The organism is Collinsella sp. AF20-14LB (assembly GCF_003459505.1).
Lineage (GTDB): Bacteria > Actinomycetota > Coriobacteriia > Coriobacteriales > Coriobacteriaceae > Collinsella.
In genome coordinates this window covers 106,273-157,439 of sequence record NZ_QRWD01000005.1, presented here as the reverse complement: position 1 = coordinate 157,439, position 51,167 = coordinate 106,273, and the positions used below count along the sequence as shown (strand labels likewise).

Here is a 51,167-nt window from a genome sequence, read left to right as displayed (position 1 = left end):
TCGGAAGGCACGTGCAGACCTTTCGTCATGGCCTCCTACCTTTCTTTCGGGCCTTACTGGCCGAATGTATCAGCGCCCCTCCATATGGGACGCTGCTTGCTGACAGCTCTAGTTATATCCAAAAACCACCCGCAATTCCACCTCGCCCCCGAACGGTCAGCAAAGTGCGATGAACGGTATATCGCATATGATTCCCCCATGATGCACTTCGGTTCTCTAAAGCAGGTTTTCAAAGGTAATCGTTCTTTTTTCTAAGGAATTGAGCGAGATAGCACTAATATTTTCATGTTTAGGAATTGCATAGCTAAGACTGTTTTCTGCATATATATGTCGTTTGTCCATGATTCGATTTGGATTCGATTATATTCAGCTCGCAATCATTCTTATTCATACATCCTCACCAGTTGAGTATGGATATAAATTGTTTCAAAGCGGGTCGGGTAGTTTGTTGCATGCTTTGACCGCGTAAGAAGTAGGTAAAGATGCCGTTCGTACAATACGTCCGTGCCATAGGTCGACTAAATTGAGACAATAGTGAATAGTGTTAGGCTACCGTCCCCTGTGGGGACTGAACGGACAGATGCATATGCCGAGCAAAATCGAAAAGAAGCAAGCCGCCGCAAAGCTGCGCAAACCGCCGCGCGACTTCTCGTATACGCAAAACCGAGAGCTCAGCTGGCTACGCTTTGACAACCGCGTGCTCGACGAAGCCTTCGATGAGTCCGTGCCGCTGTTCGAGCGCCTTAAGTTCGTCTCGATCTTCGAGTCCAACCTCGACGAGTTCCTTATGGTCCGTGTAGGTGGTCTGTCCGACCTGGCCGAGCTCAAAAAACAGCCTGTCGACAACAAAAGCAATATGACCGCCTCTGAGCAGGTCGATGCTGTTATGGCCGAAATGCCCGAGCTCCTTACCCGTTGGGAGTCAATCTTCAAAAGTATCGAGGGCAAGCTCGACACCTTGGGCGTTCACCGCGCTCGCATCGATTCGCTTACGCCCGAGGAGCGCACCTTTGTAACCCGCTACTTCCAGGCCTACGTGTCGCCGGTCATCTCGCCGCTGGTGATCGACCCGCGCCACCCCTTCCCCAACCTGCGTAACGGCGCACTCTACCTGGCCTGTGGCCTGGACGGCGTCACCGACGAGGAAAGCCTGCTGGGCCTGATCGAGATTCCCGCCTCGATGAACCGCGTGGTCGAGATCCCCTCGCCCACCGGCACCTACTCCTACATTCTGCTCGAGGACGTCATCCTCGCCTGCCTGGACAGCTGCTTTGGCTCCTATAAGCCGCTCGACCGCGCGCTCATCCGCGTCACCCGCAACGCCGACATCGATCCCGACGGTGAGGGCGTCGAGGAGGAAGAGGACTATCGCCAGCATATGAAGCGCATCCTCAAGAAGCGCCTGCGCCTGCAGCCGGTAGTACTCGCCGTCTCGGGCTCACTCGAAAAAGCGACGCTCAAGACTATCCGCAAGGCGCTCGAGCTCCCGCGTCGCTCGGTCTTTACCTGCGATATCCCGCTCAACCTGGGCTATGTCTTCGGCATCGAGGGCAAGATTCCCGAGCACCTGCGCAACGAGCTGCTCTTTACGCCGTTTAAGCCGCAGCCCAACCCCACCATCGATATGACCCGCTCCATCCGCGAGCAGGTACTTCAGCACGACAAGCTGCTCTTTTATCCCTATGAGGCTATGAACCCCTTCCTGGATCTGGTGCACGAGGCCGCCTACGACCCCGAGTGCATCTCACTGCGCATCACGCTCTACCGCGTGGCCAAGCAGAGCCGCCTGTGCGAGTCGCTGATCGATGCCGCCGAGAACGGCAAAGAAGTCACGGTGCTCATGGAACTCCGCGCTCGCTTCGACGAGCAGAACAACATCGAGTGGGCCGAGCGCTTGGAAGAGGCAGGCTGCACCGTCATCTACGGCTCCGAAGGCTTTAAGTGCCACTCCAAGATCTGCCAGCTCACCTATCGCGAGGGTATGGCGCTTACACGCTTGACGCTGTTGGGCACCGGCAACTTTAACGAGAAGACGGCCAAGCTCTACAGCGACTTTATGCTCATGACCGCCCATCCCGGCATCGGCGAGGACGCCAACTTGTTCTTCCGCAACCTGTCGCTGGGCAACCTGCGCGGCGACTACCGCTTCCTGGGCGTGGCGCCGGTCGGCCTGAAGCCGCTCATCATGCGCGGCCTGGACCGTGAGATCCAGCGCGCCCTCGCTGGCGAGCCCGCCCGTGTGTTCTTTAAGCTCAACTCGCTCACCGACCGCGAGGTCATCGATAAGATCGCCGAGGCATCGTGCGCAGGAGTCCGCGTGGACATGATCATCCGCGGCATCTCGTGCCTCAAGCCGGGCGTTCCGGGCAAGACCGAGAACGTGCATGTCCGTTCTATCGTCGGACGCTTTTTGGAGCATGCGCGCGTTTACGCCTTTGGCGTGGACTCGGACATGATCTATCTGAGCTCGGCCGACATGATGACGCGCAACACCGAGCACCGCGTGGAGATCGCTTTCCCCGTGCTCGACCCCACCTGCCGCGCCCTGGTGCACGAGTACATGGGCATGCAGCTGCGCGACAACGTGAAGGCCCGCAGCCTCACGAGCGACGGCACCTGGGTCCCCGTGGAGCGCGCAGAGGGTGAGAAACCCTTCAACTCGCAGGAAGCCCTGCTGGAGCGTGCCTATCGCAACGCCGAGGCCGCCGCCGAGGCAAAGCCCGCCCCTGCTCCTGAGCCGCAGCCGGCAACACCCGAGGTTCAGAAGGTCCAGGCGACCGTCATTGAGCCCGAGCCTGCACCTGCACCTCAGCCCGAGCCGCAGGTCACCAAGCCCGCACCCGAGACGAGTGCCCGTCGCAAGAAGCCCGCCGGCAAGACCGAGGCCATCGAGCGCCATCGCCCCGGTCGCGTGCGCATGGGCCTGGGCCTGATCGGCCTGGGTCTTAAGACACTCATTACCGGCAAAACGAAATAGTCGTTTGTAGAAGCAGTTTGTAGAAGCGCCCCGCATTTGAGGAAAGCCTCGGATGCGGGGTGCTTTTCCCTGCTACCATGGTGCGGACAACAACGCGAATGACAGGCAGGAATATGAAGCTCACCATAGAATCGATGACCTACGGCGCCGACGGACTGGCGCACGCCGACAACGGCAAGGCTGTCTTTGTGCAGGGCGCCGTGGCAGGCGACACCGTCGAGGCCGAAGTTGTGCAGGACGGCAAGTCGTTCATGCGCGCCCGCACCACCGAGATTCTGGAGCCAAGCCCCGATCGCATTCAGCCTCCCTGCCCCTTCGTGGGCACCTGCGGCGGCTGCTCATGGGGCAATCTCTCGCGCACGGCACAGCTCGCCGCCAAGGAGCAAAACCTACGCTCCACGCTCGAGCGCATCGGCAAGTTCACCCCTGAGCAAGTCGACGAGCTGGTGCAGCCCATCCGCCACACCAAGGACGACTGGGGCTACCGCAATAAAATCGAGCTCGAACCGACCGTCGTCAACGGTCGCGTACGCCTTGGCATGCACGGTGTCGACCCCAGCAAAATCGTGACCGTCGATGCGTGCCCGCTGTTCGATAAGCGTTTCCCGAAGGCGCTCAAATCGGTCGTCGGCGCGCTCAACTATCTAAGCGGTAGCCATGACCTGGGCCTCGAACGCGTGGGCATTCGCGCATCGCGCCGCACCAAGGCACTCGAGGTCGCACTCTGGACGCCCACAGGCTCTTTTCCGCGCTCGCAGGTCTCCCGCGTGCTAGCGGACGCCGCTCATCCCACGAGCATCGTGCGTGTGATGAGCAAGGGCGAAAAGAAAGCCCGCCGTGTCTCCAAAGTCGAGATGCTCGCCGGCGAGGGCTCGTGGACCGAGAACATCGCCGAAGGCCAGATGCGCTTATCTGCCCCGTCGTTTTTCCAGGTCAACACCAAGGGTGCCGAGATTTTGATTGAGCTCGTTATGGACGCCCTCGACCCGCAGGAAGACGAGCTGGCCGTGGACCTATACTGCGGTGCCGGCACCTTTACCCTGCCGCTCGCCCGCCGCTGTGACTTTGTTGCCGCCGTCGAGGCCTACGGTCCGGCCGTGCGCGACCTGCGTCGCAACCTCGAGATCAACAAGCTCGACAACGTCGACGTCATCGGCGGCGACGCGGTACGCGAGTTCCCCGACCAGGACGCCGATGTCCTGGTGGTCGATCCGCCGCGCGCAGGCTTGGCACCCGAGGCCATCGACCTCATCGCCAGCACGAGTGCACGCGACGTGGCCTATGTGAGCTGCGACCCTGCCACCCTGGCGCGCGACCTTAAGCGCTTTGTCGAGGAAGGCACCTTCTCCCCCGTCAAGATCACACCGGTCGACCTGTTCCCGCAAACCTTCCACTGCGAAACCGTCGTCCACCTCAAGCGTAACTAGACCGTTTGCCCAAGACCACGCCCGATGATTTTTCTGGGACGGGGATAAAAAAATATGTTCTGAATGATTATTTAATCCCCGTCCCGAAATTGAACCGCCCCCTCATTTCTTGGACATTAGAAATGGGGGGCTTCTTTATGGACGGGAAAGTCGGACACGACGCCACGCTGAGGACTCTTGCAGCAGAGTTTTGCGACAGGGGATACGGGCGCACCGAAGGCCGAAGGGCGCCCGGACCCGGCCGGGGCCGGCGGCGCGCGAGGGCGAGCTCTTGCGACGGAGCTGCTGCCCGGGCGCCTGAAGGACGAGCTCTACAGGAACCGGACGTGGCGGAGCTTCGAGGAGTTCAAGCGGGACCTCCACGCCTACACCGTTCACTGGAACAAGAGGAGGCAGGTTAAGCAAAAGGGATTGACCCCGGAGGAGTTCCGAAATCAGTCCCCATGTGCGGCATAGGCCGCTAATTGACCCGTCCAAGTATCGGGGCGCAGTTCATTTCAGCGCCGCCCGAGAAAGCTAAACGCCTTCTGGCAGGTTGTCCCGGGCCGAGGGCGGCCACCTTGATCGCCCTCGGCCCTCACCCACCTCATCTGCTCCTCAATTACATAGAGCTGATTGAGGAGGGCGCAGGCTAGCGGGTGCCTTCCTCATCGTCGTTGGGCCGGTAGGTGATGAACTCGATAACAAAGGCCAGGACGGCAGAGACGAGCGAGGCGATGATCGCGAAGATCATGTGGGAGATCCCGGCGCCACCAGGGGTCCCGTCGATAAAGTTGAGCAGGTTGAAGACGCCGAGGCCGCCCGAGATGTACATGAGAGCGCCAGTCATTCCCACGATGGCGCCGCCCACGGCGGAGCTCAGGCATGCCACGACGAACGCGCGCTTGTTGGGGAGGGCGATGCCGTAGATGCCCGGCTCGGTGACGCCGAAGAAGAAGGCGGAGATCATCGCGGGAAGGGCGATGCCGCGGAAGCGCTCGTCCTTGTTTCTGAGGTACATAGCAAAGATGACCGCTCCGAGTGCGAACCCGTGGCCGATGGTGGCGGCGAGCACGCTATCGTGACCGAGGGTGTTCAGGTTCATGATGGAGATGGGGATGAGGCTCCAGTGGAAGCCGAAGATGACGAGGCACATCCACAGTCCGCCGACTAGGGCGCTGCCCAGGACGGAACCAACCACGGGGAGCTGGAAGATGAACGAGAACGCCGCGCTCAGCAGGTTGGTGATGAGGGTGGCCACCGGGCCGATGATGAGGTAGCCCAAGACGATGGAGACCGTCATCGTGGCGAGCGGGACAAGGAACATCTTGAGCGCAGCCGGCATCCAGCTCTTGAGCCAGCGCTCAAGGATAGAGCCGAACCACACCATGAGAAGGACGGGGATCACCGAGCTCACGTAGCCGGACACGGGCATGATGATGGGGATCCCGAGGGCGGTGGCGTACCACGAGAACGCGCCGGCCACGCCGAGGTCGATGCTGCCGAGCGCCTCGCCCGAGGTCAGGGCGACCATCGTCGGGTAGAGGAGCGCCACGCCGATTGCCACACCGGTGAACTCGTTCATGCGGAACTTGCGCGCGGCACTGAACGCCAGGGCGACGGGAAGGAAGTAGAAGAAGCCGTCAGCCACGGTGTAGAGCAGCGTGTAGAGGCCGTCGTTTGCAAAGTCCGGGACGAAGTAGGTGATGAGGGCAAGCAGTCCCTTCATGATGCCTGCGGCGGCAAGCGGTCCCAGGATGGGCTGGAAGATGCCAGAGATGAGGTCGATGATGACGGAGGCCACGGTCTTCTCGCCCTGGGGCTCGTCGTCGGCGCTTGCGCCGCTCGAGAAGTTGCCGGCCTCCAGGACCGCGTCGTAGACGTCCTCGACGATGTTACCCACGACCACCTGGTACTGGCCGTTGGCCTGGATGACCTGGATGACGCCCTTGAGGGCCTCGATCTTGGCCGTGTTGGCGCGGGACTCGTCCTTGAGCTTGAAGCGCACGCGCGTGATGCAGTGCGCGACGCTGGCGACGTTCTCAGCGCCGCCTACGTTCTCGAGTATGGATCTGGCCAGGTCGTCGTATTTTTCAGCCATTATTTTCTCCTTAGTGATATTGCCCGGGTGGTTAGCCCAGGTCGCCTCCGTTGGTGGCGATGGCCTGTTGATACCAGTAGAAGCTCTTCTTGCGCCTGCGCTCGAGCGTGCCGTTGCCCAGGTTGTCGCGGTCCACGTAGATGAAGCCGTAGCGCTTCTCCATCTCGCCGGAGCCCGCGCTCACGAGGTCGATCGGCCCCCAGGTGGTGTAGCCGAGCATCTCGACGCCGTCCTGCTCGATAGCGTCGCGCATGGCCTCGATGTGCTCGCGCAGGTAGGCGATGCGGTAGTCGTCCTCGATCGTGCCGTCGGGAAGCACCTCGTCATAGGCGCCGAGGCCGTTCTCCACCACAAAGAGCGGCTTCTGGTAGCGGTCCCAGAGGTCGTTGATCGTGATGCGGAATCCCAGCGGGTCGATGACCCAGCCCCAGTCGCTCGTGCGCACGTAGGGGTTCTCCACGCCGGCGAAGGCGTTGCCCTCGGCGACGCCGCCCACGGAGTCGGGGTCGCCCGCGGTGCAGCGCGAGGAGTAGTAGCTAAACGAGATGAAGTCGACGGTGTTCTCCGCAAGGATGCGCTCGTCCTCGGCGGTCATGCCCACGTCGATGCCCTCGCGCTCGAGCATCTTGAGCGCGTAGCCGGGGTAGCGACCGCGCGCCTGCACGTCCACGAAGAAGAGGTCCTCCTGGTTCTTGACCTGCGCCGCGCGAACGTCCTCGGGACGACAGGAGTAGGGGTAGTAGCTTCCCGCGGCGAGCATGCAGCCCACCTTGTTCTCCGGATCGACCTCGTGGGCGATCTTGGTGGCCCAGGCGCTCGCCACGAGCTCGTTGTGCGCGGCGCGGTACTCGGCCTCGCGGGCATTCTCCCCGGGCTCGAGGACGATGCCGGCACCCATGAAGGGACGGTGCAAGATCATGTTCATCTCGTTGAACGTGATCCACCAGCGCACGAGGCCGCGGTAGCGGTTGAAGAGCACCGTCACAAGCCGCTTGTAGAGCTCGATAAGGGTGCGGTTTCGCCAGGCGCCGTACTTCTTGACGAGGTGGATGGGGCAGTCGAAGTGCGTGATGGTCACGAGGGGCTCGATCCCGTGCTCGCGGCAGCAGCGGAACACGTCCTCGTAGAAAGCGAGCCCGGCCTCGTTGGGCTCCTCCTCGTCGCCATTGGGGAAGATGCGGCTCCAGGCGATGGAGAGGCGAAAGACCTTAAAGCCCATCTCCGCGAAGAGGGCTATGTCCTCGCGGTAGTGGTGGTAGAAGTCGATGCCCGTCTGGGCCGGGTAGTAGTACCCGGGCTCGAAGTCGAGCATGCGCCTCAGGCCGCGGCTTACGTCGTTGCGCTCCGGCCCGTGTGGGATGACGTCGACGTTGGCAAGGCCGCGGCCGCCCTCGTCATAACCTCCCTCGCATTGGTTGGCGGCGGTGGCTCCTCCCCAAAGGAACCCTTTTGGAAATGGCATGGTGCCTCCTTCTCTCTGGCGCCCCCATCTCTGCGGGGGACGCTTTATAACGTCCTTGCGGCCTCGCGCGCCTGGCCCGTGGCCCTTTCCCTGATGCGCGCGGGCCGCCTGTGAAGGGGTGACTAGCTGACGGCTTGTCCTGCGGCGGCGCGACGTGCCTCCCGGCCTCCAAGCAGGGAGGGGACCTGTGCCAGGCACACGCCGGCGAGGATGATGGCGACGCCCAGCCACTCGACGACGCCGAGCGGCTCGCCGAGGACGATCATGGCGATGAGCAGGCCGGCGGGGAGTTCCGCGGCGGCCATGACGGTGGACAGGCCCGCGGGCAGGTGCGGAGAGCCCATGCCGAAGAGCAGGACCGGGCAGAGCATGCCAAAGAAGCCGGCGATGACGGCAAAGGGCAGGATGCCCTGGGCGAGGACGCCCGAGACGACGTAGTCCGGACACACCGTGAGCGACATGACCACGGAGCCCGCGCATACGATGACGCCACGCTGCTCGGACGAGCAGGGGGCCTCGACCTTGCCGGAGAGGGTGACAAAGAGGGAGCAGGACACGGCCGCCCCCAGCGCGCAGAGCAGGGCCACGGGGTCGTACCCGGTGATGCCGGTCTTGTAGACGCCGCTGGCGAACACCGTTCCGAAGACGATGACCAGGGCGGAGGCCACTTGGAGGAGCCTCGGCGGCCGGCGCGTCATGACGGTCTGCCACACGAGCCCCAGCCACGTGAACTGGAAGAGGAGCGTGAGTGCCACCGGGGCGGGCAGCACGCTCATGGCGTAGCAGTAGAGGATTGAGGTGAGGCAGGTGAGGGCTCCCAGGCCCATGAGCTTGAGGGCGAGCTTCCAGCCCACGCGCTGCCAGCGGTGCCCGAGTGCGTGCCCTGCGAGCGTGGCGAGGGCGAAGAAGAGGCAGCCGAACCACGCCTGGCTCGCCACCACCTGCGCTGAGGTGAAGCCCGCGGCGTAGGCGAGCTTGTAGGTCGTGGCCATCGCGCCGTAGCAGGCGCCGCCCGCAAAGACCTGGAGCGCCGCCTTGACCTGCCCCGCGCCCGCGGCTCCCGCCTCGGCGGTCTGTTGCTTGATTGTGTTTGTTTCTGCCATTTGGCTCCCTTCCGTCTGCTGTCTTGCAGATGCACGTCTCGTGCGTCTGTTCCCTGCAGTCGGAAGGTGGGCTCGTGCGGTCTTCTGGCGGTGCATGTGGTACCTGCTGCCAAGACGAAAAAAGCCACGCAACCGACTGCTCGGTTGCGTGGCAAAAAGGTGGCTAGCGCCCAGAAAAGTCCACGCGTTTTTAGACTGGGACAAAGTACTACAACAGGTGAGATTCCGTCAAGAAAAACCGAAGAAAAAAGTGAGCCTCTGCCCGCCGTACCTGTAGCGGTCGTTTCCCCGAACGGGGCGGTGCTGTTGGGGGCTGTCTCGATCTGTAACAGTAAGACCCGGTTTTGGTCCGTAGATGTTACAGATTTAGACGTTTTGTCGGGGCGGTTTCCGTTTGTCTTGATCTGTAACAGTTAGGGGTCAAAAGTGGGTCTAGATGTTACAGATTGAGATTGTTGAGGATGGGTGAGGGTAGCTAAAATAGCCCCGTCCCTTTTTAAACAATGGAAAATCGAGCGTGGCAAGCGGAGGTCTTCGGGGTATAAGACGGCTAATTGTATGCCGCCCATGAAAGGAGCCCTCATGCCCAGCGTTGCCGTTCTCGCCGCCGATGGCTTTGAAACTATTGAATGCTTGACCATGGTCGATGTCATGCGTCGCGGCGGTGTGCGTGCCACGCTCGTCTCGATTATGCCCACACGTGAGGTCGTAAGCTCGCTGCAGATCCCCGTGACCTGCGATGCGCTCTTTGATGAGATCAACTTTGACGAGTACGACTGCGTCGTGCTGCCCGGCGGCTTGCCCGGTGCCACCAACCTGCGTGCCGATCAGCGCGTCTGCGACGTGGTCTGCGAGTTCGCCGCGACCAAGCACGTTGCCGCCATCTGCGCCGCCCCGTTTATCCTGGGCGAGCTCGACCTACTCGAGGGGCGCCACGCCACGTGCTTCCCTGGCTTTGAGAAAAGCTTCCCCGAAGGCGCCTATACCGGCGAGAAGGTTACGCAAGACGGCAACATCATCACCGCCAGCGGCATGGCCCAGTCGCTCCCCTTTGCGCTTGAGCTGCTGCGCACGCTCGCCGGCGACAAGGCCGTCGAGAAGGTCGCCGAGGGCATTCAGCTATGATTTTGGCTTCGCAATCACCGCGCCGCATCGAGTTGATGCGCGAGGCGGGCTATGACATTCGCGTGATTCCCGCAGATATCGACGAAACGCCTTTTGATGGCGAAGCTCCGCTTACACTCGTCGAGCGCTTGGCGCGTGCCAAAGCCGCCGCCGTTGCCGCCGAGCATGCCGAGCCCAACGAACTGACCGTCGCGGCCGATACTATTGTCACCTTTGACGGCCAAATTTTGGGCAAGCCGGCAGACGGGGACGAGGCGCGCACCATGCTCCGCGAGCTTTCGGGCCGCACGCACCAGGTCGCAACCGGCGTCTGCATCGTTAAAGCCGGCGACGCTACAGCTCCGCATGCCGCCGAGAGCCTGTCGTTTGTCGATGTGACCGACGTGACGTTCTATGAGCTTACCGAAGAGCAGATCGAGCGCTATGTTGCCTCCGGCGAACCCATGGACAAGGCCGGGGCCTACGGCATCCAAGGCACAGGCGGCCGCATGCTTGTGCACGATATTTCGGGTGACTTCTACAACGTGGTGGGCTTGCCCATCGCTCGCGTCGCACGCGCGATTCAAAAACTCTCGTAATTGCATCTGGCGCTGGGTATCCCCCAGCGCCTACAATTTTGCCGTACCGTACGGATCCCGACCGGGCATAAGGCCCGGCGGAAAACCGATAGGAGAACACATGGACACACTGCTCGAAGCCATTGATGTTTGCAATGTCGATGGCTTTTGCTTTGGCAACTATACGGACGAGGAGGCTGGCACCGGCTGCACCGTAATCGTAGCGCCCGAGGGTGCCACCGGTGGCGTTGACGTACGTGGTGGCGCCCCCGCTTCGCGTGAGACCGACCTGCTGCGTCCCGAAAACACCGTCGATAAGGTCCACGCCGTCTGCCTTTCGGGCGGATCGGCCTTTGGCCTCGAGGCTGCAAGCGGCGTGGCCCGCGAACTCGAGAGCCGCGGCATTGGTCTGCCCGTCGGCCCCACGCAGGTGCCCATCGTGTGCTCCAGCTGTATCTTCGACCTTGCCTTTGGCGACCCCACCGTTCGCCCCGACATTGAGGCCGGCATCGCCGCCGTGCGCGAGGCGCTCGACCACACCCCCACCAAGCTCGAACAGGGCAACGTAGGCGTCGGCACGGGCGCTACCGTGGGTAAGCTCATGGGCCCCGCCACCTGCATGAAGGCCGGCCTTGGCGCTGCCGCCGTGGCGCTCGGCCCCATCAAGGTGGGCGCCGTGGTCTCGGTCAACGCCTGCGGCAACGTTGTCGACCCCTTCACCGGCGAGTGGGTCGCCGGTATGCGTGCCGCAGCCGATAGCGACCAGATCGTCGACATGGAACTCGCAGCCTTTGCCGCCGCCGGATCCATGCAGATGCCGCTCGACCGCACCAACACCACCATCAGCTGCATCGTCACCAACGTTGAGCTCACTAAAGCTCAGGCCACCAAGGTCTCCCAGATGGCGGCAGACGCCTATGCGCACGCCATCCGCCCCACACACACCACCAACGACGGCGACACCATCTACACCCTCGCCAGCGGCAAACTAGACGCTCAGACAAGCGCCGCCGTACCCCTAGACCTGCTGGGCATGCTCGCCGTAAGGGCCCTACAGACCGCCATCGTAAACGGAGCCAAAAACGCCAAAACCTCCCACGGCATACCCGGCGCCGCAAAGTAAACTAGCTCGTCCGGTTGCCCGGTGGGTTTTGGTTATGTTTGCTGCTCTACAGTCCTGGCTCGCACGAAGAGCACATTAAGTGCTCTTCGGCTCGTGCGGAACTCGCGACAAACATAACCAAACCCCACCGGGCAACCTACCAACCAGATTCTTTTCAGCCCAGGCCCCTGTGTACCGCGCGTCGAAGATCTTCAAATTCAAATAACCTGACAATCGATTCTTATAGCAGAGGCCCCTTGGCCTTTAGTTTGCTACAAGTTCCGCACGAGCCGGAAAGCACTCAATGTGCTTTCCGTGCGAGCAGGACTGTTCGCAGTAGCAAACTAAAGGCCAAGGGGCCCTGTCAACCTATCAGCAGCGATTACTCAGCAGTTAGTTGAATTTGAAGATCTTTGAGGCAAGACGGTATAGGCCGAGTGTGGTTTTGTCTCCGGCACGACCGCGGAGGTTAGTGAAGAAGCCGACCACACCGTAACGTGCACGACGATACATACGCTCGTCATAGGCCTTCAAATCATTCCACAGCGTCTTCAGACGCTCATCGGCACAATCCTCGTCGGAAAGCTTGGTGAGCACCGAGCAGATCGCCATCATCATGGTGAAGTAGCCCATCATGTACGAACGCAGACGCGACGACTCGACATCGCTGTACAGGTGGTACGACTCCATCATGATACGCGTAACACGGAACTGCTGGTCCAGACGCTTGACCATCGTGGCCTCGTTGACACTCTGGCCCTCGCGACCGATAAAGTAGCGATAGAGGTCGATGTCGGCGTAGTACATGGTCTTGCAACGCGGCAGCGGCACGTAGGCGTAGATGTTGTCCACATAGAACGTGTGCGGCGGCATGGGCAGGTTGGACTCGCGCAGCACATCCGTGCGATAGCACAGGCTGTGCATGAGCAGATTCTGGTCCAAACGGAAATGGCCGATCTGGTCCCAGGTAAAGATCTTTTTTCGAGGCAGGGCAAACTTGTAACCAATGGCCGTATGCGTACCCTCGTAAACCTTCTCGTACACGTAGTTCGAGATAAACAGGTCAACGCGCTGGTCGCGCTCTTCAAAGCCGCGCAGAATCGACAGCATGGTCGAAAGGGCAGCGCCGTCAAGCCAGTCGTCCGAGTCGACGACCTTGTAGTAGGTGCCCTGCGCCTCGCGCAGACCCGAAAGGACGGCAATACCGTGGCCGCCATTCTCCTGGTGCACCGCGCGGATGATTCCAGGATAACGGGCCTCCCACTCGTCGGCCTTGGCGGCCGTCTCGTCCTTGGAGCCGTCGTCCACCACGATAATCTCGATATCGGTGGCGTAATTGCTCCCCTCCAAGATGGAGGTGATGCAATGGTCCATGTCCTTGGCGGCGTTATACGAGGGAATACCGAATGTTATGACTTTATGCATGGCAGGCGATAATCTCATCCGAAAGATCGAGGGCGGAATTGGTCACGGCATCCATATCGTAGTAACGATACTCGGCCAGACGACCCACCGGGTGGAAGTTTGTCAGGTTCTGGACGCGCTCAAGATAGCGCTCATAGAGCTCACGGTTCTCGGGCTCAAGAATGGCGTAATACGGCGTCTCGCCCGAGCCGGGCGTATAGGCCTTGGAGTACTCCTTCATGATGGTGGTCTTGCCGGGCAAAACCTGACCGGTCATGTTCTTGAACTCGGTGATACGCGTGTAGTCCTCGCTCGTGGTGTAGTTGACGGTGCCCACGGGCTGGAACTGATCCATATCGAGCGTCTCGAACTTCATGTCGAGCGTGCGGTACGGCAGCGCGCCCAGGTCGAGGTTGAACAGCTCATCGAGCGGACCGGTATAGACGATCTCGCCGCCGTAGACCTTGCCGTCGACCTTGACGGTTGTCTCGTCGATCTCGAAGAGATCGCGAGCATCCACGTCGCAGAACACATCAATCAGGTCGTGGTCGAGCATATGCTCAAACAGCGCCGTGTAGCCATCCTGCGGCATACCCTGGAAGGGGGCCTGCGGGAAGTAGCGGTCATCGTCGCCCACAAAGACGGGAACGCGGCCGGTGATCGAGGGATCGATCTGGTCGGGCGTCTGGCCCCACTGCTTCATGGTGTAATGCAAAAAGACGTTCTCGTAGACGTAATCGGCGACCTCGGCCAAGTCGGGGTCGTTCTTCTTACGCAGCTCCATGATGGGCACTTTGACATCCTTGCCAAAGGTCTCCACGAGCTTCTGATACAGCTCCTCGCCGCGCTCATCACCAAAGGCGAGCTTGAGACTCGCATGGTTGAAGGGCACGGGCATAAGGGTACCGTTGATGTTGGCGAGCACCTTGTGCTGATAATCCGTCCACTTGGTAAAGCGCGACAGGAAATTATGCACGCGCTCGTTAAAGGTGTGATAGATATGCGGACCGTACTCGTGGATCAGGATTCCGGCCTCGTCAGTGCAGTCATAGGCATTGCCCGCAATGTGGCTACGGCGCTCCAAAACGGCAACACGATAGCCGATGGTCTCGGCAAGACGGCGGGCGCAAACGGCACCGGCATATCCAGCACCGACGACAATCATGTCGTACGCGCCGGCGTTAAAGCCTTCAGGCAGGCCTGAGGTAATCTGCATCGATACTCCTTGTCAAAAGCCACGGGCTCGTTAGCTGGGCTTTTCTCGAACATTCTTCGAGACATATTTATCAGAGCGATTATAGCGCTAATGCGTCCTATAATGAGCTTGCCACACAAGGAAAGCTCAAGCACCGCGGCGTACATTATTGAAAGGTAAACCCGCTAGCAGCGGGTTTATTCGTGAACAGCCGGGCGCCTGGAGCTTAGCGAAACGCTTGCAAGGAGTAACATGAGCGATTTCCTAAACCGTATGAAGTCTGCCGCCAAGGCCGACCTTAAGACCATCGTCCTGCCCGAGGGCGAGGATCCGCGCACCATCGTCGCGGCCAACAAGATCATCGAGGAAGGCCTGGCCAACATCGTCATCCTGGGCGATCCCAACGAGATCAACGTCCCCGGCGCCACCGTCATCGATCCGCGCAACGCCGAGAAGCACGAGGAGTACGCACAGAAGTTTGCCGAGCTCCGCGCCAAGAAGGGCGTTACCATCGAGCAGGCTCGCGCCCAGGTGATGGACGCCACCTACTTTGGCACTATGATGGTCAAGATGGGCGACGCCGACGGCCTGGTCTCCGGCGCCTGCCACTCCACCGCCGATACCCTGCGCCCCGCGCTGCAGATTCTCAAGACCGCCCCAGGCACCAAGCTGGTCTCGGCCTTCTTCGTGATGTGCACCGACACCCCGCAGTTCGGCACCGACGGCACGCTGATCTTCGCCGACTGCGGCCTCAACATCAACCCGTCCTCCGACGAGCTCTCCGAGATCGCCATCGCCTCCGCTCACTCCTGGTCCACCTTCATGGGCAACGTTGAGCCGCACGTGGCCATGCTCTCCTACTCCACCATGGGCTCCGCCGGCGGCGAGGTTGCCAAGAAGGTCCAGGAGGCCGTGAAGTTCTGCAAGGAAAAGGCTCCCGAGCTCGCCATCGATGGCGACCTGCAGCTCGACGCTGCCATCGTCCCCACCGTCGCTCAGCTCAAGGCTCCCGGCTCCTCTGTCGCCGGCAAGGCCAACGTGCTCGTGTTCCCCGACCTCGAGGCCGGCAACATCGGCTACAAGCTGGTCCAGCGCTTCGCCGGTGCCGACGCCTACGGCCCCATCCTGCAGGGCATCGCCAAGCCGGTCAACGACCTGTCGCGCGGCTGCTCTGCCGACGACATCGTGGGTGTCGTGGCCATCACCGCCGTCCAGGCTCAGATGGCTGAGTAGCGGACGTATCCCCTCGGGACCCTACAGGGTAAAGCTCTGAAAACGTCCTCGGACATGTCGGAAGCCCCCGCTGTGCACTACGTGCGGCGGGGGCTTCCTCCGTCCTGCGGAATGTTTCAGAGCTTTACCCTGTAGGGTCCCTGCCGCTACGTGGCAGCTAAGGAATCTGGAGTGGACGGCGGCTTGGCTACGAGCTGGGGCTGAGGATCTGAATGAATGGGTGCAATTGTTGGGAGCGAAGGCGTTGCGGATATGGCCACTTTGGATCTGCGAGACGTGCTGCAGATCGGCGGCTGTTCAAGCGGAAAGCGTATCCCAGTTTGAAGGCGAATTTTGGGATGCAGTTTCCCCTTGGGGCCTGTTTGGGAAACTGCGGGACGGAATTTTGCTTTATTGTGGGTCGCACTTTCCGCAACGTGCCTCAACCGGAAAGCGTGTCCCAGAATTTGCGCTCGAAATGGGATAGGGTTTCCGCCGTCCGCCTGCTAGCAAAAAGGCCTCCTGAGTCGTTGCTCTGGAGGCCTTTCGCTTACTTGCAAATGCGCGCGTTAGTTGTTCTTGGTCAGACGCTCGACGTCGTGGGCGATCATGTATTCCTCGTCGGTGGGGATGACCATGACCGTGACGGCGGAACCGGCGGCGCTGATGACCTGCGGTCCGTTGCCCACGGCCTCGCGGTTCTTGTTGTTGTCGATGCGCACGCCCAGCCACTCAAAACAGTCGCAGAAGGCCTTGCGGATCGACCAGTCGTTCTCGCCGATGCCGGCGGTAAAGGTGATGGTATCCACGCCCGCCATAGAAGCGATCATAGAGCCGGCCTGCTGCATGGCCTTGTAGGCGAACATATCGAAGGCGAGCAGGCAACGTTCATCGCCCTCGGAGGCGCGCGTACGGATGTCGCGGGCGTCGTTGGAGATGCCCGAGATGGCAAGCAGGCCAGACTGCTTGTTCATCATGTCGTCGACTTCCTGGTAGCTGTAGCCGCCCTCGCGCTGCAGGTAGCACACGGTGGCCGGATCGATGGAGCCGCAGCGGGTTCCCATCATCAAGCCGTCGAGCGGCGTGAGGCCCATCGTGGTATCGCGGCAAACACCGTCCTCGATAGCGGCAAGCGAGGCACCGTTACCTAGATGGCACGAAAGCAGGCGGTGGCAGCGCGAACCCAGGATCTCCTTGGCCATCATCCACTCGTAGCGGTGGCTCGTTCCATGAGCGCCGTACTTGCGCACGTGATACTTGTCGCACACGTCCTTGGGCAGGGCGTAGGTGTAGGCAACCTCGGGCATGGTCATGTGGAACGAGGTGTCGAAGACGGCCACGTTGGGCAGCTCCGGATACTTCTCACGGCAATACTCAATCGCCGCAGCCTCGCCGTAGTTGTGCAGCGGAGCCAAGGGAGCCACCTCAAGAATCTTGGCCATGACTTCGTCGTCGACGACCGCAGAATCATCGAAGTGCCAGCCACCCTGAACGATACGATGTCCAATGCCGTCAATCGTAAAGTCGGTCTTATCGAGCTCCTCGAGTACGCGCGCAATGGCCGAGCGATGATCGGGGAAGGGAACCTCTTCGGTCTGCTTGGCGCCACCGTTCTCGGCGTGACCAAAGATGCCCATGTCCGAGCCGATACGCTCGCAGTTGCCCTTGGCGAAAACCTCGCGGGTATCGGTATCCAAGAGTTGATATTTAAGGCTTGAACTACCAGCGTTGACAACAAGTACGTTCATGAGACTCCTTTGCAATGCAATACGGTCGGTACAGGCCCCTTAAGGCGGCCGCATGTTAATAAGAAGTTATCATAACTTGATAAATAGCTATCAGATATATCGACCAGCGAGCGCAAAAGAGGGGCCGAACGGCATGTTGCCGTCCAGCCCCTCCCCTCTTGTAATTACTTGGCGTTGACGATGCGCTCGACGTCGGAAGCGATCATGAACTCCTCGTCCGTGGGGATGACAAAGATTTTGACCTTGGAATCCTTGGCAGACAGGCACCAAGCGCCGTCACCACGCAGGGCGTTGCGGGCATGATCCATCTTGACGCCCATAAAGGCCAGGCGGTCGGCAACGCCGGCGCGGACGGCCGGAGCGTGCTCGCCGATGCCGGCGGTAAAGACCAGGGTGTCCATACCGCACATAGAAGTAGCCATCTCGGCCGCCTTGGCGGCAATCTTGTAGACGAACATGTCAAAGGCAAGCTGAGCCTCGGGGTCACCAGCGGCGGCGAGCTCCTCGACGTTGCGGCAGTCGTTGGTCTTGCCGCCGGTCACAGCCAAAAGGCCGGACTTCTTGTTCATCATCTCGTCGACCTCGTCGAAGGTGTAGCCGCCTTCGCGCTGCAGGTAGCACACGGTAGCAGGGTCGATGGAGCCGCAGCGGGTGCCCATCATAACACCGTCGAGCGGCGTCAAGCCCATGGTGGTGTCCATGCACTTGCCGTCCTCGATGGCGCACAGGGAAGCGCCGGAACCGATGTGGCACACGACGACCTTGCGAGCCTCGCCGTTGGTCATCTCGGCGACCTTCTTGGAGATGTAGCGGTAGCTGGTGCCGTGGGCGCCGTACTTGCGGATGTGCAGCTTGTCGCAGACGTCCTTGGGCAGGGCGTAGGTCTTGGCGACCTCGGGCATGTTGAAGTGGAAAGCGGTGTCGTAGACCGTGACGTTGGGCAGGTCGGGATACTGCTCCAGGCAGTACTCGATAACGTTGGCCTCGGGGTTATTGTGCAGCGGGGCGAGCGGAGCAACCTCGCGGATCTTGGCGAGGACGTCCTCGTCGACGAGGGAGGAATCACCGAAGTACCAACCGCCCTGAACGATACGGTGGCCGATACCCTCGATCTTGACGCCGTTGGCCTCAAGGTCCTTCAGGACGACCTCGATGGCGACCTTGTGGTCGGGGAACTCGATGTTCTCGGTCACCTTCTTGGAGCCGTTGGCAGCGTGGGTGAAGGTACCGCCGGTAAAGCAGACGCGCTCGCAGGAGCCCTTTGCGGACACCTTGTGGGACTTGGTATCGATGACCTGATACTTAAGGGTCGAAGATCCTGCGTTGACGACCAGAACGTTCATGTGTCTCCCTACTAACAGGCGGTGTGGCGCCGCCAGGTTACATACGCTTCAATAATAAACCCAAACGCCCTCGCGCTCGGGTTTATTGCGTTGATATATAAGTTATCGGTGCCCAAATACTCATGACCTTTGGCTTGTAAGACGAAATAGCGCGGGGATATACACAAGGGAAGAAATCCCGAGCGCGACAAGCAATACGACTCGAATGCCCGCAACGCTACTCAACACAGCGTTGAGCAGATAGAAAAGAACGGCACCCACCGCCACCATCTGGCTTTGAACCGAAATCAGTGAACAGCGCATCGAAGAATCGGCTGCCTTTTGAAAAATTGAGTATTTAATTGGAGCAAATAACGAGTACGCAACCGTCTGCAGCACATAGAACACGGGCAGCAAATTAGCCGGAGTAAGGGGAATCAAAAACAAAGCTGACAGGAAAAGGCGCACGATGCCGCAAATACGCGCAAAGCGGCCCTTGTCGACATGAGCAATCGCACAGGGCACAATAAGTCCCATGGAGGCCGAGGCAAGGAGCTGGACCGCAATGGTCACACCCGAAGCGACGGCATTCATTCCGCGACCCGCAAGCAGCAGTGAGAAAAAGTCTTCCAGGGCGACAAAAGCAAATGCCTGAGAACAGTCCATGATGAACGCTGAACGAAGAATGCCATTACCCGCAATAGCGGTACCGATCATCTTCGGGCTAATCCCATGTTCAGGTGTCGTCGCAGTGCCCCCTCTTCGCATTTCAGGAATGCAGACAACGACAACCAACGTCAACACCATTGCGATGATATCTGCCGAAAGACCAATGAGATATGCACCGACGGACGAAATGAAACCGCCCACGCAAGCGGAGATGGCATAAGAGGCATAGAAAACAAATCGCTCAACGACATTAAGTCTTACGAGCTGGTCCTGAGAGACGCTGTCAATGTAAATCGCTTCGATGGATCCGCTCACACACGCAACGGCAAAACCCTTGAGAGCGAACGAACCGATTAAAAGTAGAGGGGAACGGACGAGAAGCAGGGCGGCGTAGTATCCAAGCATTCCCACGACGCCAACGAGACCGCTTGTCTTTCGTCCAAACCTATCAGCAATATAGCCAGTGGGAACTTCGAGGATGAACTTGCTCACTTGATATGCAATCATCATGCTAGAAATCGATACCATCGAAAATCCGACGAACTCAAGGTAGACAGTTAGAAAATACAAGATGGTGCTGAAGTTCGACAGAAAAACGAACGTCATATAAAGCAAAACCGTACGGTTTTTCATGCTCCACCCTCCAAGAGTCAGCAATCTAAATCGGAATCTTGGAAAAGCATGAGGGCAAAGCTGTCAGCTATGTGTTACAAGGCGTCAATAATCACTTGATGCCTCGAAGCCAATTAATCTCACGAAGCAAGATGACGCAATAGGTGCAGAAAAACCGACTGGTGTCGATCAGTCCAGGCATTTTGTCGATAGCAAAAGTAGATGGGCAAGGCTACGTCATGTGAGGCTTCAATGGAGCACTCGCTCACTTCCGATCCATCCGATGCGAGAGAAGAGCCAGAAAAACTCAATATCAATCCCCCGGCTTGAAGAAACTCAGCCTGCGCCCTGTTTCCGTATTCGACATCGCGAAAGCGGAAATTAACCAGCTGAGCTTCGGGACATTGATTGATTGCATTGAGACAGGGTGACAAATTAATGGGAACAGCGAGCCTGCCGCCCAGTAACTCACGAATGGTCATAGCGTCAACAGATTGATGACCAGCTGGACATGAAAGAACCCTGAGCTCCTTTTCACCCATATATTTTGAAGAAAGGACGCTGTCCCGTGGTTCCTCAAACGAGATAGCCGCGTCCGAAATTCCAAGTATAAGTGATTCAAAGCATGTTGCCGTTGGCTGATGCCACACATCAAGATGAATCTGAGGGTGCGAGCGTTCAAACGAGTCATACCAGTTTTCGGCAAAAAGGCGCCCCCGCCCATGAAGGCAGGGGGCATAAAGACGAAAGTGGCCGTCGGGCGAGACGCCGTCGTCCCTCGATTGAGCGTACTTTTTGAGATCGTCGACTTGTGCCAGGATCACGCGTGCACGACGCGCAAATTCTCTGCCCGCCGGAGACAAAACAGCCTCCCCCGCCGATCGGTCGAGCAAAACAATCTGATACTCAGATTCCAACTTTTTTATTGCCGACGAAACGGCCTGTGGGCTCACATGAACGGCTCGAGCCGCTTTGCGCACGCCGCCGTAGTTCGCTACCGCTTGAAGGTATTCGAGTTGAGAAAGCTGCATAGGTTACTCCAAAGGCAGCCAAGTCGACGGCCTACGCGCCCTCAGATGAGGTTCTCGCCCAGGTTCTTGCCGCCGAGGACGTGCATGTGGAAGTGCATGACGGTCTGACCGGCGTTAACGCCCTTGTTGGAAATGACGCGGAAACCGTCCTCCAGACCCTTGACCTTGGCGACCTCCTGGATGGCGTGAGCCATGGCGCCCATGGTCTCGGCAGGCACGTTGTCGGCGATGTCGCTGTAGTGCTTCTTGGGGATCACGAGCGTGTGGACCGGCGCCTGGGGGTTAAGGTCGTCGAACGCGATGACCTGGTCGTCCTCGTAGACGACGGTCGAGGGGATATCGTGGTTGGCAATTTTGCAGAAGATGCAATCACACATGGTTGTTCCTTTCTCACAGACCAAGGTAATTATATTTGGTCGGGATGGTTAGAACGAGAGGTTGTCGTCGGTGTTGGCGGCCTCGCCGTCGGCGAGCACGTCGTTGCCGTCGACGTCCTTAAGGAGCACCGAGACCTTCTGCTCGGCATCGGACAAGCGGGTGCGCAGGCTCTTGAGGAGCTCGACGCCGCGGGTATAGCTCTCGAGCGACTCCTCGAGCTCCATATCGCCCGACTCCAGACTGCGGATGATGAGCTCCAGCTCCTGCGAGGCCTGCTTGTAGGTGAGCTGCTCCACCGGGGTCTTCTCTGCCATATATGTTTCCTTTCCTAAAGGTTTATCACTATGAAACGCGGTCTACTCGACTGCGTTGACGGTTGCCGACACGTTGCCGTCCGCCATGCGCACGCGGATGGCGTCGCCGGGCTTAAAGGTCTTGGCGCTCGTAGCAACCCCATCATCGCTGTACGCGATGGAGTAACCGCGGGCAAGTACCTTAAGCGGCGACAGGGCATCGAGCGAAGCCGCCGCTCGGCCCAAGTCGGACGCGGGCTTGCTGAGCATCGTGCGCCCCTGATGCTCCAGACGGGAACTCGCAAGCGTGAGCGCATGGCGTTTGCCATCGAGCCCCGAAGTGCTTGCAACCAAACGCTCGGGCAGGCGCTCAAAGTTGGAGCGGAATGCCCCGACCGAGCGCGCTATGGCGCCCGACAGGCGGTCGGCAGTCAGGGCAAGCTCGGACTCGCGACGCTCAACCATAAACGTTGGATCGTTAAGACACGGGCGGCACGCGGCTGCATCGAGCGCGTCGCCCAGACGAGCCGTATAGGTGTCCCAGGCACGACGGCCGCGTTGGTCGAGCATTTCCAGATCGACCTGATCAGACCCGATCATCGAAGCCATCGCGGCGCCCAGACGCTGATGGCGCGTCTCGAGCACGTCGGCCAACTCCGTCATAGCCGGCGCCACCGATTCTGCCGCTGCCGTTGGCGTGGAGGCGCGACGGTCGCTCACCATGTCGCAGATCGAGGTATCGGGCTCATGCCCAATGCCCGTCACCACAGGCACGGGACAGGCTGCCACCGCACGGGCAAGCTCCTCGTCGTTAAAGGTCATGAGGTCCTCAAAGGAGCCGCCGCCGCGCACCAGCAAAATACAGTCGGGCGCCGGCGCAATGGAAGCGGCGCGGCGCAGGCCCTCAATGAGCTCGGCCGGCGCACCCTCGCCTTGAACCTTGGCGCCCACGCAGACGAGCTCGACGAGCGGGTTGCGACGACGCAATGTGCGCTTGACGTCGTCGATTACGGCACCCGAAAGCGAGGTGACAACCGCCACGCGGGAGCAGAACACCGGAATGCGGCGCTTGCGCGCTTCGTCCATCAGGCCCTCGCGGCGTAGCTTTTCGGCCAGTTGCGCCACTTGTTGACGCAGCAGACCCTCCCCCGCCAGCGAGAACGAGCGGGCAACGAAGCTCATGCGACCCGTAGGCTTGTAGAGATTGAAGCTGCCCTTAAAGCTCACCTGCATGCCGTCACGCAGATCGAAGGTACGCTTGAGATAGGCACCCTTCCAGATGATGCAGTCGACGGCGGCCGAGTCGTCTTTAATCTGGAAGTAGCAGTGGCCGCTTCGGGCATTGGGGCCACGGAAGCCCGTGACCTCGCCCAGAACGCTCAGCTGCGGAATGGCATCGAGCGCACCGGCGGCGATCTCTACCGCCTGGCTCACGCTGAGCTCCTTACGCTCCTGCTCGTCCGAACCGTCGAACTCGGCGGAAACGGCATTGCCGGTCAGATTCCAGCCTGCCACGCAGCCTCCTTTCGTTATCGTGCACAAGGGCTCCGGCCCTGCGCAAATTCAAGTCCAACACATAGTACAGCGCCGCGGGGACACAAATCTCCGCGGCGCCTGTCAAGCCAATTTGTTATCGGTTGGAGTTTCTGTTGTAGCGAGCCATAAGATAGAGCAGCTGAATGATCGAAGTGAGCGCTGCAGCCACATAGGTAAGCGCGGCTGCCGTCAGGACCTTCTTGGCACCGTTGACCTGCTTGGAACTCATACCCGACTGCTCAATATACGCCACGGCGCGCCGACTGGCATCAATCTCGACCGGCAGCGTAACGAGCTGGAACAGCACGCTAAACGAGAAGAAGATCAGCGCGATGGTCGTGAGTCCCGCGATGTTCATAAACAGGCCCATGAGCAGCACGATGGTCCAGGTGTTCTGGGTAAAGTTGACGACCGGCACGAGGGCGGTACGTACCTTCATCATGGCATAGCCGCTTTGACGCTGCGCGGCATGGCCTGCCTCGTGACAAGCGACAGCAACGCTTGCGACCGAGCCGCCCGAACGGTTGGAATCCGACAGATACAGGTTATTGTCCTGCGGGTTGTAATGGTCGGTGAGCTCACCGGCGACGCCCTTGATACCCACGGCGTTGCAACCGTTGGCGTCGAGCATGCGGCGAGCGACCGTGGCACCCGTGTCGCCGTCCGAGCGAACCTTGGACCACGTCTTGTACGTCGAATTGATATAGCTCTGCGCAGCAAGGCCAAGCACCGTGCAGACAAGAACAACCAGCAGGTACAGCGGGTCGATGCCAAAGCCATATCCATAGTAATAGGGCATGCGAATTCCTCCAAATCGAGTTACACGTTGGAGGCATTCTACCCACTCAGCAGACTAGGCTTCCCTATAACAACTCAATCTTTCCGTCCTTCACGGTGAGCCCCATATTGCCGGAAAGCAGATCGTCCAGGCGCGAACCCACAAGCTCAAAACGCCAGCCTTCGCGCAGGGGGCTTTGCTCAGGATGCTCGATGTAATCGGCCAGGTCATCGCGCGAGGCAATGACCGAGGTCGCCACCCCCGAGCGCTCGGCAACCAGGCGGATGAGCGCATACATCAGGTCCGTCACGCTCTCCAGCTCCGGCGAGATCTGACGGTGTCCGCGCACCATGAGCGGCAGGCGATCGTGCGGGCAGCTCGCGCCGCGCTTGATGGCCATGAGCGCACCGTCCACGTCGCGCTCCCCCAGCTGGTCGGTACCGCGAATGCTACGGAACTCCTCAACGCGGACGGGATTGCGCTTAACGAGCGCAAGCAGCGTGTCGTCGGACATGACCCACTTGCGCGGGATGTTACGGCGCTCGGCGCGGTCCTCGCGCCAGGCGGCGAGCTCGCGCGCGATACCCAGCTGGTGACGGCTGCACGAATTGATGCGCTTGACCTTGCGGAACGCCTCGTGGCGATCGGCGCGATAGTGCGACTCGTCAGCCAGCGGGCGCAACTCGTCGAGTACCCAGTCCACGCGGCCCAGCTCGCGCAGACGGCTCATCATCTCGGTATAGGCGACGATCAGGTACTTGACGTCATCGATCGCGTACTCAATCTGCTTATCGGTCAGCGGGCGACGCGACCAGTCGGTCAGCGACTCAGTCTTGGGCAGCGAGACGCCGCAAAACGTCTGCACGAGCGCGCCGTAGGAAATCTGCTGGCGCTCGCCTAAAAAGGCGGCGGCCACCTGCGTGTCAAAAATCGGACGCGGCAACACGCCTACGGTATGAAGCATAACTTCCATGTCCTGCGAGCAAGCATGGAACACCTTGGTCACGCTCTCGTCGGCCATGAGTTCGGCCAAGGGAGACAGGTCGTCGATCACCAGCGGATCAACCGCGACGCTCTCGGCAGGAGTGGCAATCTGGACCAGGCACAGGCGCGGATGGAACGTGCGCTCGCGCAAAAACTCGGTATCGACGGCAATCGCGTCAAACTCACGGGCGCGCTGACAAAAGTCGAGTAGAGCCTGATGTGTGGAAATGTACATATCAACCCATCGAATAAGGTTAGGCCCGAAAAACACGGGTAGGATATCGGCATTGCCTTACAACTATACTCGGTTAGTCACAGAACGGGAACGTAAGTATGCGCTGCCTTATCATCCACAACCCGGCATCGGGCCCCAGCTCAGATGAAATCTACGCATTCACGCACGCCCTCGCGCAGGGCGGCGACGAGGTCGTGATGCGTTTTATCGGCGATGGCATGGAACCCGAAGACGCCGTGGCAGACGTGCGCGAGTTTGATCGCGTGGTGATTTCGGGCGGCGACGGCACCGTCTCCAACGTACTCGACCAAATGCGCGGATGCGGCGTCCCCACGCTCGTCTTCCCCTCCGGCACAGCCTGCCTGTTCTTTAACAACATCGGTAATGCCCCCGAGGCAGCGGCACTTGCCAAGGCCTGCCGTGCCGGTCGCACGGTCAAAGTGGACATGGGCGAGCTCTTTTGGCTCGACGAGAACGGCAACGAAAAGCGCCACGGCTTTATCATCATCGCCGGCTCGGGCTTCGACGCCGAGATCATGATGAAGGCCGCCCCTACCAAAAACGACATCGGCGAGATCGCCTACTTCCTCTCCGCGCTCGCCACGCCTAACCCCACGGTGGCGCACTTTACCATCGAGCATGACGGCATTGTCGAGGAGCTCGATGGCATCTGCTGCATGGCCGGCAACACCTCGGTCATCCAAAACGACATCAACCTGTTCCCCAACTGCCGCATGAACGACGGCATGGTCGACATTGCGGTCATCGAACCCGTGCGCACCGTGCAGCTGCTGCCTACCGTGATCACCGCTGCGCTTGACCCCGCCGGCAAGGTACTCGGGCGCCCACAGTTCAAGATCATCCAGACCAAGGAAGCCAAGATCACCTGCACCCCGTCACTGGGCATGCAGTTCGATGGCGAGATTATCTCCAGCAATTCGGGCGTCTTTGGAGCCCGCGCGCTTCCGCAATGCCTCGACCTCATCGTCGACGAATTCTCCCCGCTCGGAAAATAGGAGGACCCTATGAACGACAATCCCCTGATCGGCTTTATTGTCATCGTCTTGGCCATGCTCGTCGGTTACGCCATCAACGTGATTCACCGCCGAAAGAAGTAAATCCACATTGGTATGATATTCATCCAGTTATCGACTCTCCCGCTGTTTATGCAAATCCTAAACAGCGGGAGAGTTTTCTTTTTGACCGCCGTCTAATGCTTTATTCAGCTACAGTAAATGCAGGGTGCCTTTATTTAACTAAAGCCATAAAATGAGTATTATTATCCGTTCATCGTATATTTCTTCACGCTCATCGAGCAAAGGCTGTTGTCGAGTGAATACTCTTTACACTTCCTTTAGGCTAGTAGATGTATTTATTAGCTGAAACTCCGTACGGTTTCGCGGGGTTTCAACAGTTGGGAGGGATTATGAGGTTTACTCATCCTGTCAACACGCTCAAGAAGCTCGGCTGCGGCCTTGCGTTTGGAGCAGCGGCTATCATGGCCATGCCGACTTCGGCACTCGCCTGCACCCAGATCTACATGGGCAGCAAGCTCACGGCAGACGGCAACACGTACTACGGCCGTTCCGAGGACTTCGGTCCGCGCTACATCAAGCACTTTGGCATTGAGCCCGCACACAAGGACGGCAACGAGTACACCTCGGTCGAGTCCGGTTTTGAGTACAAGTCCAAGGGCGCAACCTACCGCTACACCTTCGTTCGCGACAACCCCTCGCAGTGGGAAGATCGCTACGACGCATATTCCGAGGCAGGCATCAACGAGAAGGGTGTCTCCTGCTCTGCCACGTTGAGCACCTCCTATAACGAGAAGGCCGAAGAGGCCGACCCCATCACCGAGGAGACTGGCATTGGCGAATACAACTACGCCAGCGTCATTCTGGGCGAGAGTGCCACGGCCCGCGAGGGTGTCGAGCTCCTCGGCAGCCTGATTGACGAGCAGGGCGTCTGCTCCAACGACCAGATCATCATTGCCGACAACAACGAGACCTGGTTGTTTGCAGCGCTTTCCGGCCATCAGTGGATCGCCATGAGGCTCACTGACGATATCGCCTCGCTCAACCCCAACATCGGCAACCTCACCTATGACGTCGACCTCGACGACACCGAGAACTGCCTCCACTCCGAGGGCATCGAGTCTATGCCTAAGGAGAAGGGCTTTGCCGAGTACACCGACGGCAAGTTCGACGTCGCCAAGACCTACGGCGAGGAGATTGGCGAGGCCGGCATGCACCAGTGGTCGCGCTATATCCAGGGCCGCGATTACTTCATGGCTCCGCTTGCTGAGGGCACCGACTACAAGATCGTCAAGGACGAGCGCGAAGACGCTCGCGCGACGACCGGCGCCCTGGTCCACGAAATGCAGCCGCTGTTCTTTACGCCCGGCAAGTCCGACTGGAACACCTTTGAGATGATTCGTTCCTTCGCCGCTCGCGGCGAGAATGTCGCCGGCCTCAACGCCAACACCGACGGCGCGTATGCCATCGGCTCCAACCGCAACACCGAAATCCACACCTTCCAGATCCGTCACGGCATGGACCCCGAGATCGCGACCATCCAGTGGGAGATGCTCTCCAACGCCGAGTTCTCCGTCGCTATCCCCCTCTATTCCGCACTGCTCACCGAGGTCAGCCCCTACTTCAGCGATCAGGATGTCTCCTTCGATCACTGCGAAGAGGAAGACGTCGTGAACAACGAGGAGCCCGAGAACTCCATCAACTACGTCCTCATGGACATCAACACGCTCGCCTATGAGAACCGCGACCACTGCGCCACCGGCGTCCGCGCCTATCTCGACGCCCTGCAGAAGGAGCTCATCGAGCAGAACCTGACCGTCGACGAGGCCATGCAGGCCGAAGAAGGCACCGAAGCCCGCACCGCCCTGGCCAACAAGGCCGGCAAGGCTGCAACCAAGAACACCTATGTTAAGTGCAAGGCCATGCTCGAGGAGATGCGCGACTACCTCCAGGAGGGCGATTTCTCCGAGGAGTTCGTCCCGAGTGACTACGATGCTGACAACGACTGCCTGGTCGAGTCCATCACCTACGCCGACGAGGCCCTTTCCGATGAGGACGTGGCCGAGCCCGAGGCCGAAGAGGAAGAGGTCACCGAGGAGAAGTCCGAGGGCAACAACATGGCCGCCATGGCCGTTGGCGCCGTCGTCATCATCGGTGTCTGCGCCTACGTGATCTATCGTCGCAAGAAGGCCTAAGGCCCTCATGTCTTAGCTGAGCGGACAAGGCAGCAATGGCAGCCTCGCCCGCTTAGCCCGCTCTTTTGACCGACGGGAAACCCGCCTGAAATCTTTTTAAAAAAGATTTCCCCGCACACACTTCGCTGTGCTATAGTGCAGCGCAACAGCAACTAGGTGCGACCGCGCCACGGCATCACGAAAGGAGCCACCAACATGAAGAACACGATGAAATCTCTCAACAACTGGTGGTGGCGTGATGCGAATACGATCGGTCGACAGTGAGTCCCTCACGCCTGTTTTTGCGCTCTAGGTGATTGGAAGGCCTCCGGTTTCGACCGGGGGCCTTTTTCTATCTCGAGCCCGATCGCATTCGCATCACGCGCCTCCGCTTTTCTCTTGCAATCCCCTTCCGAAAGGATTTTCACCATGCCTCAGAACACCACCGCCACCCAGCCCCGCACCGTCCATACCGCCGATCGCGGCAAACTCGATGTCCGCGCCCTCGTCCTGCTCGCCATCCTGCTCGCCGCCGGCTTCATCCTCAACTTCACCGTCGGCAAGGCAATCTCGGGCATCTCGGGCGGCATGATCAGCCCCGAGTTCATCATCTCGGCCTTCTGCCTCACCATCCTGGTCGTTCGCCCCAACATCGGCCAGGCGCTCGTCATTGGCCTCATCTCGGCTGCCGTGATCCAGATCACCACCACTTCGCCGTTCGTCGATTTTGCCGCCGAGGGCATCGCCGCCATGCTCATGGCCGGCATCGTCAACGCCGCCGGCAAGAACGGTCAGGTCAAGCCTGCCGTCGCCATCGTCGCAACCTTCGTGACCACCTTTGTCTCCGGCGCCATCTTCATGGTCATCAAGATGGCCATGCTCGGCGTGGTCGGCGAGCTCGCCGCCGCCATGTTGCCCGTCGTCGCCATGACCGCCGTCTTTAACGCCATTCTGGTCGGCGCCCTCTACTTGCCCATCCAGAAGGCCCTGAAGCTCAACTAACCCACAGTGTCCCATCGGTAAAGACTGTCCCAAACAACTAGCTCTTGGGGACGTTCTTAAACGACTAGTCATTAAAGAACGTCCCCGATGACTATGAAAGGTATCCATGGAAACGATCATCAACGTCGACGATGTCTCGTTCTCCTATGGCACGCAGACCGAGCAGGCGCTCAGCCACATCTCACTCAGCGTGAACAAGGGAGATTTCATCGGCATTATCGGGCCCTCGGGCGCCGGCAAGTCCACGCTTGCCGCCTGCCTGTCGGGCGCCGTGCCCCACCACTACACCGGCACGTTCTTTGGGTCCGTCATGGTTGACGGCCACGACACCTGCGAGGTCTCGTTGACCGACGTGTCGCAAATCGTCGGCAGCGTGCTGCAGGATATCGACACGCAGATGGTCGCCTCGGTCGTCGAGGACGAGATGCTCTTTGGCCTCGAGAACTTTGGCGTTCCCCACGACCAGATCGAGCGGCGCGTGAGTGAAACGCTCGAGACCGTCGGCATCAGCGACCTGCGTGACCGCGAGATCGCCACCCTCTCGGGCGGACAGAAGCAAAAGGTGGCCATCGCTGCCATCCTCGCCATGCGTCCGCGCGTCTTGGTTCTCGACGAGCCCACCGCGGCACTCGACCCCGCCAGCTCCACGTTGGTCTTCGAGACGCTGCGTGAGGCAAACCGCGCGCTTGGAATCACCATCGTCGTCGTTGAGCAAAAGGTCGCCCTGCTTTCGGAGTATTGCAACCGCGTACTCGTGCTCAATCATGGCGAAATCGCGCTACAGGGCGAGCCACACGAGGTCTTCGCGCATACCGACGAGCTCCGTGCCATCGGCGTCGACTGCCCTCGCGTCACGCGTATCTTCAATAGCCTCGAGGCCGATGGCCTGGTAAGCGGTACCCCTTGCTTGGATGTCGATGAGGCCGAGCGCCTGATTTCGGGCATTGTCGACCCCGCACACGCGGCCAGCGAAGCCCAGGCGCCCGCCGGCTCCCCGCATGCACCGTCGTTGCGCCCGCACGCCAAGGACGCCGAGCCCGTGCTCACCTTCGATCACGTTGAGTTTGCCTATCCCAATGGCGGCGCCGCCGTACACGACCTCAACCTGACCCTCTATCCCGGCGAGCTCGTGGGCATCGTCGGCCAGAACGGTGCCGGCAAGACCACGCTCACCAAGCTGCTCACAGGCCTGCTTAAGCCCGCCTCGGGCAGCGTGCGCGTTACGGGGCTGGACACCGCAGCCGTTCCCACGAGCCGCATCGCCCGCGAAGTCGCAACCCTCTTCCAAAACCCCGACCGCCAGATCTGCAAGGATACCGTACTCGACGAGGTCGCTTTTGGCCTGGAGCTTGCCGGCATCGACCGTGCCGAGGCTCTGCGTCGCGCTCGACTCGTTATCGACCGCTTTGGCCTGCCTGCCGATGAGGCACCTTTCTCGCTTTCGCGCGGCCAGCGACAAATGGTGGCGCTTGCCTCCGTCGTAGTTGTTGAGCCCAAGATCGTCGTGCTCGACGAGCCCACGAGCGGCCTTGATTACCGCGAGTGCATGACCGTCATGGAAACGGTGCGCACCATGGCCGAGCGCGGCTGCGCCGTGATTATGGTCTGTCACGACATGGAAGTCGTTTCCGACTTTGCCGAGCGTATCGTAGTAATGGCCGACGGTCGTATCCTCGACCGCGGCCGCACGCACGAGCTATTCTCGAACATCGAGCTCATGCAGCAAGCCTACGTTGAGCCACCTCAGGTCATAGAGCTTTCTCATCGTCTGGCATCCTCCGTCTCTCCCGTCTTTGCACAGGTGAGCGAGGTCACCGATATCGTTCGCATTACCGAGGAGATGGTCCACCGTGGTTAACGTCATCGACTATATGCCGGGCGACACACTGCTGCACCGCTTGAACCCGGTCGTCAAACTGGGCCTTGCCGCCGCCATCATCATCGGCATCTTCCTGTCCGACACCTACGTGGCGCTGTTGGGCTTTTTGGCACTCACCCTCGCACTGGGCGCCTATGCCGGTGTCGTCGACCGTCTGCTCTCGCTACTCAAGCTGCTGATTCCGCTCGCACTTATCATGCTGGTGCTTCAGCTGGCCTTTATGCGCGACGGCAACATAGTGTGGGGCTTTATCACCGACACGGGCCTCATTACCGGATCGAAGGCCTGCCTACGCCTGTTGGGCGTGGCGCTGCCACTCATCCTCATGCTTATGGTGACCAAGCTCAACGACCTCGCCAACGCCTGCGTCGAGGTGCTGCACGTGCCGTATCGCTATGCCTTCACCTTTACCACGGCGCTACGCTTTGTGCCGGTGTTTGGTCAGGAGATGAACGCCATCATGGAAGCGCAGACCGCACGCGGCGTCGAGTACGACACCAAGAACCCCATCAAGAAGCTTAAGCTCATGCTGCCACTGTGCGTGCCACTGCTCATCTCGAGCGTGGGCAAGACCGATGCCACAGCCTTGGCGGCAGAACAGCGCGGCTTCTATCTGCGTACACGCGCCAGCTCGTACAAGCGCTACTCCATCAAGGGCCTGGACATCGCCGTGCTCATCGTCAGCATCGCCCTCATCGCCATCGGCTTCCTGTTCTAGTTCGCCACCGGCAGCAACCGCCCAACGCAAAAGGCCTCGGCTCGCACCAAACGAGCCGAGGCCTTTACTGTTTCACCAGATAAAACCTACCAAAATTAACCTGTCCCTTTTTGACAGGTCGGAAGCTAGAGGCGGTAGGGGGCGCCGCTGCGGATGATGGATTCGCGCACCAAGACATCCATGGCATCGAGGGTGATCTCGGGCATCTCTCGATACTTCTGCAGCACCGATAGCTCGGTGCAGGCCAGAATGACACGGTCGCAGCCGCTACGGGCGAACTCCCACATCACGCGGTCGAACTTATCCATATCGGGCTCACGTCCGGCCTTCACATCATCGTAGATAAGCGACATCACATCGTTCTGACGTTTCTCGCTGGGATAGACAACCTCAACACCCGCGGCCTCGCATTCGCGGCCGTAGACGCCCGCGCCCACGGTTCCGTCGGTGCCCATGATGCCAATCTTGCGCACCGGCTCGGCCGGCATACTCAGGTTGGGGTCGAACTCGCACTCCCCCATCACCGCACCCGCAAGGGCATAGCGCACCGACTCACGCGGCATGTGGATAATCGGCACCTTCGTAAACGACTGGATCTGGTCGTAGAAGTAGTGTGACGTGTTGCAGGGAATGGCAATGTGCGCACAGCCCAGCGACTCGAGTGCCTGGGCGCACTCTTTCATGGTCGCCAGCAGCTTGGCATGCTCGCCGGTCTTAATGGCCAGCGTGCGGTCGGGCATGGTCGACTTGGAGAGCACCACCATGTCGATATGTTCCTGATCGCAGGCAGCAGCCGTATGACGCACCACCTGGTCGTAGTAATATGACGTGGCCTCGGCGCCCATGCCGCCGATAACTCCCAGCTTTTCCATCGCCGCCTCCTTGGTGACGCTTGCGCAATTGCGCGTATCATACCCGCGCCCGCCCGATGTAAACCGGACGGGCGCCGCACTCATCTACTTGTAATACGTCTTGAACAGCTTAAAGTGGCGCAGCTTGGTGTGCCACATGCGCAGCCAGCGGTTAAAGACAAAGTCGCCCTTCATAAACGAAGGGTCGGCGCCCTTGCCTTCCTTGTCCAGGCGATGCACCTTAGCGCGCAGCTCGGGATCCTTGACGTACTTGTCGACGACGCCCATGGGAACGACCATCCACAGCGCCTCGTCCTGCGCCGTCACAAACTCCGGCTCAAACGGGCGGTTGAACACATACTCGTCCACCACATACTTGGCAACGTTAAAGCCGCTGTTAGTGACGTAGTAGTTGCTGCGACCTTGGCGCGTGTTGAAATCGAAGAACTTAAACGAGCCGTCGCGTTCGTCGTACTTAACGTCAAAGTTGGAATAACCCACAAAGTGAAGGTCCTCGAGCAACTTGCGCACGCCGCCCATGAGCTCGTCATTGGGCTCGGTGATGATACAGGCGTGGTTGCCGACACCGTGAGGCTGATGCTCCTCGAGCAGCACGTGGCCCAGGCACATCATGCGGACCTTGCCGTTGCGGTCGGAATAGCTGGTGAGCACGCGCATATACTCGTCGTTGCCGGGCACGCGATCCTGCAAGATCAGGTCGTCGGTGTAGCCGCTGGCATACGAGTCGCGAATGACCTGTTCCAGCTCGGCACGGTCGGCAATCTCATAGGCCTTTTTCTGGCCCTCGAACTCGTGCTGCCACCACATGATGCCGTCGGAAGGCTTCAGGATCATCGGGTAAGGAAAATCGATCTGGTCGAGCACTTCGGCAGGTGCCTCGCCTTGGGCATTCAGCATCGCCATGGTGAAGGTAAAGGTATGCGGATAGGGCACGCCGTGCTTCTCGCACAGCTCGTAGAAGATCTCCTTCTTCTGACACTGCTCAAGCATGCTGTAGGGAGCGTAAGGCGCGACGATGTTATCCGCCAGCTCATGGGCATCCTTGGCCTGAGCCACGAGGGCAACATAGTTATCGCCACAGCCCACAAGGACAATCGTCTTGTCGGCATGCGCTTGGGCAATGCCGTTGACGGTTTTGAGCATCACGGGCATGGTGTCGATATCCACGTTGGGCGTGTAGTCGATAATCTGGCTGCGGTAAGCGGGACCCGTCTGGTACTTGCCAAAGACCAGACTCTTGACCTGGTACTCTTCGTAGAAGGCGCGCGCCACCGAATAGGCGTTGATGTCGCCTCCGAGCAGCACGGGAATGAACTCGCGCTCTGTAAACTGCAATGCCATGGAAACTTCCTATCATGAACTGCCCACACAACGGGCGGTCTTTGCGCAACTGATTTATTCTAGCGTGCCAAGCCGCCGGCGCCCAAAGCTCCACCGTATCTATGGCAATCGACGTGATCGTCCAGCATAAAGCCGCACTCACCGCGATGGGGCCTTGTAGCCGCAAACCCCCTGTTGAGATAGCTTTCACGACCGAAAGCCCGTCCGCAAACAGGCCCCCGTAACGTTAAAGTTGAACTCTATGGTTTCTCAACAATTCATCATAACTGCAGGTCAAAGCCAAAGCTTCAAGTTCAACTTGACCCTTTGGAACCTTTAAGGTTCAAGTTGAGGTCGAAAGCAGTAGTAGAATACCGTTCGAACCATAACCTACGATTGATTGCAGAGGGACTGGATGCAGCATTCGAATCATCGCACCGCAGCGCTCATTGCGTCGAAGCCGGCTCGTATCATCACGAGCGCCGCGCTCGCCGTTGCGCTGACGGCCACGCCGATGCTCTCCCCCGTTGCGGCGTATGCCGCCTCGCAGGCAACGCAGGACCAGCTTTCCGCAGCCCAGCAGAAGATCGAAGCCGCCACGAGCGCCTACAACGACGCCCGCACCAAACTCGATGACCTGCAAAAGCAGATTGACTCCAACGAGGCAAGCATCGAGGAAATCGAGGCTAAGCTTCCCGAGCAGCAGGCCAAGGCAAGCTCCGCCATGCGCGATCTGTACAAGTATCAGAAGGGCACCAATCCCATCGTGAGCTTCCTGGTCAATGCGCAGAGCCTGGGTGAGTTCATCACGACCTGCAAATACACCAACCAGATCACGAGCTCGAGCGTCAACGAGATCGAAGAGCTCAATAATATGCAAACCGAACTCGAGCAGAACAAGGCCGAGCTCCAGCAGGCCAAGTCACAGCTTGAGGCAGAGCAGAAAAACGCCGAGGATGCGCTGGCGCAGGCCCAGCAGCTCCGCAGCGAGGCACAGGCAAAAGCCGAGCAGGAAAATGCCGCCGAGCTTGCCAAGCTTGAGGCCGATAAGGCCGCTGCCGCCGAGAAGCTCTCGGGCGAGGGCGTAAGCGGCGGCAATTCCAGCAGCCAGGCCACCAACACCAACACCACCATAGACACCACGGTGAACAACTCCAATACCGGTAGTTCCGATTACGATTCGTTCATTAATGAGTGGACGAGCCGCATCGACAATTATCTTGCCGGCTCCCCCATGGCAGGCCAGGGCTATAACTTTGCCGTCGCCGCCTGGAATACCGGTGTCGACCCCCGTTGGTCCCCCGCCATCGCCTGTATCGAGAGCACCAAGGGTGCTTATTGCGCCAATTCTTACAACGCCTGGGGCTGGAGCGCCCGTGGCGGCGGTTGGCGCAGCTTTGGCAGCTGGAGCGAGGGCATCTCCGCTCACGTTGCCTATCTGGGTGCCAACTACGGCTCCACCCTTACTCCGGCAGCGGCCAAAAAGTACTGCCCGCCCACGTGGCAGGACTGGTATAACAAAGTCGCCGCTCAGATGAACCGCATCTAAGCGCAACTGCAAAGGGGCCCCAAGCGGGACCCCTTTTCTTTGGCCTTGCTAGACCAGAATTGGCATGCAGGCATAAGTGAGTGTTGGAAAAGTCGCTTGAGACTGAAACCCCTTCCGAAGGCAAGGTGATCCCACCACAACGTTATGGCGCGAGTGTGTCAACGGGAGCAACGATGATGCCATCGGGCGTTGTATGAACCGGCATGCCGAACCCAATGATGATGAGTTTTGCCACAGGCGGCCTCTCGCCACGCTCGACCAGCTTTCGCTCCAGCCGAAGCAGATTTGCGGATGCCTCGGGGATTTGAGGGCTTCCAAGCTTCACCTCCACGGCAATCCAAGTTCCATCGCGCCTGTGGATAACTGCGTCAACCTCGAGATCGTCGGCATCGTGGTAATGGGACACCAACGAGTCATTTGCGGCGGCGTAAACCTTGAGGTCATGCAGGACGAGGGATTCGAAAAGCAACCCCAGTGTCTTCGGGTCAGATGCCAACGACTCCGGATTTGCTCCGAGCAGCGCAACGGCAAGCGAAGGATCGGCGAGATGCCTCTTCGCCCCCTGCCGCAGCTTCACCGGAGACCTGAGCGCTGGATGCCAAGCGGGGATATCGTCGACGATATTGATTCGTCTCAGGGCGTCCATGTATCTGGAGACCGAGTTCTTCGAAACGCCGGTACCGATATCTTTGTCAATAGACTTTGAGCCAGCAAGCGTCGACTCATTCCGCGCTAGCGATGCCAAAAGAGACCTGACCTTGACCGGATCGCGCTTAACGCCATCAGTTCTAGAAACATCCGATTCGCATACGCCATCAACATAGGCAGCGGCTATCTGCATGGCATCGTCAGTCGTTTTCCCCATCGCCTGAGGCCAACCGCCACGACACAGCAAATCGGCGATTCCGGCGATGCCGGAGATTGACCCGACAGCCTGCTTGGCAGGGTAACCGGAAAGAAGCGTTCCAATCGAAACCGCGCCAGAAGAAACGCCAAGCTCGAACATCGTCATGGTGTCCATTCGCAACCTAGCTATTCGTCCAACGCCGCTATGCATCGGCTGCATCGAATCCCGAGGCGTTGCCGAACCCGTAAGAATAAACTGACCGGATTCTCCCCTCCTTGCATCGCACTCGAAACGCACGGCATCCCACAGCTTCGGCTCTTCCTGCCATTCATCGATGAGCCTGGGAGATAGCCCTGCTAATGCTTGCGCCGGATCGATCCGTGCCAGCTGGAGAGCGGAAAAATTTCCAGCCGGATCGGAAAGAGACAAGGATGAATTAGCAAAACGACTAGCCGAAGTAGTCTTTCCGCACCACTTTGGACCCTGAATGAGGACCGCACCGAAGATATTGAGATTACGGCTGATTGCCTTATCGATGCATCTATCTACATACCTATCCACACGGCCTCCTTCTTGACTTACCCATATTAGGTATTTTACCAGCTGTGTGGTGACGATTGACGGAAATTTGTGGTGAGGATTGATGGCGAATTATGGTGACAATTGACGGAATTCTGTGGTGACAATTGACGGCGCTTCGAAGCACGGAGCAATTTAACCGTCACAACACCTATGGCGATGGGCACTCGCCCCGCCCACGAGGCAGGAGTGGTACAACAAGGTTGCAACCAGATGAACCGCATTTAAGCGCTACTGCAAAGGGCCCCAATCGGGACCCTTTTCTTATAGCGGTACATTGCATTAAGCGACTATGCCGGTTGCGTTGCCGACGGCAATAATCACGATCATGATGACGCACATAATTCCCAGCGCCTTAAGCCACAGCGTGACAAACTCACGGCCCCGATAACGATCAAGCACGGGAAAGCGGCGCCGAAGCCTGCGGCGGTCGAGCATGCCAAACGAGATGAGCACCACCATGCCATCGACCATAAGAAAATACTCAAGGGCCAAAAACCACGTTGGATAGCTGCGGTTGGCTCCCGTGGGCTGGAATACGGCAAAATGGCTTCCGACCAGTAGCAGCAAGGTTGCCGCATAGATCATGCCGTTCCATATACGCCCAATGGGTTCCGGGATCCGTGAAAGCAGGCTCTTGCGGCGAGGAGTCACCGAAGAGACTTCCTTGGGCCGCCGCCCGGAAGACGGCGCCATTTGCGGAGCAGCCTGCGCCATTGAAGGCGCCGTCGTGCTATTCGAGCCAGGCTCAGGCAGACACAGCCCGTATGCCGCGCGCGCAGCGTGTCCGAGCGCCTCGGCACTTGCAAAGCGCTTGGCCGGATCGAGCGCCATGGCCATGCAAATGACATCAGCCAGCGCCGCGGGGACGTCGCACGCCTCGCATTGCTCGCGCATATTCTGACCCGGCTTAGGGTCAGCCCCCGTCAGACAAAAGAACAGAAGCGCGCCGAGCGCATAGACATCGCTGCGCACGCTCGTCTGCCCAAAACCATATTGCTCGGGTGGCGCATAGGGTCGCGTTCCAAACTTAACCGTGTCGGCATCGGCCCCGTCACGCCACACCCGCGCGATTCCCAGGTCGATAATCACCAGCGACGAGAAGGTCATGCCAGCATCGGCCGCATGCCTCACGCCCGATACGATGATGTTCGAGGGTTTAAGGTCGCGGTGGATTACCGGTACCCCCGACTCCCCCGCAGCTGCAAAACCAGCATGCAGCTCGCCCACCGCTTCACACAAAACGGGATACAGCCCGCGGGCATAATCGGGCGTCGCCCCCAAGCGTCCCACCAACGCCTCGAGTGTCTCGCCTTCGACATACTCCATCACCACGTCGAGCTCGTCGCCCACACGGCGGCAATCGACGATTCGGGGCAAGTGCTCAAAACGACGACCGGCGCGCTGGGCCACAAACAGGCGCTCATATGCTCCGCCAATCTGCACCGAAGCATCGATGCGCTTGCGGACAAAGGGGCCGAGAGACCCGCCACCAGAGCCCTCAAAATAGACGAGTTCGGTCGTCTCGACATCCGAGAGCTTGAGCACGCGCTCCACACGATAGCTGTCATCGCGGTCGAGCGACGCCAAATGCTCGACAAGCGAAGCAGTCAGCTCATCATCGGAATATGTTGGGCTCTGAGTATCCATAGCGTCCATCATAACGCGGGGCGCGGACACCCCATGTTGTCCGCACCCCGTTCGTTTGCATGGTTATTCTGGTGACACAACCGGCTCAGCCATCGGCCACTAACTCACCGTTTCCTCGCCAAAGCGATACAGCTCTTCATTGACCTTTTGGAGGCTACAGCCACGGTCGATGCAAAAGATAATGATTGCATCGCGACGGTCCTTGCAGTTGAGGACGCTCACTCCGGCAGCCGTCAGGGCGCGGTTGGTCTCTTTCATCGACAGCGCCATTGCAAAGGCAATCTGCAGCACCTTATTGCGGCTCGGATTGCGCGAACCGATAAAGATCTGATAGCCAAAGGTCTCGTTGAGGTCGGCCATACGCACCACGCGCGAACGCTCGAGCCCCTTCTCTTGCAGCAACTGCTTTAAGTAATCCGAAAGCGACGGGGCGGCAAAGTCGTGTTCCTTGATATAGCCATCGATACTCGGCGCATCAAGAAGCTCGTTGAGCAACTCGTCCGTCAGCTTTTTATCGGGCACGCGGCCTCACCTCCCATACGGCGCAACGGTAGCGACATGTTAGGCCAGCACCCAGCTTGCAGCGGCAGACTTATCAAACACGTTGGCAAAATAGAGAGCCTTCTTGATGTCACCATCAAAGTAGATATTGCCCGCCACGGAGCCACCGGCGGCAAGGGTACCAGACTGCAGCTCATCGGAACCCTCGCTGTAATAACCCTGGTTCTGCTGCGCACCGTTGGCGTCCTCGCCCTTCCAGTCGTAGATATTGTAGTCCGCGCCCTCATCGCCATTGTTGACGTACGTGACGTGAATGCCCGTCATGGTCGAACCGTCAAAATTGGTAAGCCCGGTCTGCACGGAATCGACAGTAACGGAAAGACCGGCAGCCGTGGTCACGGTCGTGCCGACGGCCAGGTCGGTCGTTGGCTGTTCCTCCTTTTTCGATTCCTCCTTCTTATCTGCGTCGCCGGCGTCCTCGATAACGGTCGCCTTATCGCTGCCACAGCCCGCAAGCAGGCCGGCAGCCCCCAAGGCAACGGTGGCGAACGCTCCAAGCGCAGCGCGACGGCTCAGCAGCACTTCGTTTTCGAGCTTTTTCATCATGCATCCTTCCTACGATCCGGCTACCGCGCCGGCACACAGCACATCGTAGGAAGGATTGAACTTGAATTCATTAGCTGTGAGCTAAAGTTGCGGTAAACGGCCAATGCAGTTATCCGAATGCCGAGCAAACGCACTTTGCGCGACCGTCTGCTGGCAGTGCATCAACCCACCGTGACGGATTCCCCGGTAAAGGCACTGATCATCAACAGGGCAAAGAACACCAGGTAGCTGACACTCAGCGGGTACGCAATGATCAAGAAGGCGACCCATCCAACATTGGTCTTACCATCGGCACGACGTTGCTCGCGAGAACGGCACAGCCAGACCGTCACGCCAATGGCCACAATCAGCAACACGAGTGCCGCTGCTGCCACCCCGGCAAGCGCAAACATCACGCCAATGCTCACAGCAATAAACGGAAGCAACAACAAGCCGCATCCACACCCACCGGGACTATAAACGGCAGATTGTCGGCGTCGCCCCATCGCCACCCCCCATCATCTTTGAGCACTACAGTGCGATGGCCTGCTGAACAGGAACGATCTTATCGAGTTCCGGTTCAATCCGCCTTTTCTCGGCCTCAAGATCAAACGCCACCTGAGCGCGCAGCCAATAACCATCCGTCAGGCCAAAATAACGGCAAAGACGGAGGTCGGTGTCGGCCGTCACGCGACGTTTTCCCAAGACAATCTGCCCGATACGCTGAGCCGGAATCCCGGTCTCTTTCGCAAGGCGATATTGAGAAATGCCCATGGGAACAAGAAACTCCTCTTTGAGAAGCTCACCAGGAGTCACCGGCGACAACAAATCGGCCGAAGTCTCATCACTTGTGATAATCGACGATTTCGACATTCCAAGCCATCTCCTGTCTCCACTCAAAACAGACCCGATAGCGCTCGTTAACACGGATGCTATATTGACCGGCACGATCGCCCTTCAAAGCTTCCAGGCGGTTGCCCGGTGGAACGCGAAGATCATCAAGCGAAGCACAAACCTGCAGTTGGCGAATCTTCCTCAACGCAACACGCTCAAAGGGCACGAACCTCCTGACCCGCACACCCATGGCAAAGCGTTCGGTATCCTCATCTTTATACGATGCAATCATAGTATCGCCTTACGTTAGTAACGTCAAACGTTTCTACAGACTTACATCTCTATTATATCGTACGTTTGTTCGTGTTTTCTAGATCATATAGTCCTTCACGCCTTAGTCAAGCAAAAGCAATCGTTTGTAGACATCGAGGCCTTTGAGTAGGATTTCCTCGTCAAAGAGCATGGTATCGGTATGCAGGGCGCTTGTGGCATAGGCAGGGCAGCCATCCGAATCGCTCGGGTTTTCTTGTCCCTCCGGCACGCCCGTGCCCAGCAGGAAGAACACGCCCGGCAGATGGCGCTGATAGAACGCGAAATCCTCGGCAATCAGCAGCGGCTCGTCCACGAGCTGCAGCTCGGGCAAGGCAGGCGCGACGCTGCCAAATAACTCGGGGTCGTTATCGACCGGCGGATAGCCCTCGGCAAAGTCGAGATCGTACGTGCAGCCCGTTGCAGCGCATGCCTCGTCGAGTACACGGCGCACGCCCTCACGCGCACGGTCGAACATGTCGTCCGTAAACACGCGCAGACTGCCGGCAACATGGGCCTCCCCCGCCACCGCATTGCAGACGGTACCGGCCTGCAGCAGGCCAAACTTGCCGATACAGGGCTCGTCGGTGCCCAGCTCGTCCATGAGCTCACGCTCGGAAACTAAGAACTTGGCCGCTGCCAGCGCAGCATCGTGCGATTTCTCGACTGGAACGCCGTAGGTCTTGGCGATATGGATGCTCGCGCCATGGATATGAATGTGCGTCTCGCTTGAGCGCGCCAGCAGCGGACCGGAACAACTCGCCAACGTGCCGGCGGGCAAATCGGGCCATACGTGGAAGCCAAAGATGCGATCCGCCCCGTAGCGCTCGAATACGCCGCTCTCACACACCGTCTTGGCGCCACCGGTCGTTTCCTCAGCTGGCTGAAACACAAAGAGCACGTTGCACTTGATGGCACCCGGCTGCTCACGAATCGCGCGATCGACATACGTCGCGGCGGCAAGCACCATGGCCATGTGACCGTCGTGACCGCACGCATGCATCTTACCGGGATGCGTCGAGGCAAAGGCCGCGCCCGTTGCCTCCGCGATGGGCAGGGCGTCCATGTCGGCGCGAATCGCCGTGGCATGCGCGGCGCCCGTGCCGGCATCGAAGAAAGCGCAGACGCAGCTGGGGCACGGATGGGTCACCTCGCAGGCGAGCGGAGCGAGCGCGCCCTCGATATAGGCGATGGTTTGAGGAAGATCGAAATCGAGCTCCGGAATGCGATGCAGGTCGCGCCGATAGCGACGAAGTTCTTGGAGCTCGGTCATAAAGGTTCCTTTCATGGGGGGGCATATCCATTCACACAATATTGTGACGCAGGATTGTGGCACCCTTGTTTCTAGCATATCCCTGCATTTTTTAAACGTTATATACGAATACTCTTGTTTGGTAAAGTGCAACGTGGTAGGGTCGTTACCACTTGATAGAGGCGCGGGCACGAAGAGCCGCGGGCGAGTCGGCAGACTTTGACCCTGCGGGGAGGCGAAACCCGCCGAACTGGGCTTTTCGGGCACGAACAGCCTGGTGGGCCTGCGGGAAACACCCGCAGGACTGTCTGCAGCAATGCGGGAGCGCTATCCGGACATTGGGTCCACGTTATGCGGATTCGATGCGCAGATGGCGCCGTCTGGATAGCGAGGTTTACGGGACATGGCATTGACCCCCAACGAGGCATATGCGGCAAAGCAGCCGTTTGTGGACAAGGAGACGCTCGAGCATATCGTCGAGCAGTTCCCCACGCCGTTTCATCTATACGACGAGGCGGGCATCCGCCGTAACATGCAAGAAGTACGCGACGCCTTTGCATGGAACCCGGGATTTAAGGAGTACTTTGCCGTCAAGGCCAATCCCAACCCGGCGCTCATCTCCATTCTCAACGAATACGGCTGCGGCTGCGATTGCTCGAGCTATACCGAGCTCATGATCGCCCGCTCGCTGGGCATCACGGGGCACGACATCATGTTCTCGTCCAACGACACGCCGGCGGCGGACTTTGCCCTTGCGGATAAACTGGGCGCCATCGTCAACTTTGACGACATCAGCCATATCGAGTTCTTTGAGCGCGTTGCGGGGCCCATCCCCAAGACGGTTAGCTGCCGCTTTAATCCGGGCGGCCTGTTCCAGCTCTCCAATGGCATCATGGATAACCCCGGCGACTCCAAATACGGCATGACCACCGAGCAGCTCTTCGAGACCTTCCGCATGCTCAAGGCCAAGGGTGCAGAGAATTTTGGCATCCATGCCTTCCTTGCCAGTAATACCGTCACTAACGACTACTATCCCAAGCTCGCACGCATCCTCTTTGAACTTGCCGTGCGCCTGGAGCGTGAAACGGGCGCACATGTCGCCTTTATCAATCTGTCCGGCGGTGTGGGTATCCCCTACCTGCCCGAGCAGCAGGCTAACGACATCCACGCCATCGGCGAGGGCGTACACGCGGCCTACGACGAGATCCTGGTTCCCGCCGGCATGGGCGATGTGGCGATCTGCACCGAGATGGGTCGTTTTATGATGGGGCCCTACGGCTGCCTGGTGACCAAGGCCATCCATGAGAAGCAGATCTACAAGAACTTTATCGGTGTCGATGCAAGCGCCGTCGATCTGATTCGCCCTGCCATGTATGGCGCCTACCACCACATTACGGTGATGGGTCAGCCGGGTGGCGCCGACAAGACTGCAGCACCGGTCACGAACACGTATGACATCACGGGCAACTTATGCGAGAACAACGATAAGTTCGCTATCGACCGCGAGCTGCCGCAGATCGACATGGGCGACCTGCTTGTGATCCACGATACCGGCGCGCATGGCTACTCCATGGGCTACAACTACAACGGACGCCTGCGCTCCGCCGAGGTGCTGCTGCGCCCCGATGGCTCGGCCGACCTCATCCGCCGTGCCGAGCGCCCGGGCGATTACTTTGCCACGCTCGACGTGCTGCCGAGCGGCCGAGAGCTGCTGGCCAAGTCGCGCGCCGAAAGCGCCCGCCGTCGGGCCCAAGACGAGCGCCTGGCCGTCGCCGCCCAATGGAACAAACGCATCCAGATCGCGGACGCGAAGGAGAAGAACATGGACATCCGCAATCTCGAGGGCTCAATCGTCGCCCTTGTTACACCGTTTAAAAAGGACGGCAGCGTCGACTTTGATGCACTCGAGCGCCTTATCGATTTCCACCTGCAAAACGGCACCGACGCCATCCTCACCCTGGGCACCACCGGCGAGAGCGCCACGATGACCGATGACGAGGACAACTCCGTCGTCGCCGCCGTGGTCAAGCATGTTGCAGGACGCGTCCCCGTCATCGCCGGCTCGGGCTCCAACTCCACGCAGACGATGCTCACCAAGTCGCTCACCTACCAGGGCTTGGGAGCCGACGGCCTGCTGCTCATCACCCCCTACTACAACAAGTCCAATGAAGAGGGTATCTATCAGCACTTTAAGACCGTCGCCGATGCTGTGGACATCCCCTGCATCCTGTACAACATCCCCGGCCGCTGCGGCTGCGGCATCAGCGAGCGCAACGTAGAGCGCTTGGCCGCGCACCCCAACATCATGGGCATTAAGGAAGCCTCGGGCAACGTCGCCTATGCGGCCAAGATCGCCCACCTGCTGTCCGACGACTTCCGCATGTACTCGGGCGAGGATGCGCTCACCGTGCCGCTCATGAGCCTGGGCGCCTCGGGCACCATCAGCGTGTGGGCCGACATTCAGCCGCAGCTTGTGCATGACATGTGCCGCGCCTATTTGGACGGTGACGTGGCGCGCGCCCGCGATATCCAGATTGCCGGCCAGCCGCTCATCAATGCCCTCTTTAGCGAGGTCAACCCCATCCCCGTCAAGGAAGCGCTTGCTCAGATGGGTATGATCGAGGCAAACTACCGCATGCCTCTATGCCCCATGGCAGACGACACGCGCGCTGCACTTACCGATGCTCTGAAGGGAGCTGGTCTGCTTGATTAAGACTGTCATTATGGGAACGGGCCGCATGGGCTCGCTCATCCGCACCACCGCCGAGGGCGTTGTCGACGCCGCCGGTCAGCCCGTTTTTGATATCGTCGCCCAGATCGGTTTTGATCTGTCCGAGCTCGAGAGCGCCCCGGCAGCCGACGTCATCATCGACTTCTCGAACGTCGTGACCTTCGATGCCGTCGTCACCTATGTCGAGCGCACGGGTGCCGCGTTGGTCTCGGGCACCACGGGCTACACACCCGATCAGATGGATCGTCTGCGCGAGCTGGGCCAGAATGCCCGCGTCATGCACTCGGGCAACTACTCTATCGGCATCGCCGCCCTGCGCCACCTGGTTGCCCAGGCCACGCGTGAGCTGCCCGGCTTTGACTGCGAGATTGTCGAGACGCACCACAACCAAAAGGTCGACGCTCCCAGCGGCACCGCCAAGTTGCTACTCGACGCCGTCGTCGAAGCCGAGCCCGAAGCAGGCTACCACCCCGTCTATGGCCGCGAGGGCATGTGCGGCGCGCGCGACCCCAAGGAGATCGGCATGCACTCGCTGCGCGGCGGCACGGTCGCCGGCGTACACGAAGTGAGTTTCTTTGGCCAGGACGAAGAAGTCACGCTCGCGCATCGCGCCACGAGCCGTCAGATCTTTGTCAACGGCGCTCTGGCCGCCGCTCAAAAGCTCGTCACCTGCGAGCCCGGCTTCTACACGTTTGACCAGGTCATGTTTGCCTAACCCGGCATCAACCAAATCCACCCAAAGGAGAGACAGCAAATGAGCAACACAGCCGAGATGGATGCACAGGAGATTATCAACTACATCGCCACCGCGCCCAAGAAGACGCCCGTCAAACTGTACGTACGCGAGAAGCCCGATACGGAGGTCCAGTGGGGCGACGCGCGTGTCTACGGCGATTGCCACGGCAAGACCGTCTTTGGCGATTGGGATGAGCTCAAGGCAATCCTCGACGCTAACGCCGATTCTATCGAGTACTTTGACGTGGAGAACGATTGCCGCAACTCCGCCGTACCCATGCTCGACCTTAAGGGCATCAATGCCCGCATCGAGCCGGGCGCGATCGTCCGCGACCGCGTCGAGATCGGCGACCGCGCCGTCATCATGATGGGCGCCATCATCAACATCGGCTCCGTCATTGGCGAAGGCTCCATGATCGACATGGGCGCCGTGCTGGGCGGCCGTGCCACCGTGGGCAAGAACTGCCACATCGGCGCCGGTACCGTGCTGGCAGGCGTTGTGGAGCCCGCTAGCGCTACGCCCGTTGTCATCGAAGACGATGTCATGATCGGCGCCAACGCCGTGGTCTTGGAAGGCGTACGCGTGGGCAAGGGCGCTGTCGTCGCCGCTGGTGCCGTATGCGTCGAGGATGTTCCCGCCGGCGCCGTCGTGGCCGGTGTTCCCGCCCGCGTCATCAAGATGCGCGACGCCCAGACCGACAGCAAGACCGGCTTGGAAGAGGGTTTACGTCAACTGTAGGGTTACGCGGTTTTACCAAACCGCGTAACTAGCCGACGCTGCAAACGCCCCAGAGCGGCAATCTGACGTTCAGTCGTCGGGCATGACCAAAAGGTCAATGCCCTCCTCTTTCACGTCACCTTGCTCGCTCTGGGGCGTTTTCGCTGACTTATGCTCAACCAGTAGCGAAATTAAGCCCCAAGTAAAAAGGCCGAAGCCCTCATCCGAGGCTTCGGCCTTCGCTTTCTCGCTGCAGGCGTAACGCAACTTATCGATTCTCGATGCTGCCGATGTTTTTGAGCTCGATGGAGATGAGGCCGTTGGGCTCGTTGACGAACTCGATGTACTCGGAGTTCGAACCCATCTCGGCCGGGAAGCTGATCTCGATACCCGTATCGGTACGAATCTTATGATTGCGAACCGCCGCGCGCTCGACCTGCTTGCGCTCCACGGGAACGCGCTCGGGAACCTTCTCCTCGGTCAGTGCCGCGCGCACACTTTCCTTGATGACCGGCTCGTCCTCAAAGACCTCATCGACGATATCCCAGGGCGGAAGCTCCTCGTCATCCTCGACCTTCTCGGCCACAGCGGCCTTAACCTTGGCGAGCGCCACGGCCGTGTTGGCGCCGTGCTCCTCGGCGACTTCCTCGACCACACGCGTCACGGTGTCGATGACCTCCTTGCCAGATACGCCCGTGTCGCACTGCAGCAGGCCATCGGGGATAAGCATACGGTCCTCGCCGGCAATCTTGCGCTTCTTGTCCACGTAGCCGATCTCCATGGTACTCGCGCGCACGATGGCATAGCTCGGCACCTTTTGCGAGGGGTTCGGCAGAATGGCGTAGTGGCGCGCGATGTCGTTGCGCACCTCTCCCTCCTCGCGGCCCACTTCGTGCATAAAAGCCTGCTTGGAGCCCAGCAGCATCACGGCAAACCAGCGGGCATCCTCATCGTCGTCAAAATCGGCCACGAGCACGTCGGTGGACTCGGCTTTCTCGGCTTTGGTGAGCTCGGAGGAGATAAACTCCGCAATCTGCTGCGACAGGTCCACGAACTCGCGCTCGCCAAAGAAATAACCCTTGAGCTCGCCGCCAAACGCAGAGTTCTCGGCAAACGTGGCGCATTTATTGTCAGCCGAGGTACGTGCGCGGCGAAGATGCGTGGTCACGAAGTTGCGCACGGTACGGCTCTCGATATCGAGCTCGCGCTGGCTCATAACGTTGACGGCAGAGTCAAAGTCCAGGATATGCAGAATCGCGTGATTGATTTTCATATACGGCATTCCGTTCTAGATCGATTTCGGCACGAACCAGTATAGCGGTCGAGCCCTCCCCGAGCGCATCGAAGATTGGTGCATCGGGGACAGGTTGCTTTGCACCAATGGTTAGCGCAGGAGCTCGGACTGCCAAGCCTCGAGCTGTTCTGCCAGACTCTTACCGGCAGCGGACATGTCGAACTGGGGTCGTTTGGGCAGCAGTGCGCATTTAAGGATTGCCACGATGGTCTGCGAGACAAAGCGTCGTGTATCCTTGTCGAAACCTTGCGCAGCCTGGAGCATCACGGGCAGGCTCTCGCGCAGATTCCCAGCGATATCCGCAAACCGCTCAGCACCCGTAGCCTCAAACACGGAGAACAACGCATCTACAAAACGCTCGCGCTCGCTAGGCCCCACTGCAAGCAGCATCTCGCGAATGGAGCCATCAACGTATCGAGCACCGGCGGACAGGCGCTCACAGTACACGAAGTCGCGGCCATCAACCACCCAGTTAAAGGGATTGTGCTGCAGCAGGCTGAACTCGGTGCTCTCAACGATGGCATAGTCCTCCTGTGTCTCGAACATCATGCCAAAGATCGACGACCGAGGTAGCGTCTTGTCGATTCGACCGGAAAGATCGGCAAAGGAGTTGCCGTTCAGAAACTCCTCGACGAAGCCCGGACCATCATGGGAATACACCCGTTCGATTCGCTCACGGGCGACGTCGGAGCACATCGCCGCACCGTACACCGCAAGGTTTCCACCCTTGGAATGACCTCCGCACAAAAGCGGCCCGTCAATCGCATCCGCCGCCTCGTCCACATAACGCGCCGCGGATTCCTGGGCCGGCACAGGACACCGGAACGCCATGTTAAAGTCCTCTTTCCAGCCCACAATCGTACTGTCGGTCCCCCGAAAGGAAAGATAACTAAACCCCGCCGGAAACCGGAACGCCATGGCTGCAAACTGCTCTGTCGCCACCACATCGCTCACGGCACGATAGCCGCAAACGCGTACGCCACGGTAGCGAGGGCTTGCCGCCACGGCCTCCAACAAGGCCCTGCTCCCCTCTGGATCCCACAGGTCGCCAATCATGTCCCGGTAGCACTCGGCACGAAGCAGCTCGCGTACGTCTAGGCCCTGCCAGTTCGTCAGCTCCGCCATATCACCCGGCAAACGCAAATAGGACAACCACGCAAAGACCAGGCTATCCACCGCGCAGAACGGCCGTTCCTCAAACGGGTCAAACACCGTCTGGGCATAGGTCAAAAAATTAGGCGAATCCGACATGGCGCTCCCATCAACAACAGTGCAAGGGGACAGGTCGGTTTTGCACCGATTGCGCCTCATTTGATGCAAACATACCTGTCCCCGATGCATCAAAAAGGCGCCCGGGTCACATGGACCCAGACGCCTTCATTGTAGCTTTTCGCTCTAGCGAGCTTGATTTAGCAGGAGAAGTCGACGCTGTCGATGATGTCCTTGAGGGCCTTGGCGGAGACGGTGAGCTCATGTTGCTCGTCATCGTTCAGCGGCACGGGGACGCGGCAGACAACGCCGTCGCGGCCAACGACGGTCGGCATGGAGATGGCAAGATCGGACAGGCCGTACTCGCCCACCATGAGCGAGGAGACGGGCAGAACGGTCTGCTCATCGCGCATGACGGCGGTGCAGATGCGCTTAACGGCCATGGCGACACCGTAGTAGGTGGCGTGCTTCTTCTCGATGATGGTGTAGGCGGAGTTCTTGACGTCCTCGGCGATGCGCTTCTCGGCAGCCTCATGCTCCAGATGGCCGTGAAGCTCGCAGAAGGTGTTCAGTGGAACGCCGGCAACCTGAGCGCTGGACCAAGCGACGAACTCGGAGTCGCCGTGCTCACCCATGACATAGGCCTGAACGTCGCGCGGATCGACCTCGACGTGGGCGCCGAGCATCTGCTGCAGACGACCGGTGTCGAGCACGGTACCGGAGCCGATGACATGGCCCTCGGGCAGGCCGGACATCTTGATGGCGGCATAGGTCAGAACATCGACCGGGTTGGAGACGATGAGCAGAATGCCGTCGAAGCCAGACTTCTTAATCTCGGGAATAATGGACTTGAAGATGTTGACGTTCTTGTTGACCAAGTCCAGGCGGGTCTCGCCGGGCTTCTGGGCAGCGCCAGCGGTGACGACGATCATAGCGGCGTCGGCGACATCGGAATAATCGCCGGCATAGATCTTCATCGGCTCGGCAAATGTCATGCCGTGCGCGATATCCAGGGCCTCACCCTCGGCGCGGTTCTTGTCCACGTCGATGAGGACCATCTCGGAGAACAGACCGCTCTGCATCAGCGCGAACGCCGAAGACGAACCGACGAAACCACAGCCGACAATAGCGACCTTCTTCTCGTTAACCATTACTTTCTCCCATCTCTCTCCACAAACAAGCCGCCCGGGAACGACCCAAGCGGCTTGCCGTAATCCCAATATAGCCAATCGGGACTTTGATTATGCTCCTATTCGCAGCCAAAAATCGACCGTTTACCGAAATTGTTTGCAGAATTCGTAAGATAACTGCCCGAAATCGGTTTCGAACTATTGACGCGTCTAAATGTCTTTTTAATACAGACCCGCCTCGCGAATAGCCTCGACGGCCAGAGCGATCTGATCGGGCGGCAGGACCAGCGCCATGCGCACGTGTCCCTCGCCCGAAGGACCAAAGCTCGCGCCCGGCGTCACCACAACGCCGGCCTTCTCCATAAGCTCCTCGCAAAACGCCATGGAATCGGTGCGACCACCGGGAAGCTTGGCCCACACGAACATAGAGCCATGCGCGTTGGGACGCTCCCAGCCCAGACCCTCAAGACCGTCGCACAGGGCATCACGGCGCTCCTGGTACTTCAGACGCTGAGCCTCGACCTCATCGCGCGGACCGTTCAGACAGGCGATAGCAGCCTTCTGGATCGGGAAGAACATGCCAAAGTCGATCTGGCTGCGCAGCTTGGCAAAGGCAGAGACCACGTCCTCACGGCCGACCAAAAAGCCGATGCGCGCACCGGTGACGTTAAACGACTTGGAGAGCGAGAAGAACTCCACGCCCACCTCGAGCGCGCCGGGATACTGCAAGAAGCTGCCACCCGGCTCACCGTCGAACACGATGTCGGAGTATGCGTTGTCATGAACAATCAACAGATCGTGCTCGCGGGCAAAGGCGATAATCTCCTCGTAGACCTCGGGCGTGCCCACCGAGCCCACCGGGTTGGCGGGCAGCGACACGATCATGTACTTGGCACGATCGGCCACCTCGGGATCGATACCCGCCACATAGGGCAGGTAATTATGCTCGGCGACCAACGGATAGTACTCGAGCTTGGCATCGGCGATCTTGGCACCCGCCTCAAAGACCGGATAA

At 59.5% G+C, this 51,167-nt stretch carries 44 protein-coding genes and 1 riboswitch (1 of these 45 running past the window's edge); of the genes, 16 read left to right on the top strand and 28 right to left on the bottom strand.

From position 1 onward, the window contains the following. The first annotated feature begins 580 nt into the window (after nt 1-580). The 3 genes from ppk1 (at nt 581) to DWX63_RS11640 (ending at nt 4,860) form a co-directional block, all read left to right on the top strand. Entirely contained in the window at nt 581-2,977 is a 2,397-nt protein-coding gene (ppk1, locus tag DWX63_RS04140) for a polyphosphate kinase 1 (RefSeq protein ID WP_117842891.1), read from the top strand. 98 nt (nt 2,978-3,075) lie between these two features. Then, the gene (rlmD, locus tag DWX63_RS04135; protein ID WP_117842890.1) at nt 3,076-4,404 is read left to right on the top strand and encodes a 23S rRNA (uracil(1939)-C(5))-methyltransferase RlmD; all 1,329 of its coding nucleotides are present in this window, start codon (nt 3,076-3,078) and stop codon (nt 4,402-4,404) included. 177 nt (nt 4,405-4,581) lie between these two features. Continuing rightward, entirely contained in the window at nt 4,582-4,860 is a 279-nt protein-coding gene (locus DWX63_RS11640) for an IS3 family transposase (protein ID WP_199411087.1), read from the top strand. Nucleotides 4,861-5,035: 175 nt separating this feature from the next. On the opposite strand, the gene DWX63_RS04125 is transcribed toward DWX63_RS11640, so the two are convergent. The 3 genes from DWX63_RS04125 to DWX63_RS04115 form a co-directional block, all read right to left on the bottom strand. Continuing rightward, nucleotides 5,036-6,484, bottom strand: coding sequence for a PTS transporter subunit EIIC (locus tag DWX63_RS04125; RefSeq protein WP_117842889.1), 1,449 nt, complete (start codon nt 6,482-6,484; stop codon nt 5,036-5,038). 31 nt (nt 6,485-6,515) lie between these two features. Next, a complete protein-coding gene (locus DWX63_RS04120) occupies nt 6,516-7,946 on the bottom strand; it encodes a 6-phospho-beta-glucosidase (protein ID WP_117583936.1) in 1,431 nt (476 codons plus the stop codon). 122 nt (nt 7,947-8,068) lie between these two features. Continuing rightward, nucleotides 8,069-9,049 (bottom strand): EamA family transporter, encoded by a 981-nt coding sequence (locus DWX63_RS04115; RefSeq protein ID WP_117638210.1) that lies wholly within the window; start codon nt 9,047-9,049, stop codon nt 8,069-8,071. A 582-nt stretch (nt 9,050-9,631) separates the two neighbouring features. On the opposite strand from DWX63_RS04115, the gene DWX63_RS04110 reads away from it, so the two are divergent. From DWX63_RS04110 to DWX63_RS04100, 3 genes are all read left to right on the top strand, one after another. Continuing rightward, the gene (locus DWX63_RS04110) at nt 9,632-10,174 is read left to right on the top strand and encodes a DJ-1 family glyoxalase III (RefSeq protein WP_055287259.1); all 543 of its coding nucleotides are present in this window, start codon (nt 9,632-9,634) and stop codon (nt 10,172-10,174) included. Beyond that, the gene (locus tag DWX63_RS04105) at nt 10,171-10,752 is read left to right on the top strand and encodes a nucleoside triphosphate pyrophosphatase (protein WP_117564381.1); all 582 of its coding nucleotides are present in this window, start codon (nt 10,171-10,173) and stop codon (nt 10,750-10,752) included. The genes DWX63_RS04110 and DWX63_RS04105 overlap by 4 nt, the downstream gene beginning before the upstream one ends. A gap of 100 nt (nt 10,753-10,852) precedes the next feature. Then, nucleotides 10,853-11,854: a P1 family peptidase gene (locus tag DWX63_RS04100; protein ID WP_117842888.1), complete on the top strand. Its 1,002-nt coding sequence runs from the start codon at nt 10,853-10,855 to the stop codon at nt 11,852-11,854. A 372-nt stretch (nt 11,855-12,226) separates the two neighbouring features. Here the strand turns inward: DWX63_RS04100 and DWX63_RS04095 are convergent, their stop codons facing one another. Both DWX63_RS04095 and glf read right to left on the bottom strand, forming a co-directional pair. Next, the gene (locus DWX63_RS04095) at nt 12,227-13,258 is read right to left on the bottom strand and encodes a glycosyltransferase family 2 protein (protein WP_117583931.1); all 1,032 of its coding nucleotides are present in this window, start codon (nt 13,256-13,258) and stop codon (nt 12,227-12,229) included. Beyond that, nucleotides 13,251-14,453 carry a UDP-galactopyranose mutase gene (glf, locus tag DWX63_RS04090; protein WP_117583930.1) on the bottom strand — a complete coding sequence of 401 codons (1,203 nt, stop codon included), beginning with the start codon at nt 14,451-14,453 and terminating at the stop codon, nt 13,251-13,253. Before glf ends, DWX63_RS04095 begins: the two co-directional genes overlap by 8 nt. A gap of 231 nt (nt 14,454-14,684) precedes the next feature. On the opposite strand from glf, the gene pta reads away from it, so the two are divergent. Further along, the gene (gene pta / locus DWX63_RS04085) at nt 14,685-15,665 is read left to right on the top strand and encodes a phosphate acetyltransferase (RefSeq protein ID WP_089573084.1); all 981 of its coding nucleotides are present in this window, start codon (nt 14,685-14,687) and stop codon (nt 15,663-15,665) included. A 548-nt stretch (nt 15,666-16,213) separates the two neighbouring features. Here pta and DWX63_RS04080 read toward each other — a convergent pair. The 9 genes from DWX63_RS04080 to rnd all read right to left on the bottom strand — a co-directional run bounded on the left by DWX63_RS04080 (nt 16,214) and on the right by rnd (nt 25,230). After that, on the bottom strand, nt 16,214-17,392 hold the full coding sequence (locus tag DWX63_RS04080) for an acetate/propionate family kinase (protein WP_117842887.1): 1,179 nt from the start codon (nt 17,390-17,392) through the stop codon (nt 16,214-16,216). A 164-nt stretch (nt 17,393-17,556) separates the two neighbouring features. Next, nucleotides 17,557-18,735, bottom strand: a complete 1,179-nt coding sequence (locus tag DWX63_RS04075; RefSeq protein WP_117797974.1) for an acetate/propionate family kinase — start codon at nt 18,733-18,735, stop codon at nt 17,557-17,559. Between the two features lie 120 nt (nt 18,736-18,855). Further along, a complete protein-coding gene (locus DWX63_RS04070; RefSeq protein WP_117842886.1) occupies nt 18,856-20,016 on the bottom strand; it encodes an MFS transporter in 1,161 nt (386 codons plus the stop codon). Nucleotides 20,017-20,135: 119 nt separating this feature from the next. Further along, entirely contained in the window at nt 20,136-21,026 is an 891-nt protein-coding gene (locus DWX63_RS04065; protein WP_117779287.1) for a LysR family transcriptional regulator, read from the bottom strand. Between the two features lie 41 nt (nt 21,027-21,067). After that, nucleotides 21,068-21,403, bottom strand: a complete 336-nt coding sequence (locus DWX63_RS04060) for a histidine triad nucleotide-binding protein (RefSeq protein ID WP_117842885.1) — start codon at nt 21,401-21,403, stop codon at nt 21,068-21,070. Between the two features lie 48 nt (nt 21,404-21,451). Then, nucleotides 21,452-21,718: an exodeoxyribonuclease VII small subunit gene (xseB, locus tag DWX63_RS04055; RefSeq protein WP_006234311.1), complete on the bottom strand. Its 267-nt coding sequence runs from the start codon at nt 21,716-21,718 to the stop codon at nt 21,452-21,454. Between the two features lie 42 nt (nt 21,719-21,760). Further along, nucleotides 21,761-23,212, bottom strand: a complete 1,452-nt coding sequence (gene xseA, locus DWX63_RS04050) for an exodeoxyribonuclease VII large subunit (protein WP_370445870.1) — start codon at nt 23,210-23,212, stop codon at nt 21,761-21,763. Between the two features lie 115 nt (nt 23,213-23,327). Next, on the bottom strand, nt 23,328-24,032 hold the full coding sequence (locus DWX63_RS04045) for a zinc metallopeptidase (RefSeq protein ID WP_089573079.1): 705 nt from the start codon (nt 24,030-24,032) through the stop codon (nt 23,328-23,330). Between the two features lie 64 nt (nt 24,033-24,096). After that, nucleotides 24,097-25,230, bottom strand: coding sequence for a ribonuclease D (rnd, locus tag DWX63_RS04040; protein ID WP_006234315.1), 1,134 nt, complete (start codon nt 25,228-25,230; stop codon nt 24,097-24,099). Nucleotides 25,231-25,328: 98 nt separating this feature from the next. On the opposite strand from rnd, the gene DWX63_RS04035 reads away from it, so the two are divergent. From DWX63_RS04035 to DWX63_RS04015, 5 genes are all read left to right on the top strand, one after another. Then, entirely contained in the window at nt 25,329-26,246 is a 918-nt protein-coding gene (locus tag DWX63_RS04035; protein ID WP_117629772.1) for a diacylglycerol kinase family protein, read from the top strand. 410 nt (nt 26,247-26,656) lie between these two features. Then, on the top strand, nt 26,657-28,459 hold the full coding sequence (locus tag DWX63_RS04030; RefSeq protein ID WP_158551678.1) for a C69 family dipeptidase: 1,803 nt from the start codon (nt 26,657-26,659) through the stop codon (nt 28,457-28,459). A gap of 408 nt (nt 28,460-28,867) precedes the next feature. Next, the gene (locus DWX63_RS04025; RefSeq protein ID WP_117770122.1) at nt 28,868-29,440 is read left to right on the top strand and encodes a hypothetical protein; all 573 of its coding nucleotides are present in this window, start codon (nt 28,868-28,870) and stop codon (nt 29,438-29,440) included. 106 nt (nt 29,441-29,546) lie between these two features. After that, complete coding sequence (locus tag DWX63_RS04020) at nt 29,547-31,298, top strand: ABC transporter ATP-binding protein (protein ID WP_117842884.1); 1,752 nt, start codon at nt 29,547-29,549, stop codon at nt 31,296-31,298. After that, nucleotides 31,291-32,037 (top strand): energy-coupling factor transporter transmembrane protein EcfT, encoded by a 747-nt coding sequence (locus tag DWX63_RS04015; protein ID WP_117842883.1) that lies wholly within the window; start codon nt 31,291-31,293, stop codon nt 32,035-32,037. The genes DWX63_RS04020 and DWX63_RS04015 overlap by 8 nt, the downstream gene beginning before the upstream one ends. Before the next feature lie 125 nt (nt 32,038-32,162). Here DWX63_RS04015 and DWX63_RS04010 read toward each other — a convergent pair whose 3' ends face one another. Both DWX63_RS04010 and DWX63_RS04005 read right to left on the bottom strand, forming a co-directional pair. Continuing rightward, nucleotides 32,163-32,909, bottom strand: coding sequence for an aspartate/glutamate racemase family protein (locus DWX63_RS04010; RefSeq protein WP_229028173.1), 747 nt, complete (start codon nt 32,907-32,909; stop codon nt 32,163-32,165). Between the two features lie 84 nt (nt 32,910-32,993). Beyond that, nucleotides 32,994-34,250, bottom strand: a complete 1,257-nt coding sequence (locus DWX63_RS04005) for an ATP-grasp domain-containing protein (protein WP_117629769.1) — start codon at nt 34,248-34,250, stop codon at nt 32,994-32,996. A gap of 394 nt (nt 34,251-34,644) precedes the next feature. Here DWX63_RS04005 and DWX63_RS04000 point away from each other — a divergent pair, with 394 nt between their 5' ends. Further along, nucleotides 34,645-35,778 carry a glucosaminidase domain-containing protein gene (locus DWX63_RS04000; RefSeq protein WP_117655310.1) on the top strand — a complete coding sequence of 378 codons (1,134 nt, stop codon included), beginning with the start codon at nt 34,645-34,647 and terminating at the stop codon, nt 35,776-35,778. Nucleotides 35,779-35,920: 142 nt separating this feature from the next. Here the strand turns inward: DWX63_RS04000 and DWX63_RS03995 are convergent, their stop codons facing one another. From DWX63_RS03995 to DWX63_RS03960, 8 genes are all read right to left on the bottom strand, one after another. Beyond that, nucleotides 35,921-37,186: an ATP-binding protein gene (locus DWX63_RS03995; RefSeq protein WP_117842882.1), complete on the bottom strand. Its 1,266-nt coding sequence runs from the start codon at nt 37,184-37,186 to the stop codon at nt 35,921-35,923. 300 nt (nt 37,187-37,486) lie between these two features. Continuing rightward, on the bottom strand, nt 37,487-38,854 hold the full coding sequence (locus tag DWX63_RS03990) for a protein kinase (RefSeq protein ID WP_117842896.1): 1,368 nt from the start codon (nt 38,852-38,854) through the stop codon (nt 37,487-37,489). A 99-nt stretch (nt 38,855-38,953) separates the two neighbouring features. Then, on the bottom strand, nt 38,954-39,376 hold the full coding sequence (locus DWX63_RS03985) for an XRE family transcriptional regulator (RefSeq protein ID WP_117842881.1): 423 nt from the start codon (nt 39,374-39,376) through the stop codon (nt 38,954-38,956). A gap of 39 nt (nt 39,377-39,415) precedes the next feature. Further along, the gene (locus tag DWX63_RS03980) at nt 39,416-39,958 is read right to left on the bottom strand and encodes a DUF4352 domain-containing protein (RefSeq protein WP_233514459.1); all 543 of its coding nucleotides are present in this window, start codon (nt 39,956-39,958) and stop codon (nt 39,416-39,418) included. A 164-nt stretch (nt 39,959-40,122) separates the two neighbouring features. Next, nucleotides 40,123-40,392 (bottom strand): hypothetical protein, encoded by a 270-nt coding sequence (locus DWX63_RS03975; RefSeq protein WP_117842879.1) that lies wholly within the window; start codon nt 40,390-40,392, stop codon nt 40,123-40,125. A 79-nt stretch (nt 40,393-40,471) separates the two neighbouring features. Then, nucleotides 40,472-40,813, bottom strand: coding sequence for a HigA family addiction module antitoxin (locus DWX63_RS03970; RefSeq protein WP_050766086.1), 342 nt, complete (start codon nt 40,811-40,813; stop codon nt 40,472-40,474). Further along, nucleotides 40,785-41,066: a type II toxin-antitoxin system RelE/ParE family toxin gene (locus tag DWX63_RS03965; RefSeq protein ID WP_006234335.1), complete on the bottom strand. Its 282-nt coding sequence runs from the start codon at nt 41,064-41,066 to the stop codon at nt 40,785-40,787. The genes DWX63_RS03970 and DWX63_RS03965 overlap by 29 nt, the downstream gene beginning before the upstream one ends. 102 nt (nt 41,067-41,168) lie before the next feature. Then, the gene (locus DWX63_RS03960; RefSeq protein WP_117842878.1) at nt 41,169-42,356 is read right to left on the bottom strand and encodes an amidohydrolase; all 1,188 of its coding nucleotides are present in this window, start codon (nt 42,354-42,356) and stop codon (nt 41,169-41,171) included. Nucleotides 42,357-42,504: 148 nt separating this feature from the next. Further along, nucleotides 42,505-42,673, top strand: a riboswitch (Lysine riboswitch). Nucleotides 42,674-42,738: 65 nt separating this feature from the next. On the opposite strand from DWX63_RS03960, the gene dapA reads away from it, so the two are divergent. The 3 genes from dapA to dapD are packed head-to-tail and all read left to right on the top strand — an operon-like array spanning nt 42,739 to nt 46,540. Next, nucleotides 42,739-45,048 carry a 4-hydroxy-tetrahydrodipicolinate synthase gene (gene dapA / locus DWX63_RS11480; protein WP_117842877.1) on the top strand — a complete coding sequence of 770 codons (2,310 nt, stop codon included), beginning with the start codon at nt 42,739-42,741 and terminating at the stop codon, nt 45,046-45,048. After that, nucleotides 45,041-45,781 carry a 4-hydroxy-tetrahydrodipicolinate reductase gene (gene dapB, locus DWX63_RS03950; protein ID WP_199411083.1) on the top strand — a complete coding sequence of 247 codons (741 nt, stop codon included), beginning with the start codon at nt 45,041-45,043 and terminating at the stop codon, nt 45,779-45,781. The genes dapA and dapB overlap by 8 nt, the downstream gene beginning before the upstream one ends. A gap of 39 nt (nt 45,782-45,820) precedes the next feature. Further along, nucleotides 45,821-46,540 (top strand): 2,3,4,5-tetrahydropyridine-2,6-dicarboxylate N-acetyltransferase, encoded by a 720-nt coding sequence (gene dapD, locus DWX63_RS03945; protein WP_117842876.1) that lies wholly within the window; start codon nt 45,821-45,823, stop codon nt 46,538-46,540. A gap of 247 nt (nt 46,541-46,787) precedes the next feature. Here dapD and DWX63_RS03940 read toward each other — a convergent pair whose 3' ends face one another. From DWX63_RS03940 to DWX63_RS03925, 4 genes are all read right to left on the bottom strand, one after another. Next, entirely contained in the window at nt 46,788-47,792 is a 1,005-nt protein-coding gene (locus DWX63_RS03940) for a nucleoid-associated protein (RefSeq protein ID WP_117842875.1), read from the bottom strand. Between the two features lie 111 nt (nt 47,793-47,903). Next, nucleotides 47,904-49,064: an Mbeg1-like protein gene (locus DWX63_RS03935; protein ID WP_117842874.1), complete on the bottom strand. Its 1,161-nt coding sequence runs from the start codon at nt 49,062-49,064 to the stop codon at nt 47,904-47,906. A gap of 158 nt (nt 49,065-49,222) precedes the next feature. Beyond that, on the bottom strand, nt 49,223-50,173 hold the full coding sequence (locus DWX63_RS03930) for an L-lactate dehydrogenase (protein WP_117735270.1): 951 nt from the start codon (nt 50,171-50,173) through the stop codon (nt 49,223-49,225). A 201-nt stretch (nt 50,174-50,374) separates the two neighbouring features. Further along, nucleotides 50,375-51,167, bottom strand: the 3' portion of a protein-coding gene (locus tag DWX63_RS03925; RefSeq protein ID WP_117745888.1) for a pyridoxal phosphate-dependent aminotransferase. 371 nt of this gene lie beyond the right edge of the window; only the last 793 of its 1,164 coding nucleotides appear in the window; its start codon lies beyond the right edge, outside the window — the gene reads right to left on this strand; its stop codon occupies nt 50,375-50,377.

Excerpts from the sequence above, each read along its gene's own strand:
- ppk1 (WP_117842891.1), top strand. The coding sequence starts at position 581 with ATGCATATGCCGAGCAAAATCGAAAAGAAGCAAGCCGCCGCAAAGCTG.
- rlmD (WP_117842890.1), top strand. The coding sequence starts at position 3,076 with ATGACAGGCAGGAATATGAAGCTCACCATAGAATCGATGACCTACGGC.
- DWX63_RS04125 (WP_117842889.1), bottom strand. The coding sequence starts at position 6,484 with ATGGCTGAAAAATACGACGACCTGGCCAGATCCATACTCGAGAACGTA.
- DWX63_RS04120 (WP_117583936.1), bottom strand. The coding sequence starts at position 7,946 with ATGCCATTTCCAAAAGGGTTCCTTTGGGGAGGAGCCACCGCCGCCAAC.
- DWX63_RS04115 (WP_117638210.1), bottom strand. The coding sequence starts at position 9,049 with ATGGCAGAAACAAACACAATCAAGCAACAGACCGCCGAGGCGGGAGCC.
- DWX63_RS04110 (WP_055287259.1), top strand. The coding sequence starts at position 9,632 with ATGCCCAGCGTTGCCGTTCTCGCCGCCGATGGCTTTGAAACTATTGAA.
- DWX63_RS04105 (WP_117564381.1), top strand. The coding sequence starts at position 10,171 with ATGATTTTGGCTTCGCAATCACCGCGCCGCATCGAGTTGATGCGCGAG.
- DWX63_RS04100 (WP_117842888.1), top strand. The coding sequence starts at position 10,853 with ATGGACACACTGCTCGAAGCCATTGATGTTTGCAATGTCGATGGCTTT.
- DWX63_RS04095 (WP_117583931.1), bottom strand. The coding sequence starts at position 13,258 with ATGCATAAAGTCATAACATTCGGTATTCCCTCGTATAACGCCGCCAAG.
- glf (WP_117583930.1), bottom strand. The coding sequence starts at position 14,453 with ATGCAGATTACCTCAGGCCTGCCTGAAGGCTTTAACGCCGGCGCGTAC.
- pta (WP_089573084.1), top strand. The coding sequence starts at position 14,685 with ATGAGCGATTTCCTAAACCGTATGAAGTCTGCCGCCAAGGCCGACCTT.
- DWX63_RS04080 (WP_117842887.1), bottom strand. The coding sequence starts at position 17,392 with ATGAACGTACTTGTTGTCAACGCTGGTAGTTCAAGCCTTAAATATCAA.
- DWX63_RS04075 (WP_117797974.1), bottom strand. The coding sequence starts at position 18,735 with ATGAACGTTCTGGTCGTCAACGCAGGATCTTCGACCCTTAAGTATCAG.
- DWX63_RS04070 (WP_117842886.1), bottom strand. The coding sequence starts at position 20,016 with ATGAAAAACCGTACGGTTTTGCTTTATATGACGTTCGTTTTTCTGTCG.
- DWX63_RS04065 (WP_117779287.1), bottom strand. The coding sequence starts at position 21,026 with ATGCAGCTTTCTCAACTCGAATACCTTCAAGCGGTAGCGAACTACGGC.
- DWX63_RS04060 (WP_117842885.1), bottom strand. The coding sequence starts at position 21,403 with ATGTGTGATTGCATCTTCTGCAAAATTGCCAACCACGATATCCCCTCG.
- xseB (WP_006234311.1), bottom strand. The coding sequence starts at position 21,718 with ATGGCAGAGAAGACCCCGGTGGAGCAGCTCACCTACAAGCAGGCCTCG.
- DWX63_RS04045 (WP_089573079.1), bottom strand. The coding sequence starts at position 24,032 with ATGCCCTATTACTATGGATATGGCTTTGGCATCGACCCGCTGTACCTG.
- rnd (WP_006234315.1), bottom strand. The coding sequence starts at position 25,230 with ATGTACATTTCCACACATCAGGCTCTACTCGACTTTTGTCAGCGCGCC.
- DWX63_RS04035 (WP_117629772.1), top strand. The coding sequence starts at position 25,329 with ATGCGCTGCCTTATCATCCACAACCCGGCATCGGGCCCCAGCTCAGAT.
- DWX63_RS04030 (WP_158551678.1), top strand. The coding sequence starts at position 26,657 with ATGAGGTTTACTCATCCTGTCAACACGCTCAAGAAGCTCGGCTGCGGC.
- DWX63_RS04025 (WP_117770122.1), top strand. The coding sequence starts at position 28,868 with ATGCCTCAGAACACCACCGCCACCCAGCCCCGCACCGTCCATACCGCC.
- DWX63_RS04020 (WP_117842884.1), top strand. The coding sequence starts at position 29,547 with ATGGAAACGATCATCAACGTCGACGATGTCTCGTTCTCCTATGGCACG.
- DWX63_RS04010 (WP_229028173.1), bottom strand. The coding sequence starts at position 32,909 with ATGGAAAAGCTGGGAGTTATCGGCGGCATGGGCGCCGAGGCCACGTCA.
- DWX63_RS04005 (WP_117629769.1), bottom strand. The coding sequence starts at position 34,250 with ATGGCATTGCAGTTTACAGAGCGCGAGTTCATTCCCGTGCTGCTCGGA.
- DWX63_RS04000 (WP_117655310.1), top strand. The coding sequence starts at position 34,645 with ATGCAGCATTCGAATCATCGCACCGCAGCGCTCATTGCGTCGAAGCCG.
- DWX63_RS03990 (WP_117842896.1), bottom strand. The coding sequence starts at position 38,854 with ATGGATACTCAGAGCCCAACATATTCCGATGATGAGCTGACTGCTTCG.
- DWX63_RS03980 (WP_233514459.1), bottom strand. The coding sequence starts at position 39,958 with ATGAAAAAGCTCGAAAACGAAGTGCTGCTGAGCCGTCGCGCTGCGCTT.
- DWX63_RS03970 (WP_050766086.1), bottom strand. The coding sequence starts at position 40,813 with ATGTCGAAATCGTCGATTATCACAAGTGATGAGACTTCGGCCGATTTG.
- DWX63_RS03965 (WP_006234335.1), bottom strand. The coding sequence starts at position 41,066 with ATGATTGCATCGTATAAAGATGAGGATACCGAACGCTTTGCCATGGGT.
- DWX63_RS03960 (WP_117842878.1), bottom strand. The coding sequence starts at position 42,356 with ATGACCGAGCTCCAAGAACTTCGTCGCTATCGGCGCGACCTGCATCGC.
- dapA (WP_117842877.1), top strand. The coding sequence starts at position 42,739 with ATGGCATTGACCCCCAACGAGGCATATGCGGCAAAGCAGCCGTTTGTG.
- dapD (WP_117842876.1), top strand. The coding sequence starts at position 45,821 with ATGAGCAACACAGCCGAGATGGATGCACAGGAGATTATCAACTACATC.
- DWX63_RS03940 (WP_117842875.1), bottom strand. The coding sequence starts at position 47,792 with ATGAAAATCAATCACGCGATTCTGCATATCCTGGACTTTGACTCTGCC.
- DWX63_RS03935 (WP_117842874.1), bottom strand. The coding sequence starts at position 49,064 with ATGTCGGATTCGCCTAATTTTTTGACCTATGCCCAGACGGTGTTTGAC.
- DWX63_RS03930 (WP_117735270.1), bottom strand. The coding sequence starts at position 50,173 with ATGGTTAACGAGAAGAAGGTCGCTATTGTCGGCTGTGGTTTCGTCGGT.